Source organism: Janthinobacterium sp. GW456P, from assembly GCF_002127655.1.
Lineage (GTDB): Bacteria > Pseudomonadota > Gammaproteobacteria > Burkholderiales > Burkholderiaceae_D > Janthinobacterium.
On the sequence record NZ_NEHB01000007.1, the window covers coordinates 1 to 56,626 of the forward strand.

51 protein-coding genes and 1 rRNA gene (1 of these 52 cut by a window edge) are annotated in these 56,626 nt (G+C 62.3%); 22 read left to right on the plus strand and 30 right to left on the minus strand.

Annotation, left to right across the window (positions count from 1 at the left end):
• Positions 1-1,439 (minus strand): 16S ribosomal RNA (locus tag CBW66_RS08545); the annotation flags it as partial.
• Positions 1,440-2,443: 1,004 nt separating this feature from the next.
• Between CBW66_RS08545 and CBW66_RS08550 the strand changes: the two genes are divergently transcribed.
• The 3 genes from CBW66_RS08550 (at position 2,444) to CBW66_RS08560 (ending at position 5,919) form a co-directional block, all read left to right on the plus strand.
• Positions 2,444-3,736, plus strand: a complete 1,293-nt coding sequence (locus CBW66_RS08550) for a sensor histidine kinase (RefSeq protein WP_086138733.1) — start codon at positions 2,444-2,446, stop codon at positions 3,734-3,736.
• 68 nt (positions 3,737-3,804) lie between these two features.
• On the plus strand, positions 3,805-4,563 hold the full coding sequence (locus tag CBW66_RS08555; RefSeq protein WP_086138734.1) for a LytTR family DNA-binding domain-containing protein: 759 nt from the start codon (positions 3,805-3,807) through the stop codon (positions 4,561-4,563).
• Positions 4,564-4,728: 165 nt separating this feature from the next.
• The gene (locus CBW66_RS08560; protein ID WP_086138735.1) at positions 4,729-5,919 is read left to right on the plus strand and encodes a PAS domain-containing sensor histidine kinase; all 1,191 of its coding nucleotides are present in this window, start codon (positions 4,729-4,731) and stop codon (positions 5,917-5,919) included.
• A 45-nt stretch (positions 5,920-5,964) separates the two neighbouring features.
• Here CBW66_RS08560 and CBW66_RS08565 read toward each other — a convergent pair whose 3' ends face one another.
• The 3 genes from CBW66_RS08565 to CBW66_RS08575 all read right to left on the minus strand — a co-directional run bounded on the left by CBW66_RS08565 (position 5,965) and on the right by CBW66_RS08575 (position 8,825).
• Positions 5,965-6,912 carry a porin gene (locus CBW66_RS08565; RefSeq protein WP_086138736.1) on the minus strand — a complete coding sequence of 316 codons (948 nt, stop codon included), beginning with the start codon at positions 6,910-6,912 and terminating at the stop codon, positions 5,965-5,967.
• Between the two features lie 259 nt (positions 6,913-7,171).
• The gene (locus tag CBW66_RS08570; protein WP_086138737.1) at positions 7,172-7,822 is read right to left on the minus strand and encodes a class I SAM-dependent methyltransferase; all 651 of its coding nucleotides are present in this window, start codon (positions 7,820-7,822) and stop codon (positions 7,172-7,174) included.
• 61 nt (positions 7,823-7,883) lie between these two features.
• Entirely contained in the window at positions 7,884-8,825 is a 942-nt protein-coding gene (locus CBW66_RS08575; protein ID WP_086138738.1) for a CysB family HTH-type transcriptional regulator, read from the minus strand.
• A 160-nt stretch (positions 8,826-8,985) separates the two neighbouring features.
• Here CBW66_RS08575 and CBW66_RS08580 point away from each other — a divergent pair, with 160 nt between their 5' ends.
• The 8 genes from CBW66_RS08580 to CBW66_RS08615 all read left to right on the plus strand — a co-directional run bounded on the left by CBW66_RS08580 (position 8,986) and on the right by CBW66_RS08615 (position 16,729).
• Complete coding sequence (locus tag CBW66_RS08580) at positions 8,986-9,759, plus strand: sulfite exporter TauE/SafE family protein (RefSeq protein WP_086138739.1); 774 nt, start codon at positions 8,986-8,988, stop codon at positions 9,757-9,759.
• Positions 9,760-9,829: 70 nt separating this feature from the next.
• Positions 9,830-11,518 (plus strand): nitrite/sulfite reductase, encoded by a 1,689-nt coding sequence (locus CBW66_RS08585; RefSeq protein WP_086138740.1) that lies wholly within the window; start codon positions 9,830-9,832, stop codon positions 11,516-11,518.
• Entirely contained in the window at positions 11,511-12,071 is a 561-nt protein-coding gene (locus tag CBW66_RS08590; protein WP_086138741.1) for a DUF934 domain-containing protein, read from the plus strand. The genes CBW66_RS08585 and CBW66_RS08590 overlap by 8 nt, the downstream gene beginning before the upstream one ends.
• 9 nt (positions 12,072-12,080) lie before the next feature.
• Complete coding sequence (locus tag CBW66_RS08595) at positions 12,081-12,797, plus strand: phosphoadenylyl-sulfate reductase (protein ID WP_086138742.1); 717 nt, start codon at positions 12,081-12,083, stop codon at positions 12,795-12,797.
• A gap of 30 nt (positions 12,798-12,827) precedes the next feature.
• Positions 12,828-13,739: a sulfate adenylyltransferase subunit CysD gene (cysD, locus tag CBW66_RS08600; protein ID WP_034782216.1), complete on the plus strand. Its 912-nt coding sequence runs from the start codon at positions 12,828-12,830 to the stop codon at positions 13,737-13,739.
• On the plus strand, positions 13,739-15,055 hold the full coding sequence (locus CBW66_RS08605) for a sulfate adenylyltransferase subunit 1 (protein ID WP_086138743.1): 1,317 nt from the start codon (positions 13,739-13,741) through the stop codon (positions 15,053-15,055). Before cysD ends, CBW66_RS08605 begins: the two co-directional genes overlap by 1 nt.
• 27 nt (positions 15,056-15,082) lie before the next feature.
• A complete protein-coding gene (cobA, locus tag CBW66_RS08610; RefSeq protein ID WP_086138744.1) occupies positions 15,083-15,847 on the plus strand; it encodes a uroporphyrinogen-III C-methyltransferase in 765 nt (254 codons plus the stop codon).
• Positions 15,848-16,078: 231 nt separating this feature from the next.
• Positions 16,079-16,729 carry a hypothetical protein gene (locus CBW66_RS08615; RefSeq protein ID WP_086138745.1) on the plus strand — a complete coding sequence of 217 codons (651 nt, stop codon included), beginning with the start codon at positions 16,079-16,081 and terminating at the stop codon, positions 16,727-16,729.
• Here the strand turns inward: CBW66_RS08615 and CBW66_RS08620 are convergent.
• The 4 genes from CBW66_RS08620 to lptF are packed head-to-tail and all read right to left on the minus strand — an operon-like array spanning position 16,726 to position 20,409.
• The gene (locus CBW66_RS08620; RefSeq protein ID WP_230491996.1) at positions 16,726-17,694 is read right to left on the minus strand and encodes a Stealth CR1 domain-containing protein; all 969 of its coding nucleotides are present in this window, start codon (positions 17,692-17,694) and stop codon (positions 16,726-16,728) included. The two genes, CBW66_RS08615 and CBW66_RS08620, sit on opposite strands and share 4 nt — an antisense overlap.
• On the minus strand, positions 17,691-18,098 hold the full coding sequence (locus CBW66_RS08625) for a sirohydrochlorin chelatase (RefSeq protein ID WP_086138746.1): 408 nt from the start codon (positions 18,096-18,098) through the stop codon (positions 17,691-17,693). The genes CBW66_RS08620 and CBW66_RS08625 overlap by 4 nt, the downstream gene beginning before the upstream one ends.
• Positions 18,098-19,267: an LPS export ABC transporter permease LptG gene (lptG, locus tag CBW66_RS08630; protein ID WP_086138747.1), complete on the minus strand. Its 1,170-nt coding sequence runs from the start codon at positions 19,265-19,267 to the stop codon at positions 18,098-18,100. Before lptG ends, CBW66_RS08625 begins: the two co-directional genes overlap by 1 nt.
• Positions 19,264-20,409, minus strand: a complete 1,146-nt coding sequence (lptF, locus tag CBW66_RS08635) for an LPS export ABC transporter permease LptF (protein ID WP_086138748.1) — start codon at positions 20,407-20,409, stop codon at positions 19,264-19,266. Before lptF ends, lptG begins: the two co-directional genes overlap by 4 nt.
• 67 nt (positions 20,410-20,476) lie before the next feature.
• Between lptF and CBW66_RS08640 the strand changes: the two genes are divergently transcribed.
• Positions 20,477-21,970 carry a leucyl aminopeptidase gene (locus CBW66_RS08640; RefSeq protein ID WP_086138749.1) on the plus strand — a complete coding sequence of 498 codons (1,494 nt, stop codon included), beginning with the start codon at positions 20,477-20,479 and terminating at the stop codon, positions 21,968-21,970.
• Positions 21,971-22,156: 186 nt separating this feature from the next.
• On the opposite strand, the gene CBW66_RS08645 is transcribed toward CBW66_RS08640, so the two are convergent.
• Genes CBW66_RS08645 through CBW66_RS08660 form a run of 4 tightly spaced genes read right to left on the minus strand, consistent with a single transcriptional unit; the run spans position 22,157 to position 23,770 of the window.
• Positions 22,157-22,684 (minus strand): hypothetical protein, encoded by a 528-nt coding sequence (locus CBW66_RS08645; protein WP_205701203.1) that lies wholly within the window; start codon positions 22,682-22,684, stop codon positions 22,157-22,159.
• A gap of 11 nt (positions 22,685-22,695) precedes the next feature.
• Positions 22,696-23,166, minus strand: a complete 471-nt coding sequence (locus tag CBW66_RS08650; RefSeq protein WP_070219479.1) for a CreA family protein — start codon at positions 23,164-23,166, stop codon at positions 22,696-22,698.
• 33 nt (positions 23,167-23,199) lie between these two features.
• The gene (locus CBW66_RS08655) at positions 23,200-23,388 is read right to left on the minus strand and encodes a DUF1653 domain-containing protein (protein ID WP_034782199.1); all 189 of its coding nucleotides are present in this window, start codon (positions 23,386-23,388) and stop codon (positions 23,200-23,202) included.
• Positions 23,389-23,398: 10 nt separating this feature from the next.
• Positions 23,399-23,770: a hypothetical protein gene (locus tag CBW66_RS08660; RefSeq protein WP_034751548.1), complete on the minus strand. Its 372-nt coding sequence runs from the start codon at positions 23,768-23,770 to the stop codon at positions 23,399-23,401.
• Positions 23,771-24,351: 581 nt separating this feature from the next.
• On the opposite strand from CBW66_RS08660, the gene xth reads away from it, so the two are divergent.
• Positions 24,352-25,116 carry an exodeoxyribonuclease III gene (gene xth / locus CBW66_RS08665; protein ID WP_086138750.1) on the plus strand — a complete coding sequence of 255 codons (765 nt, stop codon included), beginning with the start codon at positions 24,352-24,354 and terminating at the stop codon, positions 25,114-25,116.
• Here xth and CBW66_RS08670 read toward each other — a convergent pair.
• The gene (locus CBW66_RS08670; RefSeq protein WP_086138832.1) at positions 25,113-28,775 is read right to left on the minus strand and encodes a bifunctional diguanylate cyclase/phosphodiesterase; all 3,663 of its coding nucleotides are present in this window, start codon (positions 28,773-28,775) and stop codon (positions 25,113-25,115) included. The two genes, xth and CBW66_RS08670, sit on opposite strands and share 4 nt — an antisense overlap.
• A gap of 209 nt (positions 28,776-28,984) precedes the next feature.
• Between CBW66_RS08670 and prpR the strand changes: the two genes are divergently transcribed.
• On the plus strand, positions 28,985-30,616 hold the full coding sequence (prpR, locus tag CBW66_RS08675) for a propionate catabolism operon regulatory protein PrpR (RefSeq protein WP_086138751.1): 1,632 nt from the start codon (positions 28,985-28,987) through the stop codon (positions 30,614-30,616).
• 29 nt (positions 30,617-30,645) lie between these two features.
• Entirely contained in the window at positions 30,646-30,825 is a 180-nt protein-coding gene (locus CBW66_RS08680) for a hypothetical protein (RefSeq protein ID WP_139841673.1), read from the plus strand.
• A gap of 5 nt (positions 30,826-30,830) precedes the next feature.
• On the opposite strand, the gene CBW66_RS08685 is transcribed toward CBW66_RS08680, so the two are convergent.
• The 3 genes from CBW66_RS08685 to clpS form a co-directional block, all read right to left on the minus strand.
• Positions 30,831-34,181: a S41 family peptidase gene (locus CBW66_RS08685; protein WP_170933071.1), complete on the minus strand. Its 3,351-nt coding sequence runs from the start codon at positions 34,179-34,181 to the stop codon at positions 30,831-30,833.
• Between the two features lie 170 nt (positions 34,182-34,351).
• On the minus strand, positions 34,352-36,652 hold the full coding sequence (clpA, locus tag CBW66_RS08690; protein WP_086138754.1) for an ATP-dependent Clp protease ATP-binding subunit ClpA: 2,301 nt from the start codon (positions 36,650-36,652) through the stop codon (positions 34,352-34,354).
• Positions 36,649-36,951 (minus strand): ATP-dependent Clp protease adapter ClpS, encoded by a 303-nt coding sequence (gene clpS, locus CBW66_RS08695; protein ID WP_034751577.1) that lies wholly within the window; start codon positions 36,949-36,951, stop codon positions 36,649-36,651. Before clpS ends, clpA begins: the two co-directional genes overlap by 4 nt.
• Positions 36,952-37,272: 321 nt before the next feature.
• On the opposite strand from clpS, the gene CBW66_RS08700 reads away from it, so the two are divergent.
• Positions 37,273-37,476: a cold-shock protein gene (locus CBW66_RS08700; protein WP_010395943.1), complete on the plus strand. Its 204-nt coding sequence runs from the start codon at positions 37,273-37,275 to the stop codon at positions 37,474-37,476.
• 88 nt (positions 37,477-37,564) lie between these two features.
• Here CBW66_RS08700 and icd read toward each other — a convergent pair whose 3' ends face one another.
• Positions 37,565-38,818: an NADP-dependent isocitrate dehydrogenase gene (gene icd, locus CBW66_RS08705; protein WP_070303844.1), complete on the minus strand. Its 1,254-nt coding sequence runs from the start codon at positions 38,816-38,818 to the stop codon at positions 37,565-37,567.
• A gap of 309 nt (positions 38,819-39,127) precedes the next feature.
• On the opposite strand from icd, the gene CBW66_RS08710 reads away from it, so the two are divergent.
• The 3 genes from CBW66_RS08710 (at position 39,128) to CBW66_RS08720 (ending at position 40,657) form a co-directional block, all read left to right on the plus strand.
• On the plus strand, positions 39,128-39,691 hold the full coding sequence (locus CBW66_RS08710; protein ID WP_086138755.1) for a pseudouridine synthase: 564 nt from the start codon (positions 39,128-39,130) through the stop codon (positions 39,689-39,691).
• 108 nt (positions 39,692-39,799) lie between these two features.
• Positions 39,800-40,081 carry a hypothetical protein gene (locus CBW66_RS08715; RefSeq protein ID WP_139841674.1) on the plus strand — a complete coding sequence of 94 codons (282 nt, stop codon included), beginning with the start codon at positions 39,800-39,802 and terminating at the stop codon, positions 40,079-40,081.
• A gap of 132 nt (positions 40,082-40,213) precedes the next feature.
• Complete coding sequence (locus CBW66_RS08720) at positions 40,214-40,657, plus strand: DUF192 domain-containing protein (RefSeq protein WP_086138757.1); 444 nt, start codon at positions 40,214-40,216, stop codon at positions 40,655-40,657.
• Between the two features lie 160 nt (positions 40,658-40,817).
• Here the strand turns inward: CBW66_RS08720 and rpsT are convergent, their stop codons facing one another.
• Positions 40,818-41,084, minus strand: coding sequence for a 30S ribosomal protein S20 (gene rpsT / locus CBW66_RS08725; RefSeq protein WP_010395935.1), 267 nt, complete (start codon positions 41,082-41,084; stop codon positions 40,818-40,820).
• Positions 41,085-41,392: 308 nt separating this feature from the next.
• On the opposite strand from rpsT, the gene murJ reads away from it, so the two are divergent.
• Positions 41,393-42,940 carry a murein biosynthesis integral membrane protein MurJ gene (gene murJ / locus CBW66_RS08730; protein ID WP_086138758.1) on the plus strand — a complete coding sequence of 516 codons (1,548 nt, stop codon included), beginning with the start codon at positions 41,393-41,395 and terminating at the stop codon, positions 42,938-42,940.
• 182 nt (positions 42,941-43,122) lie between these two features.
• Here the strand turns inward: murJ and CBW66_RS08735 are convergent, their stop codons facing one another.
• The 12 genes from CBW66_RS08735 to gspG all read right to left on the minus strand — a co-directional run bounded on the left by CBW66_RS08735 (position 43,123) and on the right by gspG (position 53,313).
• A complete protein-coding gene (locus CBW66_RS08735; protein ID WP_086138759.1) occupies positions 43,123-43,620 on the minus strand; it encodes an FxDxF family PEP-CTERM protein in 498 nt (165 codons plus the stop codon).
• A gap of 242 nt (positions 43,621-43,862) precedes the next feature.
• On the minus strand, positions 43,863-44,513 hold the full coding sequence (locus tag CBW66_RS08740) for a type II secretion system protein (protein ID WP_086138760.1): 651 nt from the start codon (positions 44,511-44,513) through the stop codon (positions 43,863-43,865).
• A 5-nt stretch (positions 44,514-44,518) separates the two neighbouring features.
• The gene (locus CBW66_RS08745; protein ID WP_086138761.1) at positions 44,519-44,911 is read right to left on the minus strand and encodes a type II secretion system protein; all 393 of its coding nucleotides are present in this window, start codon (positions 44,909-44,911) and stop codon (positions 44,519-44,521) included.
• A gap of 3 nt (positions 44,912-44,914) precedes the next feature.
• Complete coding sequence (locus CBW66_RS08750; RefSeq protein WP_086138762.1) at positions 44,915-45,406, minus strand: type II secretion system protein; 492 nt, start codon at positions 45,404-45,406, stop codon at positions 44,915-44,917.
• Complete coding sequence (locus CBW66_RS08755; protein ID WP_086138763.1) at positions 45,403-47,433, minus strand: secretin N-terminal domain-containing protein; 2,031 nt, start codon at positions 47,431-47,433, stop codon at positions 45,403-45,405. Before CBW66_RS08755 ends, CBW66_RS08750 begins: the two co-directional genes overlap by 4 nt.
• The gene (locus CBW66_RS08760) at positions 47,433-47,825 is read right to left on the minus strand and encodes a hypothetical protein (RefSeq protein WP_253251334.1); all 393 of its coding nucleotides are present in this window, start codon (positions 47,823-47,825) and stop codon (positions 47,433-47,435) included. The genes CBW66_RS08755 and CBW66_RS08760 overlap by 1 nt, the downstream gene beginning before the upstream one ends.
• 129 nt (positions 47,826-47,954) lie before the next feature.
• A complete protein-coding gene (locus CBW66_RS08765) occupies positions 47,955-48,539 on the minus strand; it encodes a hypothetical protein (protein ID WP_086138765.1) in 585 nt (194 codons plus the stop codon).
• A complete protein-coding gene (locus CBW66_RS08770) occupies positions 48,536-49,084 on the minus strand; it encodes a hypothetical protein (RefSeq protein WP_086138766.1) in 549 nt (182 codons plus the stop codon). Before CBW66_RS08770 ends, CBW66_RS08765 begins: the two co-directional genes overlap by 4 nt.
• Positions 49,081-49,932, minus strand: a complete 852-nt coding sequence (locus CBW66_RS08775; RefSeq protein WP_139842765.1) for a hypothetical protein — start codon at positions 49,930-49,932, stop codon at positions 49,081-49,083. Before CBW66_RS08775 ends, CBW66_RS08770 begins: the two co-directional genes overlap by 4 nt.
• A complete protein-coding gene (locus CBW66_RS08780) occupies positions 49,925-51,631 on the minus strand; it encodes a GspE/PulE family protein (RefSeq protein ID WP_086138768.1) in 1,707 nt (568 codons plus the stop codon). The genes CBW66_RS08775 and CBW66_RS08780 overlap by 8 nt, the downstream gene beginning before the upstream one ends.
• A complete protein-coding gene (locus tag CBW66_RS08785) occupies positions 51,628-52,833 on the minus strand; it encodes a type II secretion system F family protein (protein WP_086138769.1) in 1,206 nt (401 codons plus the stop codon). Before CBW66_RS08785 ends, CBW66_RS08780 begins: the two co-directional genes overlap by 4 nt.
• Before the next feature lie 36 nt (positions 52,834-52,869).
• Positions 52,870-53,313, minus strand: coding sequence for a type II secretion system major pseudopilin GspG (gene gspG, locus CBW66_RS08790; protein WP_086138770.1), 444 nt, complete (start codon positions 53,311-53,313; stop codon positions 52,870-52,872).
• Between the two features lie 465 nt (positions 53,314-53,778).
• Between gspG and CBW66_RS08795 the strand changes: the two genes are divergently transcribed.
• Positions 53,779-54,540 (plus strand): NF038120 family PEP-CTERM protein, encoded by a 762-nt coding sequence (locus CBW66_RS08795; RefSeq protein WP_086138771.1) that lies wholly within the window; start codon positions 53,779-53,781, stop codon positions 54,538-54,540.
• 47 nt (positions 54,541-54,587) lie between these two features.
• Positions 54,588-56,626 carry the 5' portion of a S8 family peptidase gene (locus tag CBW66_RS08800; protein WP_086138772.1) on the plus strand. It continues 1,114 nt past the right edge of the window, so 2,039 of the gene's 3,153 nt are visible here — the first part of the coding sequence; the start codon lies at positions 54,588-54,590; its stop codon lies off the right edge, out of view.

Genomic DNA, 56,626 nt, shown 5'->3' on the forward strand with positions numbered 1-56,626 from the left:
CGGTTAAGCTACCTACTTCTGGTAAAACCCGCTCCCATGGTGTGACGGGCGGTGTGTACAAGACCCGGGAACGTATTCACCGCGACATGCTGATCCGCGATTACTAGCGATTCCAACTTCATGCAGTCGAGTTGCAGACTACAATCCGGACTACGATACACTTTCTGCGATTAGCTCCCCCTCGCGGGTTGGCGGCGCTCTGTATGTACCATTGTATGACGTGTGAAGCCCTACCCATAAGGGCCATGAGGACTTGACGTCATCCCCACCTTCCTCCGGTTTGTCACCGGCAGTCTCATTAGAGTGCCCTTTCGTAGCAACTAATGACAAGGGTTGCGCTCGTTGCGGGACTTAACCCAACATCTCACGACACGAGCTGACGACAGCCATGCAGCACCTGTGTACTGGTTCTCTTTCGAGCACTCCCCAATCTCTCGGGGATTCCAGCCATGTCAAGGGTAGGTAAGGTTTTTCGCGTTGCATCGAATTAATCCACATCATCCACCGCTTGTGCGGGTCCCCGTCAATTCCTTTGAGTTTTAATCTTGCGACCGTACTCCCCAGGCGGTCTACTTCACGCGTTAGCTGCGTTACCAAGTCAATTAAGACCCGACAACTAGTAGACATCGTTTAGGGCGTGGACTACCAGGGTATCTAATCCTGTTTGCTCCCCACGCTTTCGTGCATGAGCGTCAATCTTGACCCAGGGGGCTGCCTTCGCCATCGGTGTTCCTCCACATATCTACGCATTTCACTGCTACACGTGGAATTCTACCCCCCTCTGCCAGATTCTAGCCTTGCAGTCTCCAATGCAATTCCCAGGTTGAGCCCGGGGATTTCACATCAGACTTACAAAACCGCCTGCGCACGCTTTACGCCCAGTAATTCCGATTAACGCTTGCACCCTACGTATTACCGCGGCTGCTGGCACGTAGTTAGCCGGTGCTTATTCTTCAGGTACCGTCATTAGCAAGAGATATTAGCTCTCACCGTTTCTTCCCTGACAAAAGAGCTTTACAACCCGAAGGCCTTCTTCACTCACGCGGCATTGCTGGATCAGGCTTTCGCCCATTGTCCAAAATTCCCCACTGCTGCCTCCCGTAGGAGTCTGGACCGTGTCTCAGTTCCAGTGTGGCTGGTCGTCCTCTCAGACCAGCTACTGATCGATGCCTTGGTAGGCTTTTACCCTACCAACTAGCTAATCAGATATCGGCCGCTCCACGAGCATGAGGTCTTGCGATCCCCCACTTTCATCCGTAGATCGTATGCGGTATTAGCGTAACTTTCGCTACGTTATCCCCCACTCCAGGGTACGTTCCGATATATTACTCACCCGTTCGCCACTCGCCACCAGAGCAAGCTCCGTGCTGCCGTTCGACTTGCATGTGTAAGGCATGCCGCCAGCGTTCAATCTGAGCCAGGATCAAACTCTTCAGTTTAATCTCTGTTACTTTGCCGTTTTACCGGCACCGTTCGCCACCAGAGCAAGCTCCGTGCTGCCGTTCGACTTGCATGTGTAAGGCATGCCGCCAGCGTTCAATCTGAGCCAGGATCAAACTCTTCAGTTTAATCTCTGTTACTTTGCCGTTTTACCGGCACCGTCATTGCTGACGGGTCGCTCACTCGAAAAACTGACAGGCTGTTTCTTGCGAAACATCCTATTCATTTACTTCTTGTGAACATTTGATATTTTAAGTTTKACGCTGCTTGCGCAACGCTGCACTTACATCAAATGCCCACACTTATCGACTGTTAATTGTTAAAGAACTGTATTCGGCGCTACTTTCGCGCTATTGACAAAGCGTTGTGTTTGTCAGCTGCGAAGAAGGAAGAGTATGAAGCGTTTCGGCTAATTCGTCAACCTTCTTTTTCTCGCTTCACGCTGCATTTGCATGCGCCGTTCAGCGAGGGGGCGAATTATAGCCCTGCNAACTGACAGGCTGTTTCTTGCGAAACATCCTATTCATTTACTTCTTGTGAACATTTGATATTTTAAGTTTGACGCTGCTTGCGCAACGCTGCACTTACATCAAATGCCCACACTTATCGACTGTTAATTGTTAAAGAACTGTATTCGGCGCTACTTTCGCGCTATCGACAAAGCGTTGTGTTTGTCAGCTGCGAAGAAGGAAGAGTATGCAGCGTTTCGGCTAATTCGTCAACCTTCTTTTTTCTCACTTCACGCTGCACTTGCATGCGCCGTTCAGCGAGGGGGCGAATTATAGCCCTGCTCCGCGCGGCCCGCAAGCGCTATTTTGCCGCGCTCACCGCCCAGCAAGCATTGTCTTCACTTCAAGCGCCTTTTTGTGCAGCCTGTCGCAATCGGCTGGCGTAGTTCGTGGTCTTTAGGCACAGTGGCAATATCAGACTCTGACGCTACGCAACAAGGGGTTAAACTTGCCCGCTGCGTCGATTAAACTTTAGTACTTGAAAGTGCCCCCTCATGCTTCCGATTTCCAGCCTGCCCCAATTGTTGAAAACCATTCTCGCTTGGTTGCAACGGGCATTCGACGCGACGACGACCTGGGTCACCCAGCTGTCTTGGTGGAAATTCTTCCTGTTCGCTGCGCTGGCTCTGATCGCCGGTTCCATTTTGCAAGATGAACTGTTCTCGTCCAGCCCGGACGAAGAAGTGGTCATCAAGTCGCATAAACGCAGCAGCAAGGGCTCGGGGGAAACCAATATCCTGATCGACGATACGGGCATCCATTTCAATCCCCGCAACGGCAAGAACCGGCGCAGCAGCGCGGCCGAGGCGGCCAGCGATCCAGCCGAGGCCGCCGAGGCGGACACAAAAGCCAGCGCCGTGCCGCCGGAACCGCCTCAGCCACCGGCCGCCCCTGCCAAGCCCAACTATCCGGTGACCACCAATGCCTCGGGCGAAGAAGTCCATATCGAATTGCCGCCGCAAATCGGCGAAGAGCTGTCGAATGCCATCGAAGAAGCGGTCGATGATGCGGCGGAACAAAAAGTGTCGCGCTACCACCAGCAAGCCTCGACCTGGTTCAAGAGCTTTGTCTCCTTGCTGGTGTTGGCCCTGTTCGCCATGAAAGCCTTGGTCGGCGGCAAGAAGCGGGCCGAAGCGGAAACCGTCACCGCGAATGAGGCGGCCGAGCGCGAATCCATGCAGCGCCAGCTCAGCGAAGCGAAGATGCAGATGATGCAGGCGCAAGTCGAGCCGCACTTCCTGTTCAACACGCTGGCTTCCGTCGAACACCTGATCCAGGTCGATCCGCCGCGCGCGGCCAAGATGCAGCGCAGCCTGATCCAGTATCTGCGCGCCGTGCTGCCGCAAATGCGCGACAACGCACTGATTACCAACCTGGGCCGTGAAGCGGACATGGTGCAAGCGTACTTGAACCTGCTGAAAATGCGGATGGAAGAGCGCCTGACCGTCGACTTCCAGATTCCCGACGGCCTGCGCAGCGCCGCCTTCCCGCCCATGATGCTGCAATCGATGGTGGAAAATGCCATCAAGCACGGCCTGGAAGTCAAGCCGGAAGGCGGCACCCTGCGCATCGTGGCCGAAGTGGCGCACAGCAAGCTGCGTGTGACGGTCACCGACGACGGCCTGGGCTTTGGCGTGGTGCCCAGCGATGGCACGGGACTGGGTTTGCCCACCATACGCGAACGCCTGAAGCTGCTGCATGGCGACGAGGGCAGCCTGACGATTACGCCAAATCAACCGTCCGGCGTGTGCGCCGTGATCGAAGTGCCATATCAATTGTCCAAGTAAGACAGAGTAGTTGATAAAAACGCTAAATCATTGAATAATCAATCTTCGCCTGTTCACACTTGAGACCTATGCCTACCGCTATTATTGCCGACGACGAAAGACTGATGCGCGACCAGCTACGCCTGCGCCTGGGCCAGGCCTGGCCTGAACTGGAAATCATCGGCGAAGCCAAGAATGGCGATGAGGCGATCGAACTGGTGGAACAACTCAAGCCCGATTTTGCCTTCCTCGATATCCGCATGCCGGGCAAGACGGGCATGGAGGCGGCGCAAGTAATAGGCAGCAAGACGCATATCGTCTTCGTCACGGCCTATGACAGTCACGCCGTCGAAGCCTTCGAGCGGGGCGCCGTCGATTACGTGCTCAAGCCGCCCGAGCATGAGCGTCTGCTGGTGACGGTGGAGCGCCTGAAAACACACTTGAACAAGCCGGTCCTGGACGTCAATAGCAGCGTCACTGCCATGCTGTCGCAACTGGCGGAAAAAATCACGGCCAAGCCCACCTACCTGCAATGGATACAGGCCAGCATCGGCCAGGACTTGCGCATGATCCCCGTGGAAGAGATCCTGTTCTTCCGTTCTGACGAGAAATACACGTGCGTGCAGACAGCCAAGTATGAGGCGCTGATCCGCAAGCCCGTGCGCGACTTGGCCGAAGAGCTCGACCCTTCGCTGTTCTGGCAAATCCACCGCGCCACCCTGGTCAACGTGAATGCCATCGAAGGTGTGACGCGCGACATCCGCGGCCGTCACTTGGTGCTCATCAAAGGCAAGTCCGACAAGCTCGAAGTGAGCCGCAGCTTCTTGCACCTGTTCAAGCAAATGTAAGATTCCGCCGCCGCCCGGCCCAGGCCGGCGCGGCACACCACTCTCTTCTGCCCCCTTCCTGCGCCACATCAAGCCGCGCCGCGCCAGCAGGCATAGGCTAAGATAAAGTCCTGTCCGCTATCCCTGTCTTGCCTGCCTTAGTCCACGTTCGCAAGGAGAAGCCCCATGCCCGACCGAGGCAGTCCCGCACTGCTGCGTATCTTGCCGCTGGGTATGGCGGCAGCGCTTTTGCTGTGCCTGTTTCCTCCACTGAAAGCCCGCCGGCAGCAGCAGGCGCGCGGACAAGCCATCATCGACAGCGCCAGCGACGCCATCATCAGCATCGACAGCCAGCAAATCATCCTGCATGCGAACGCGGCAGCGGCCAGACTGTTCGACGACACGCCGGCTGGCATGCGCGGCATGCGCCTGGGTCACTACATCCTGCGGGACTTGCGCACCCTCGGCGGCCTGGGCAAGCACGATGGCGAGCCGCCGTTTGGCGATATCAGCCAGGAACTGCGCCTGACGGGCCGGCGCGCCACCGATTACACCCTGACGGGACGGCGCAGCGATGGCGTCATGTTTCCCCTCGAAGGATCGCTCTCGGCCATGCAGGAAGACGGCCATAGCGTATTTACCATCATCGTGCGCGACATTACGGCGCGTCAGCAAATGCATGAACAGCTGGCCCGTTCCTTTTCGCAATTGCGTGAATTGTCGAGCGCGCTGCAAACCATCCGCGAAGAAGAGCGCAAGCATATCGCGCGCGAACTGCATGATGACCTGGGGCAATTATTGGCCACCTTGCGCGTCGACCTGACCCTGGTGCGCCAGCACACGGACACCACCGCGCCCCTGCAAGCCTTGCTGCACAGCATGGACGGCTTGCTGGTGACGGCCATTACCTCGCTGCGGCGCATCGCCAGCAACCTGCGCCCGCGCGCGCTCGATGAGGGGGGATTGTATTTTGCACTGCAAAAACTGCGCCACGACTTCCTGTTGCGCCGCGCCATCCATTTCGACTTGCTGGCCGACGAGGCCGACCTCGTGCTCGACGATGCGCGCAGCACGGCCATCTACCGCATCGTGCAAGAAGCACTGACGAATATCGCGCGCCATGCCGAGGCCAGCCACATCACCATCGCCCTGCACCGCATCGACTCCTCGCTGGCGATCACTATCCAGGATGACGGCCGCGGCATTGCCGAACGCGACCTGGAAAAAGCCACGGCACTAGGGCTGCTGGGCATGCGCGAGCGGGTCTGGGGCTTGAACGGCAGCATCCATATCGGCGCCGATAGCGAGCTGGGCGGCACACGCATCGACATCTCGCTGCCCATGCAGGCCAAGGCGGCAGCCGCGTCGATGCAATAAAAAAGGCGCCCGCAGGCGCCTTTGCTTCGTCACATCGAATGATGCTTAGAATTTGTGTGCCAGACCGATCTGGTACGAGGTCAGCGACTTGACGCGCTCGCGGCCAGCGTAAGCGTACACGTCGGTGCGCTTCGACAGGTGGTAGTCATAGCCGACGCCGAATTCCTTGATGGTGTCCTGATCCTTGACCTTGTTGTTGCTTTGCTCTTGCTTGCCATACGACACTTTGGCATCGCCGCCGCCCACCGTGTAGTTCAGGCCGATCAAGTAGGACTTGAATTCGCCCGTGGTGGCAACCTTGGTGTCGCCTTTCGAGTAGGCGGCCGTGATCTTGGCCGGGCCAAATTTATAACCGCCACCGATGGACCACAGGTCAGGCTTGGCTGCCGTTGCCGTGGCTTGCACGGCTTTTTCGTAGCCGGCGTGCAGGCTGATCGGGCCATTGTCGTAGGTTGCCAGGCCGATCACACCCGCGTCAGCGCTGTTGACTTCGCTCAGCACGTATTGCAGGCTGCCCACGAAACCGTCAAAGCTTGGGCTGTTGTAGGTCACGGCATTATTGACGCGCGACGAGCCGACGCCCGAACGCAGCAAGGTTTCATTGTTCTTGCCGACGACGCCGTAGGTGTTGAATGGGTCGACGCGGGCGATGGTGCCATCGACCAGATTCTTGGTGCGGCCCAGGATGGCGGTACCAAACGCGCCTTTCAAGCCCACGTACGCTTGACGGTCGAACAACACGCCTTTTTGCGCGCCGGTGTCGGCCAGGAATTCACTTTCCAGGTTGAAAATCGCGGACAGGCCGCCACCCAAATCTTCCGTACCCTTGAAACCGAGGCGCGACGCATTGTTCTCGCGTTGTACCGTCGGCTGGCCAGTGGTCTTGGCAATACCGAGGTCAACCAGGCCGTACACGGTGACGTTCGATTGTGCTTGTGCCGTAGCTGCTGCGAAGGTGCCGATGATCAATGCTGCCAGAGTAATTTTTTTCACTTGAGATTCTCTACATTAGGTTGGACAAGAATGGTGCTGCTTAGCTGCTGAACCGAATCATGCCCATCAAATACTTCAACAATATGACATAGACAAGATGTTGCTTTTTAGCACAACACCGTGTTACCTAAAAACAACAGGCGAAAAAAAACCGCCCGAAGGCGGTTCATGCTGCAGCAACAGTGCCGGTCAGGCGTAGCTCGGATTAGCGTAGCGTAATCCGACAACATTGTCGGCACACCACATCAAAAGGCCAGCCTTACTTCAGACGGCAGCTCAGCAGCCAGTAATATTCCAGGCGCTTCATGCGGATTTCGCGGGCCGAGTGGGCAAACTTCTTGCGCAGGTGGCTATCCGATGGGAAATTCTTCAGCACTTCATAGCGCTCGCCCGCCTCCGTCGTGCGGAACTGGTGGGTATTGCCTTCCAGGTCGGTGCGCGCGATCACGGTGCTGCTGCCATCGACATAGGAATTGTCGATCAGTACCAGCAGGATGTCCTTGCCCAGCTTCGTGCGCAATTGCTTCAGGTATTTGTCCTGGTCTTCGCGCTTGACGTGCGACCACCAGAAGCCGGCGAACACAGCCGTGAACTTGCCCAGCATGTCGTCGGGCAAGTTGAACGCGTCGAGCTTGGCGAAGGTGACGTTGTCGAGCAAACCGCGTGCCTGGGCCAGCGCCAGCATTTCATCGTTGATATCGGTGGCCAGCACGGACTCGGCCGACTCGGCGACCACTTCCGTCCAGTAGCCGGTGCCGCAAGCCAGTTCCAGCACGGTATGGCCTTCCAGCACGTCAGCGACCTTGTCGCGCAACACTTCCAGGTCTTCCTGGCGTTCGGGCTTGTCATAGACGCGCTCGTACTGCTGCGCGATGGTGGCGTAATATTTGGCAAGCTGATCGGTAATCATTGTTTCTTCTCTTCTTAAATAATCTTGGCCAGGCACCTCGCCCGGCCGGTTTCCTGCATGGTTATAGTTCGTAGTGCTCTTTATCACCGCTCATCGCCTGCTCGATGAGCTTGCGGTTCAGGGTCGGCGTCAGCAACTCGATAAAGGTATAGATATAGCTGCGCAAATACGCGCCCTGCTTGACGGCCACGCGCGACACATTCATGCCGAACAGGTGGCCGACAGGGATGGCGCGCAAGCCTTTGTCGCGCTCGGCATCGAAGGCCATACCCGCTATGATACCAATCCCCATGCCCAACTCGACATAAGTCTTGATGACGTCGGCATCGATGGCCTCGAGCAAGATGTCCGGCTTCAGGCCGCGCAGCACGAAAGCGTGGTCGATCTTGTTGCGTCCGGCGAACGCGCTGTCATAGGTAATCAGCGGGAAGGCGGCGATTTCTTCCAGGGTCACGGACTTCGATTTGAGCAGCGGATGGTCGAGCGGCACCACCACCACGTGCTCCCATTGATAGCATGGCAAGGTGATCAGGCCATCGATGGCGGCGATCGATTCCGTGGCGATGGCCAGGTCGGCCTGGTCGCGCTGCACCATTTCGGCGATCTGGCGCGGATTACCTTGCAACAAAGATAGTCTGACCTTGGGAAACTTCAGCATGAAGGCTTGCACTACCTTGGGCAAGGTGTAGCGCGCCTGCGTATGCGTGGTGGCAATGGTGAAGCTGCCACTGTCCTGCGCCGCGAATTCCTTGCCGATGCGCTTCATGCTGTCGATTTCCTGCATGATCAGCTCGACGGACTCCAGCACCAGGCGGCCCGGCTCCGTCAAGCCGCGGATGCGCTTGCCGTGGCGCGTGAAAATATCCACGCCCAACTCCTCTTCCAGTTCGATAATGGCTTTCGATACGCCTGGTTGCGACGTAAACAAGGCCTTGGCGGCGTCCGTCAGGTTGTAGTTCTGCCGGACCGCTTCGCGCACGAAGCGCAGTTGATGGAGATTCATTGCTGGTTTGCCCTAGATTGCCGTGATTTGCCGAGTTTCCGCCCCACCCATGATTTTGCATGCATGCATATACGCATATCGCATATAAGCAAATGCGTACTTAGTAGTTTGGAATAAACACTAAGTTTATTACTATTGCGGGTACTTTGGGGGTGCAAGCATGACTTTGTCTTATATAGTCTCAGGATTTGCCGTAGGATTACTCGTAGGAATGACCGGCGTGGGCGGCGGCTCGCTGATGACGCCGCTGTTAACCCTGCTGTTTGGCGTGCCGCCTTCCGTGGCCGTGGGTACCGACCTGGCCTTCGCCTCGATCACCAAGAGCGCCGGCACGCTGACGCACCGCCTGCGCGGCACCGTACGCTGGGATATCGTCAAGCGCCTGTGCATCGGCGCCCTGCCCGCCGCCGTCATCGCGACCCTGGCGCTCAAATCGTTCGGCACCCTGTCGCCGGAAATCGGCCAGATCATCCGCTACTCGATCGCCGCCTCCGTGCTGCTGACCGTCGTGGCGCTGATCTTCAAGGGCCGCATGCTGGCCTGGATCAATGCCCACCCTGAGAAACAATTGCAAGGCAACAAGCTTGCCGCCGCGACCATCATTGCCGGCGCCGTGCTGGGCGTGCTGGTGACGGTCTCGTCGATCGGCGCCGGCGCCATCGGCGCGACCTTGCTGGTGATGCTGTATCCACGCATGAGCTCAGCTGAAGTGGCGGGCACCGATATCGCCTACGCCGTGCCCCTGACGGCCATCGCCGCCCTGGGTCACTGGTGGCTCGGCTCCATCCACTGGGAATTGCTGGCGTCCTTGCTGGTCGGCTCCTTGCCCGGCATCACGCTCGGTTCCTGGGTCGCCCGTTCGGTGCCGGAAAAGTTTTTACGAGTGCTGCTGGCGATGACCTTGACCGGCGTGGCAGTAAAGCTAATCTATTAAGTGGCAAGAGCAGTATCAAGAACATAATCCCAGGCAATCTTCCAGCACCCCGGCTTTTTTAGGAATTGATATGTACCATTACGATCAGTACGACCACCTCATCATCAAAGAACGCATCGCCCAGTACCGAGACCAGGTTGCGCGCCGTATCGCCAATGAACTGACGGAAGAGGAATTCATTCCGCTGCGCCTGCAAAACGGCCTGTATATGCAACGCCACGCCTACATGCTGCGCATCGCCGTGCCCTACGGCTTGCTGTCGTCGAAGCAGATGCGCATGTTCGCGCACATCGCGCGCAAGTACGACCGCGGCTATGGTCACTTCACCACGCGCCAGAACATTCAGTTCAACTGGATCGAACTGGAACAGACGCCCGATATCCTGACGGACCTCGCTTCCGTGGAAATGCACGCGATCCAGACGTCGGGCAACTGTATCCGCAATACAACATCGGACCCGTTCGCCGGCGTCGCGGCCGATGAAATCATCGATCCGCGCCCGTACGCGGAAGTGCTGCGCCAGTGGAGCACCTTCCACCCCGAGTTCATCGCCTTGCCGCGCAAATTCAAGGTCGCCATCAATGGCGCCGAGGAAGACCGTGCCGCCATCGCCGTGCACGACATCGGCTTGACGGCTGTGCGCAACGCCGCTGGTGAAGTGGGCTTCAAAGTAATGGCCGGCGGCGGCATGGGCCGCACGCCGATCCTGGGCAGCGTCGTGCGCGACTTCCTGCCATGGCAGCATTTGCTGACGTACATCCAGGCGATCATGCGCGTGTACAACTTGCACGGCCGCCGCGACAACAAATACAAGGCGCGCATCAAGATCCTGTTGAAAGCCATCGGCGTGGAAGAATTCACGCGCCAGGTGGAAGCGGAGTGGGTCGACTTGAAGGACGGTCCGGAAACCCTGACGGCCGAGGAAATGCAGCGCGTGGCGGACTTCTTCAATCCGCCCGCCTACCTTGCCCTGCCGGAACTCGACTACCAGGCCGAGCACGCGGACAACAAGGCGTACGTGAACTGGCTGGCGCGCAACGTCAAGCCGCACCAGCGTCCCGGCTACGTGGCCGTGGTGCTGTCATTGAAGAAAACGGGCGTGCCGCCAGGCGACGCGACGGCCGAGCAGATCGACTTCGTGGCCGATCTGGCCGACCGCTACAGCTTTGGCGAACTGCGCGTGACGCACGAGCAAAATCTGGTGCTGGCCGACGTGGAACAGTCGAAACTGTTCGCACTGTGGCAGGAAGCCAAGGCGCACGGCCTGGCCACGCCGAACATCGGCTTGCTGACGGACATGATCTGCTGCCCCGGCGGCGACTTCTGCTCGCTGGCGAACGCCAAGTCGCTGCCGATCGCGGCCGCCATTGCCGAGCGCTTCGACAGCATCGACTTCCAGCACGACATCGGCGAGATCGAACTGAATATTTCCGGCTGCATTAATGCCTGCGGCCACCATCACGTGGGCAGCATCGGCATCCTCGGCGTCGACAAGGATGGCAGCGAATGGTATCAAGTGTCGATCGGCGGCGCGCAAGGCAACAACGCCGCCATCGGCAAGATCATCGGACCATCGTTCTCTTCCCTGCAGATGCCTGAAGTCATCGGCCGCCTGCTGCACGTCTATGTGCGCGACCGCCATGAAGGTGAGCGCTTCGTCGACACGGCCCAGCGCCTGGGCCTGGCACCGTTCAAGGAACACGTATATGCAACGCCGATCACGGTCGGCAACCTGGTGGGAGAAGACGAATATGTTTGAAGTACGCGAAGAGATCATCAAGAACGCCGCCGTGGTGCCGAATACCTGGGGCTTGCTGCGCCTCGATGAGACCGACACGCCGGAAACGGTCGTCGTGCCTGCGGGCAAGGTCATCGTGCCGCTGGCGGTATGGCAAGCCCAGCGCGAAACCCTGGCGGCGCGTCTGCCCGAGATCGGCGTGTGGCTGGCCAGCGATGAGCGCCCGGAAGAGCTGGCCGACGACGTGGCGCAACTGCCCGTCATCGGCGTGGACTTCCCGAAATTCACGGATGGCCGCGGCTATTCCATCGCGTTCAATTTGCGCGCCCGCCTGGGTTTCCGGGGTGAATTGCGCGCCATCGGCGACGTGCTGCGCGACCAGCTGTTTTCCATGCACCGCGTCGGCTTCGATGCCTATGCAACGCGTCCGGACCGCAGCATCCATGACGCTCTGAAAGGTTTGTCGGTCTTTTCGGAAACCTACCAGGCGTCGTGGGACCAGAAATCGCCGCTGTTCCGCCGCCACCACCGCGAAGGCCAGAATCCTGACCTCGACAACGCGGCCGGCATCTGAGGACCCATCATGAGCGATCTGACTTCTTTGATTCACGCCACCGAGCAAACGCTGACACGCATCGCCGCGGATTTTTCGCCGGCCGTGTTCGCGTCCAGCCTGGCAGCCGAAGACATGGTGCTGACCGACATGATTCTCAAGGCAAAGCTGCCCATCGGCATCTTCTCCCTGGAGACAGGCCGGCTGCACCAGGAAACCCTGGCCGTGCTCGACAAGGTCAAGGCCCGCTATGGCCACGCTATCACCCTGTACCGCCCGCAGCCGGAGCTTGTCGCCGCCTACGTGGAACAGAATGGCCTGAACGCCTTCTACGACAGCGTCGAGATGCGCCGCGAATGCTGCCGCATCCGCAAGGTCGAACCGCTGGGCCGCGCCCTGGCCGGCAACAAGGCCTGGATCACGGGACAGCGCCGCGCCCAGTCCACCACGCGCGCCGAATTGCACGTGCAGGAAGAGGACGCGGCGCACGCGATGACGAAGTTCAATCCGCTGGCCGACTGGTCCGAGCAGGATGTGTGGGACTATATCCGTGCCAACGACGTGCCCTACAACGCGCTGCACGACCAGGGCTACCCGTCGATCGGCTGCGAACCATGCACGCGGGCCGTCCAGCCGGGCGAAGATGTGCGCGCCGGACGCTGGTGGTGGGAAAACCCCGATTCCAAGGAATGCGGCCTGCACATGGTGGACGGCAAACTGATACGCATCAAATCCGTGGCAGCCTGAACAGACACACAGAACAAGAAAGCACCCTATATGAGCAATATTTTGAACCAGCGTCACCTCGACAGCCTTGAATCGGAAGCCATCCACATCATGCGCGAAGTGGCGGCCGAATCGGCCAACCCCGCCCTGCTGTTTTCCGGCGGCAAGGATTCCGTCGTCCTGCTGCGCCTGGCCGAGAAAGCCTTCCGCCCAGGCAAGTTCCCGTTTCCCCTCGTGCATATCGACACGGGCCACAACTTCCCGGAAGTCATCACTTTCCGTGATAAAAAGGTGGCGGAACTGGGCGAACGCCTGATCGTCGGCTCCGTGGAAGACTCGATCAAGCGCGGCACCGTGCGCCTGCGCAACCCGGCCACGGATTCGCGCAACGCGGCCCAAGCCGTGACCTTGCTGGAAACCATCGCCGAACATGGATTTGACGCCTGCATCGGCGGCGCCCGCCGCGATGAAGAAAAGGCCCGCGCCAAGGAACGCATCTTTTCCTTCCGCGACGAATTCGGCGCCTGGGACCCGAAGGCCCAGCGTCCGGAACTGTGGGACTTGTATAACACCCGCGTGCATCCGGGCGAGAACATGCGCGTCTTCCCCATCTCGAACTGGACGGAGCTGGACGTGTGGCAATACATCGCCCGCGAGCAGCTGGAATTGCCGCCGATCTATTTCGCGCACGAGCGCCAGGTGATCCCGCGCAACGGTTTGCTGGTGCCGCTGACGGATCTGACGCCGCCACGCGAAGGCGAAACGGTGGAAACGCAAGTCGTGCGCTTCCGCACGGTGGGCGACATCTCGTGCACCTGCCCCGTCTCGTCCGACGCGGCGACGGTCGACGCCATCATCGCCGAGACGGCAATCACGCAAATCACGGAGCGGGGCGCCACCCGCATGGATGACCAGACTTCCGAAGCCTCGATGGAAAAACGCAAGAAAGCAGGGTATTTCTAATGAACGCAGCAATCTCCAGCACCACTCTCACCGACAGCGTTGAACGCGGCATGTTGCGGTTTATTACGGCCGGTTCCGTCGATGACGGCAAGAGCACCCTGATCGGCCGCTTGCTGTTCGACAGCAAGGGCATCTTCGCCGACCAGCTCGACGCCATGTCGCGCTCCAAGCACAAGCGCACGGTGGGCGACACGGTCGACCTGTCGCTGCTGACGGATGGCCTGGAAGCGGAACGCGAGCAAGGCATCACCATCGACGTGGCCTACCGTTACTTTGCCACGCCGAAACGCAAGTTCATCATCGCCGACACGCCGGGCCACGAGCAGTACACGCGCAACATGGTCACGGGGGCGTCCACGGCCGACGCCGTCATCATTTTGATCGACGTGTCGAAAGTCAAACTCGGCGACGACGGCAGCGTGGAACTGCTGATCCAGACCAAGCGCCATTCGACGATTGCCCATTTGCTGCAGATCGAGCACGTGGTCGTGGCCGTCAACAAGATGGACCTCGTCGACTACGATGAAACGGTCTACAAGCGCATCGTCGCCGCCTACCGCGAATTCGCCCAGTCGCTGGGACTGAAGGACATCACGCCGATCCCCCTGTCCGCCTTGACGGGCGACAATGTCGTCGAGCGCGGCGACAAGCTGGGCTGGTACACGGGCCCCACCCTGATCGAGCTGCTGGAGTCCTTGTCCGTCTACGACGAATCGCACGACACGCCCTTCCGCTTCCCGGTGCAGCTGGTGGCGCGCCACAACGGCCACGAAGCGAACGACTTCCGCGGCTACATGGGCCGCATCGAGGCAGGCAAGGTCAGCATCGGCGACACCCTGGTGGTGCAGCCATCGGGCCAGACGGCAACGGTAAAAGATATCGTCACCCTCGACGGCTCGCTGCCAACGGCCGTGGTGGGCCAGTCCGTGACCCTGCTGCTCAATGAATACCTGGACATTTCGCGCGGCGACTTGCTGGCGAGCAGCGAGCGCCCCGCCACCCTGCTGAAACAGGTGGTGGCCGACGTGTGCTGGCTGTCGGAAGACGCGCTCGACCTGCGCCGCAAGTACTGGATCAAGCACGGCACCAAGCAGACGGCGGCCAAGGTGACGGCGGTCGAATCGATCCTCGACATCAATACGCAGCAGCGCCATCCTGCCGAAGGCTTGAAGCTCAACGACATCGCCCGCATCAGCCTGAACGTGCAGCAGGCGCTGGCGGCCGATGCCTATGCCGATATCCGCGCCACGGGGGCATTCATCCTCATCGATGAAGTCACCCACCAGACCGTCGCCGCGGGCATGGTTCGGCTGTAACCCGCGTCTCGACTGAGGAAGGCAAGCATGAACAACTCCACATCTCTCCCCGGCAAGGTCTACCTGATCGGCGCCGGCCCCGGTGCGCAAGACCTGATGACCTTGCGCGGCGCCCGTCTGCTGGCACAGGCCGACGTCGTGCTGCACGACGCGCTGGTCACCGAAGAGATGCTGGAGCTGTGTCCCCAGGCGCAAAAAATCCTGGTCGGCAAGCGCTGCGGCCAGTTGTCGACGGCGCAGGCGTTCATCAACAAGCAGCTGGTCGACAATGCGCGCAAGCACGCCGTCGTGGTGCGCCTGAAAGGGGGCGACCCCATGCTGTTCGGCCGTGCCGACGAGGAATTGCGGGCGCTGGAAGAAGCGGGCATCGCCGTCGAAGTGGTGCCCGGCATTACCACGGCGCTGGCGGCGGCAGCCGCAACACAGCAGCCGCTGACCAAGCGGGGGGTGTCGCGCAGCGTGGCCTTTTTCACATCCAGCACGGCGCCGGGCGAACCGGAGCAGACGCGCATTCCCGACTGCGACACCCTGGTGCAATACATGGGTGGCCGCGAAGCCATCGCCACGGCGCGGCGCCTGCTGGCCCAGGGCCGCCGTGCCGACACTGCGGTGGTGGTGATTGAAAACTGCAGCCGCCCGGAGCAGCGCATCGCGCGCCTGACCTTGGGTGCCCTGGCACACGGCCTGGGCGACACCCACGGCCCCGTGCTGGTGATGCTGGGCGACGCCATGGCCGCGCGCACGCATCAGTCCATCGAAGAAACGGCCGCCATTCTGGCGCGCCATGCTTGAATAAACACACCGTATTTTACCGACTTTAAAGTCAGTAACCGACGTCTTCCGGGGAAACATGATACGATGCTCACGCATCTTTTCTCGAGAAGTTGTTGCGTGATAGCAATAAATTCACGCTTCGCCCCGCCATAGCGCTTGCCGTGCGGTATCCCGGCTGACCCTCCCCGAAAAAAGCTGCGCCCGCAGGCTGCAATACCGCGCCGCGCAACTTGAGCCTTACGACCACACATGAATTTCACCTCCATGCGCGAAGCCCTGACTTCGCTCAGCCGCAGCAATGCCGGCGTCGCCAGCGCTGTGCTGCTCAGCATGCTCGCCTCCATCGCCCTGTGGACGGTCTTCCCGAACATCGACGACGAAAACCATTTGCTCGAATGGCTGCAGGCGCTGTTCCTGGCCCTGGCTTGCACCGTGCACGGCGTGCGCGCCTGGCAAGAGACTGACCGCCAGTCCCTGCGTTTCCTCATGCATGCGGGCATGTGCGCGCTGCTGTTCGGCTTCCTGCTGCGCGAACTCGATATCGACCAGTTCGGTACCGCGCCCGCCTGGGCGCAGCTGGAAAAAGCCCTGCGTCTGGTGGAGTTGCTGATCCTGATACGCTTGCTGATCTTCTTCGCGCCGCGCGCGCGCAAGGTGTTTGCCCATGCGCCGCAGATTTTCAGCATGCGCATCACCATCCTGACGGCCATCGGCGGCTTGCTGATGGTCGCTGGCTGGCCTTTCGACAAGAAGGTCTTTCATGGCATGCCGGACGCCTACGCACTGCTGGGCGAGGAAGTCTTCGAACTGGGTGCCTATCTGCTGCTGTTCCTCGCTTCGCTGTCCGACAGCACGGCCGCCGCGCGCATCAGCCTGGCGCCGAAGAAGAAAGCGGCTTAAGCAACTTCAAATGATGACGGCAGCGGCAGCAGCCGCTGCAAGGTAGCGGCCACGCGCAGCAGGCGCGGGTCGTCGTCCTCGGCCTCGTCGCAGGTATCGTTGATGCAGAAAAACGGCAAGCTGCCGAAACGCGCCTCCAGCTCCTCAAGCTGCCGCGGCGCATGCGCATCGCCGCTGGCGATATACAGCGGGTCGAGCATGCGCGAGCGCGCAATCCCCTGATGCACCATCCAGCGCGGCACCAGGTCGGGCAGCAATGCCGGCACCTGCCACGAGCGGAACACCGTCGCGCGCACAGCGGCAAACATGGCCGGCGCCAGCCCTTCCAGTGCATGCAGCGCGCTTTTCAGCATGGGCCGCGGCGCATGCGCATACAGGCGCGGTTCATGCCGGTAAGCGGGGTACCGCGCCGACAGCCATTGCCGCGACAATGTGGCGCAATTGACGGGCGCCGCCACATCGGCGCGCAAGCCCGGCACATCATCGTGCGGCGCGCTCTCCGTAAACACGCTCAAACGCCCGTCATCGTCCCCGCCAAACCAGAACGCGGACTCGAACGGCGCGCCGAAAAATACGTCGTCGTTCAGATACAGGAAGCGTTCGGACAAGCCCGGAATATGGTGCAGGTACGATTCGATATGGCCGGAATCGAACACCGGCAGGGAGGCACCGGGCATCAGGCTCGCATGGTCGATCACCGTCAGGCGCTTTGATGCGCGCAGCCAGTGGGGCACTTGCCGGTCCGTCAGCAGGTAGATGTGGCCATGGCCGGGGAAGAAGCGCTCGAGCGCGCGCAGGTTGTAGCGCAGTTCGCCGTTGTCGCGGTAGCGCCCCGCCACGTTGCCGTGCAGGGCCAGCTGGCCGGGATGCGCCTGCGCCCAGGCGGCATAGGCGTGCCGCCGGCGCGCGCGCCAGGCGGGATCGGCGCCGTCTACCCACAGGTAGACGATGTCGATGCCGCTCAAGGGACAGTGCTGGAGCCTGGCGCCGCCACGCAGTAATCGGCGATGGCGGCGAGCACGCTGGCGTTCTCGCCCACCGCCTCGACCACCTTCAGGCGCAGTGCCGGATGCCGCTGGCGCAGTTCGTCCAGCAACAGCGGCAAGTCGCGCAGCACATGCCCGCCCTGCCCCAGGAACACGGGCACCACGGTAACGTCGAGGATGGCGCCGGCCGGCAGCTCGGCCAGCAGGCTCGCCACCAGCTCGGGCAGGCGTGGCGTCATCAGTTCCAGGAAGGCCAGGTGCACGCTGGCACCGGGCATGCGCGCCTGGGTCAGGTCGCGCAGCCGCTCGAATGGCGCGGCCCACGATGCGGCGCGCGCGCCATGGGCAAACAGGATCAATGCCTGCTTCACGTTCGTCTCCATCAGTGCCGCTCCACCCACCACAGGGCGCCCAACGCCAGCAGCAGATACAAGGCGCTCGGCGCCACCGCCGTCAGGAAGGCCGGCCAGGTGCTGAGCAAGCCAAGATGCGAGAACAGGGTGTTGACCAGCATGAAGCTCACGCCGATCATGATGCCGATGAAGATCTTCAGGCTGATGCCGCCGCTGCGCGTATGCATGTAGGCGAACGGCAGCGCCAGCGCCATCAGCACGAAGATGGCCAGCGGATCGATCAGTTTTTTCCAGAAGGCGATGCGGAAACGCTCGGTTTCCTGCTTGTTCTCGGCCAGGTGGCGCGTGTACACGGCCAGTTCGCTGGCCGACATGCGCTCGGGGTCGGACGCCGACACCGTCAGGATCTTCGGCGTCACTTCCGAGGCCATGTCCTTGCTGGCGCTTTGCACCGTGCGCACCAGGCTCGTTTCCTGCCCATAGTAGTTCGCCAGCTTCGGCTCGAAGCCGGGCGACGTGGCCGCGCTGTTCGAGAACGAGGTTTCCGTCACATCGGTCAGACGCCAGATATTATTGCCCTGATACGTCGCGCCTTTGGCCACGGTCAGGGTGCGCAAACGCATATCGGTGTCGAATTCATACAGCTTGACGTTTTTCAGCTGGCCGTCCGCACGCGCTTCACCCACATTGAAAAAGCGCGAGCCGGTGACGGTACCCGTCAGACCGTCGCTCTTGACCATGTCCTTGGTCCACAGGCCCGAGCGAAACTCGCTCGACACTGCCGCGCCGCGCGAGGTCAGCTTGAGGCGTTCGGCCAGCGGCTCCGTGCGCGGCGTGATCACCTCGCCGAAGATGAAGGTGATGACGACGAAGACGATACCGATGCGGAACAGGAAACCGGCGGCCATCGCCGTCGACATGCTCGATGCGCGCATGATGGTAAATTCGGAACTGGCGGCAAACTGCGCCATCGTGTAGATGGTGCCGATCAGCGCCGCGATCGGCATCACCTCGTACACGTGTCCCGGCACCAGCACCAGCACGTACAGGAAGGCATACTGGATGGTGTAGCCGTTGCGCCCCACCTTGGGCAGCTCGCCCGTCAGGTCGATGAAGGCTTGCAGTGCCAGGAAGGCCAGCAGCACGAACAGCACCGCCTGGAATATCGAGACCGCAAAATAGCGCTGTAAAATCTTCATTTCGATACCGCTTTACTTGTATTGCCGGCGCGGCGCGCGCGCTTGAAAGCCGCCAGCAGGACCAGCGGGTGATAGCGGTGATTCACGTTCAGGCGCCACGCAAACAGCGCCACCACGGCCAGCGCCGCCAGCAGGTGCAGCGGCCACCAGGCCAGACCGAAGGTCAGGCGCCCCTGTTTCACGCTCGCTTCGACGACCTTGATCAGATTGCTGTAGGTGAAGAAAATCAGCAAGGCGATGATCAGGTTGGCCGAACTGCCGGCACGCGGATTGACAAAGCCCAGCGGAATGGCCAGCAGGATCAGCATCAGGCCGATCAGCGGCGCGCTAACGCGCCACAGCAATTCGGCCATGGTATAGGGATTCGGATCGGCGACCAGGGCCATGGTGCTCATGGCGCGCACGCCCAGTTCCGCGCCCAGTTCCTGCTGCTTGCTCTCGATGCGCATGATGTACTGCTCGAATTCCATGGTCTGGAAGTCCGCCTGTGTCGGCACGCCCTGATAGCGGCGGCCGCTCTTGAGCACCAGGAAGCGTTCGCCCTTGGCGTCGGTATTGATCACGCCTTCCTTCGCGACGACGACGACGGCGCTGCCTTTTTCATCGACGGTATTGACGAAGACGTTCTGCACCACGTTCTTTTCGCCGCTGGCGCCCTCGACGAAAAAGATGCGGTTGCTGCCGGCCGATTCGCGGAACTGGCCCGGCGTGACTTTCTGCAGGTCTTCGCGCTTTTCAAAGCGCGCCACATATTCATCGCTTTTCTTTTGCGCCCACGGCGTGGCGTACAAACTCAGGACGCCGGTGGCCAGCACCAGCGGCAGACCGAAGCTGAGCACGGGCCAGATCCAGCGCGACAGGCTCAGGCCCGAGGCGAACCACACCACCATCTCCGACTCCTTGTAGCTGCGCGTGACGACCATCAGCACCGAAATGAATCCGGTGAGGATGATGATGGTGGGCAGCTGCATCAGGGCGGAAAAGACCATCAGGGACATGACGTCGGCCGATGCGATCTTGCCGCCCGCCGCCTTGCCGAGAATACCGATCAGCATCCAGGTGAGCAGGATGCTGAACAAAACAGTGAAGGTGGCCCCGGCGGCACTAGCCAATTCACGTCGAAGGGCGCGTTGAAAGATCATTCGGAGTTTATAATTCGGGTCAGTTAGTTGAGTAACACGTTACTAGTAAATGAAAACGGAGAACCAAATGGACTTTAGCATAAAAGCATTCGATACCAAGAGCACCCTCGGCACGGCCAAAAGCGGATGCATCGCGGTTGCGGTATTCGAAAACAAAAAACTGTCGCCAGCGGCAAAATCGCTGGACAGCAAGGGTGCGATTTCGGCTGCGCTGAAGTCCGGCGACATCAGCGGCAAGCCTGGCAGCACCTTGCTGCTGCGCGCAGTCGATGGCGTCGCCGCCGAACGTGTTCTGCTGGTAGGCATGGGCAGCGATGACACTGTCAGCGAAAAAAGCTTCACGACCGGCGTACAAGCCGCGCTGAAGGCCTTCGGCTCGCTGGGCGCTGCGGACGCCATTATCGCATTACCGCTGGCTGAAGTGAAAGAGCGCGACGTAAATTGGGCAATCCGTTGCGTGGTGCAAGCAGCACATGACAGCGAATACCGCTGCGACTCGCAAAAAAGCAAAAAAGATCCGGCGCCGGCAGGCGTGCGCAAGATCGTCCTGGCAGCGCCAGCAACGGCAGCCACGCGCGGCGCGCTGGCGCAAGCCATCGCCATCGCCAACGGTTCCGACCTGACCCGCAAGCTGGGCGACCTGCCGGCGAACATCGCCAATCCAACCTACCTGGCCAGCACGGCCAAGCAGCTGGCCAAGGATTACAAGTTCGAAGTCGAAGTGCTGGACCGCAAACAGCTCGAAGCGCTGAAGATGGGCAGCTTCCTGTCCGTCACCAACGGCAGCGAGCAGCCGCCGAAATTCATCGTCCTGAAACACATGGGCGGCAAGGCCAAGGATGCGCCGGTGGTCCTGGTCGGCAAGGGCATCACCTTCGACACGGGCGGCATTTCGATCAAGGCCGGTCCTGGCATGGACGAGATGAAGTACGACATGTGCGGCGCCGCCTCGGTGCTGGGCACCTTCCGCGCCATCGGCGAAATGAACCTGAAGCTGAACGTCATCGGCATTATCGCCGCCTGCGAAAACATGCCGTCGGGCCGCGCCACCAAGCCGGGCGACATCGTCACCTCCATGAACGGCCTGACCATCGAAGTGCTGAACACGGACGCCGAAGGCCGTCTGGTGCTGTGCGACGCGCTGACCTACGCCGAACGCTTCAAGCCGGCAGCCGTGGTCGATGTCGCCACCCTGACGGGCGCTTGCGTCGTCGCCCTGGGCCACCACAACAGCGGCCTGTTTACGCGCAGCGATGCGGCGCATGACCAGCTGGCCAATGAACTGCTGGCAGCGGGCAAGCAATCGAGCGACACGGCATGGCGCATGCCGATCGAAGAGGCGTACAACGAACAGCTGAAGTCGAACTTCGCCGACCTGGCCAACATCGGCACGCCGGGCGGCGGCTCGGTGACGGCAGCGGCCTTCCTGGAAAACTTCACCAAGAAGTACACCTGGGCGCACCTGGACATCGCCGGCACGGCATGGAAATCGGGCGGCGCAAAAGGCGCGACCGGCCGTCCAGTGCCCCTGCTGACGACGTTCCTGATCAACCGCGTGTAAGAGAACGCCAGACCAAACCTACTGCGCGGGGCTATTGGCGGCCGGCGATGCTCGCTGTACATAAAGTACAGCTGCGCTTCTCGGCCACCACTAGCTCCCGCTCGCTACGGTTTTGTCAGGCGTCGTTACGCAAGAAGACAGCCGCCATGGTCACTGACCCTGGCGGCTTTTTTATGTGCAGTTGAATCAGTAGACGACGGGATTGGGCAACGGCGATGGCGCCACTTTGGGTTGCACCACCGCTTCCGGCACGGCGGGCGCGGGCGGCTTCACGGCGACGGGCGCGGGCGGCGGCGCCAAACGCGCGGGGTCCTGCATGACGATGGTCAAAATGGACGGATAGTCGAAGCCGGCGCCCGTGTTGCGGTCGACGAAATAGCCGACGCCCAGGGTCAGGATGACATTACCCCAGACGCTGCCATTGAGCTTGGGATCGATGTGGTCGTCCGTCGCGATGGCGGGCGAACCATGCTTGCGGCAATCGACTTTCAACGGTTCCTGGCTCTTGCGGATGGTGATGCGACCGGGCGTGGTGACGAACCACTTGCCCACGTCGTTGCTGAGGATGCAACCGGCACCCGTCAGCTCGCGGTTGTCCTGGATGGTTTGCACCAGCACCATCTGGTCCGTGTTGCCCGTCAGGGTGGCGCAGCCGCCCAGACCAAACAGCAGCAGCGTCCTGGCGGCAAGGACTGCGGACGATGGGACGCGCATGGGAAGCTCGCTTAACGGACGGGAATCGGCTGGTCGCCAGGCACGGCGACGGCGGTGACGCTGTTTTTCGGGCTGCCCTCGATCAGGCGGTCGGAATACACGAGGTAGACGAGCGCGTTGCGCTTGCTGTCGACCATGCGCACGACGCGCACGTGCTTGAAGAAGATCGAGGCACGCTCGGTAAACACTTCTTCCTGGCGCGGCAGCTTGCCCTTGAATTGCAGCGGCCCCACCTGGCGGCACGCCACGGCCGCATCGGCTTTGTCTTCGGCCAGGCCGACGGCGCCCTTGATGCCGCCCGTCTTGGCGCGCGACAGATAGCAGCTGACGCCGGCGACGCGCGGGTCGTCATACGCTTCAACGACGATCTTGTGGTCAGGGCCGATCAGCTTGAACACCGTATCGACCGAACCGATGGTTTCGGCATGCGCCGCGGCGCAGGCAAAGCCCAGCACCAAAGCGGCAGGCAGCAATTTACGCATGAAGATAATCCCGGGCACGCACGCAGGCGGCCATCAGTTGATGGGAGCGAAACGCTGGACCATGACGCCTTCGACTTCGATCAGTTGAAAAAACACGTCTTTCGGACGGGTCCAGATGGAGCCGTCGGCGGCGCGATAGACGATCATGGGCGTCAGATCCGCTTCCAGCGTGGCTTCGCACACGAGTTCGTAAATGCCGCCCTTATAGTGCCGATAACGCATCGCCGTCCCCTCAAGCCGTTGAATCTTCGCTCTTGTCGTCGGCCAGCGCCTTCTGCTTCTGCTTCAGGCCCTGGATCACTTTCAGTATGCCTTCCATGCCGGCCGCGCCATCGGCGCCGCTGAAGGCGTCGAGCACCTCATTGAGCACCTTGTTGCGTACAGTCGCTTCATCGGAGGACATTTCCAGCGCGCGCTGGGCTTTTGCCGCCTTTTCGGCCGCGCTCACGCGCGGCTTGGCAGCCGTCTTGCCATGCGTCAGAGCTGCCTGCCAGATAACCCAGCGGCGCTGGGTCTCGAAAATCAGGTACTCATCCGGTTTGTCTTCTCTTCGCCGCACAATGTGGCCGTCACGCTGCGCCCACGCTTCAAATGCAGTTCGCATTTTCTTCCTTTGCAAATGCTACGCGCAAGTCTCACTATTAAAACTGCAACATTTCAAAATAGTACCATCTATTGATGTCGCAAAACAGTCTCATAGATATAGTACTGCAATTTATATAACAAGTCTGGCGGCGCCAGGGACGGAATTGATGCTCAGTCCCCGGCACAGTGGTCATGTAATCGGAATAGCAATTACAACTAATTACAACTGCTTCCTGTTCGGTTCTTAACTTGGCTGTAACAAAGCCGTGTGACACAGTTGTTACATTGTGCCATTTTAGTAGTTTTTATCGCGTTTTAGCGAGAAACTTTACACCTTTGTCGCGCCAAACGGCAAGACGCAGCCTGCCATGCCAGCCACTTATGCCAAATCAAACATAGGGGTTGATCAATGATACACAAAAACATAATATTCATGCGCCACGATTGGTTAAATGCAAATACTTTGTTAGCACCGCTTTTTCCCCGCCCATCAATCAAGCCCATGCCCGACAAGCGGGGCACGACGCCATCGACACGCATGCGGTAAGATTCGCGCCTATCGACACCCAATCGTCACCTACTCAAGCAAGGATTTTTCCCATGAAACTCGCCACCTGGAACGTCAACTCGCTCAAAGTGCGCCTGCCGCAAGTGCTGCAGTGGCTGACCGACAACCCGGTCGACATACTGTGCCTGCAAGAAACCAAGCTCACGGATGACAAATTCCCCGTCGCCGAGATCGAGGCGGCCGGCTACCAGGTGGTCTTCAGCGGCCAGAAGACCTACAACGGCGTGGCCATCCTGTCGAAGCTGCCGATCACCGACGTGGTCAAGAACAACCCGCGCTATGACGATGCGCAGCAGCGCATCCTGGCCGCCACCATCGCCGGCGTGCGCGTCGTCTGCGCCTACGTGCCGAACGGCCAGAGCGTCGACTCGGACAAATACGAATACAAACTGGGCTGGCTGTCCGCCCTGCACGACTGGCTGGCCGACGAAGCGCGGCAGCATCCGCAGCTGGCCGTCGTGGGCGACTACAATATCGCGCCCGACGACCGCGACGTGCACGACCCTGTCGCCTGGGCCGGCCAGGTGCTGGTATCGGACAAGGAACGCGCCGCCCTGCAGCGCCTGTTCGACATCGGCCTGGCGGATGCTTTCCGCCTGTTCGAGCAGGCCGACAAATCGTTCAGCTGGTGGGATTACCGCCAGCTGGGCTTCCGCCTGAACAAGGGCCTGCGCATCGACCATATCCTGCTCTCGCCCGCTCTCGCTGGCCGCTGCACGGCTTGCGTGATCGACCGCGTGCCGCGCAAGTGGGAACAGCCTTCCGACCATGCGCCGGTGGTGGCGACGATTGACTAACTGACGGCGATCCGCGCCAGCAAGGCCTGCGCGTTCACGGCCGGCACGGGCGCGGAAAACAGATAGCCTTGCGCATAGCGGCAGCCATGCGCCTGCAGCAGGGCGAACTGCTCTTCCGTTTCCACGCCCTCGGCCACGGCCGACAATTGCAGGCTGTCGGCCAGCGCGATGATGGCCGAGACGATGGCGCGGTCTTCCGCGCTGTGCTCGAGGTCCTTGATGAAGGCGCGGTCGATCTTGACCTTCTTCACGGGAAAGCGCTTCAGGTAGGCCAGGCTGGAATAGCCGGTGCCGAAATCATCGATCGACAGGCGCAGGCCCATGCCGTTGATCTGCCGCAGAATCTCCAGCGTATGCTCGCCGTGCTGCATCAGCGCCGTCTCGGTGATCTCGAATTCCAGCAGCGCCGGATCGATCCCCGTTTCCCGCACCGCGGCGCCGATGGCCGCCACCAGGCCCTTGTGCATGAACTGGCGTGGCGACAGATTCACCGCCAGAGGCACCGGCTGCAAGCCCTGGCGCTGCCATGCCATGCTTTGCTCGCACGCCTGGCGCATCACCCATTCGCCCACCGGTACGATCAAGCCGTTTTCTTCCATGATGGGGATGAAGCGGTCCGGCAGCACCAGACCGTGGCCGGGGCGGCGCCAGCGCAGCAGCACTTCCATGCCGTGCAGGCGGCGCGTGGCGATATCGATGACGGGCTGGTAAAACAGTTCGAACTGCTGCAGCGCCAGCGCCGTGCGCAAGCTGCTTTCCAAATCAAAATGCAGGGCCGCCGCCTGGTTCATCGTCTGCGTAAAGAACTGGTAGTTGTTGCGGCCATTGCCCTTGGCGTGATACATGGCCGCATCCGCATGGCGCATCAGGGCATCGACATCGCCGCCGTCGTCCGGATACACGCAGATGCCGATCGATGGCGTCACGTGCAGCACATGGCCGTCGAGCGGAAAGGCGGGCGTGAGCGACTCGATGATCTTCTCGGCCACGCGCGCCGCTTCCTCGCCGCCGCGGATGCCCGGCACCAGCACGACGAATTCATCGCCGCCCAGGCGTGCCACCGTGTCGCTGGCGCGCACGGCGCCGCACAGCCGCGCGGCCACTTCCTTGAGCAGCAGGTCGCCCGTCATGTGGCCCAGCGAATCGTTGATCGTTTTGAAACGATCAAGGTCGATGAACATCACGGCCAGCTTGCGCCCGGAGCGCTGCGAGGCCAGCATGGCCCGTTCCAGCCGGTCCGACAGCAGCGCGCGGTTCGGCAAGCCCGTCAGGTTGTCGTGGTAAGCCATGTGGTGCACCCGCGCCTCGGCCTGGCGCCGCTCGACGATTTCGCCCTGCAGCAGCAGGTTGGCGCCGGCCAGTTCGGCCGTGCGTTCCTGCACGCGCAGTTCCAGTTCATCGCGCGCGCGGCGCACCGCCTCGGCCGCCTCGCGGCGCGCCGTCACGTCGTCGACCAGCCACACGGAACGGCCATGCGCATGCGCCAGGTCGAACGGCCGGCCGGACAGGCGCGCCCAGAAGCGGCTGCCATCCTTGCGCACCAGCTGGTATTCCGACATGTGCACCCTGCCTGCATCGAAATCGCGCGCCGTCTCGCCGCGCGCCACCTTCCACGCGGCCACGTCCGGATACAGGGCCCGCACCGACAGGCCGTTGATCTCGCCCGGTCCATAGCCGAACAGCTCTTCCATCTTGCTGTTGGCACGCAAATTGTAGCCGCCCTCGATCACCGAGATGCCCAGCACGGCGCTGTCGAGGATGGCCTGGTTTTCCAGCAGCGCGTTGCGCAGCGATTCTTCGGCGCGCTTGGCTTCGGTGCGGTCCTCGATGATCCAGATGGTGCCGGCGGCGGGATCGTCGGGATTGACAACATAGGCGATCAGCTGCGCCCACAAGGTCGTGCCGTCGCGGCGCATCATTTCCACTTCCGTCTGGAAGGGCTTGCCCACCGACAGAAAGGGAAAGGCCGCCGCGCCCAGCAGGTCGTAGGACTGCTGCGACACGTACAGGGCGCGCCCGGGCAAGCCCAGCGCCTCGTCGCCGCTGTAGCCGAACATCGCGGCAAAGCCCAGGTTGTAGCGCGTGATCTGGCGGTTCTTGGTGTACAGGATGCTGACCGAGGCATTCGTCATGATGGCCGCCACCTCCATCTGCGCCTGGCGGCTGGCCGTGATGTCTTCGAGGATCCAGATGGCGCCCTGCTCGCTGTGCGCCTGGTCGACGGCCTTGGCGCGGATGCGGCACCAGAACAGGCTGCCGTCGCGGCGGCGGAACAGCGATTCATCCTGCTCGTACGGCAAGCCCTGTCCCAGCAGCGGCGTCGCTTGCACGCCGAATTGCTCGTAGGCGGCCGGCGAGGGAAACAGCTCGGCGGCGGGCATGCCCGTCATCTCTTCCTGCGCATAACCGAACATTTCGGCGAAGCGGGGATTGCAGCGCAGGATCAGGCGCGAACGCGAAAACAGGATGCCGACGGAGGCATTATCGAGGATGGCCTGCTGCTCGAGCATCAGCTGGCGCGTCGCCTCCTCGGCCGCCTTCTGCGCGCTGCGGTCGTCGAACAGCCAGATCGTGTCGCGCAGCGCGCGGTCGGACTGGCTTTCGGGGTTCAGCACATAGCCATACGCCAGCGCCCAGAACGTGGAGCCGTCGCGGCGGCGCATCTCCATCTCGCCCTGGAACGGCAAGCCGCGCCGCAACAGGGGCGCGGCCTGCCGCACGACGTTCTCGTAGGCCGCGCGCGACGGATACAGGTCGGCGACGGCCAGGCCCACGCCGCTGTCGCCGTCAAAGCCGAAGCACTCGGCAAAGCGCCGGTTGTAGCGCAGCACGCTCTTGTCGCGCTGAAAACCGATGGCCAGCGGCGCGTTATCCATCACGGCCTGCATTTCCAGCATGGCGCGGCGCAGCTGGTCTTCATCGCGCCGGTGGTCGCTGATATCCTCGATGATCCACACCGTGCCGTCATGCGTATTCAAGGGATCGACGGCGCGCCCGTGCAGGCGGCTCCAGAACAAGGTGCCATCCTGGCGCCGCAATTCCAGCTCCGTGCGGTATGGCTTGCCCTTCGACAGCAGCGGCGCCGCTTCCAATCCCAGCGCGCGGCAATGCTCGGCGGAGCGGTACAGCACCGCGCCCGGCATGCCCGTCAGCTGGTGGCGCGCATAGCCGAGCATTTCGGCGGCGCGGATATTGCATTCCTCAATGAAGCCGCCCTTGGAAAACACGATGCCGACGGCCGCGCTTTCCAGGATGGCCTGCTGTTCCAGCAAGGTCTTGCGCAAGGCTTGCTGGTCGCGCTGCTGCACGCGGATGTCGGCAAACACGAGGGTCGCGCCCGGCAAGCCATCGTCCACCAGCAGCGGCCTGGACCAGACCTGCACGGCGATGGCGCCCGCCTCCCCTTGCAGGCTGCTGTCCCAGTGCCGCTCGCGCCCGGCCGCACCGAGCGCGCCGCGCAGCATGCTGGTGCTCGACGCGCGGTAGGCGTCCGTAAAACAGTCGGCCAGCAGCCGGCCCGCTATATCCCTGCCCAGCAAGGACTGCAAGGCGCCATTCGCGGCCACCACCATGCCGCAGGCATCGCAGGCGCAAGCAGGCAAAGCGATCAGCTGCAAGGCATCGGCGATGAAATCGGGACTGGTCGGTACGCGGTTCATGGACACCATGGCTCGGTTGTTGGCGTTCGAAATGCACCTGGGCAATATATTCATCAGGCATCATAGTGCTGTTAGATCATAAACCAGTTTCCCGGGGTTTTTTCATATTCCTTACTGGCAATATCTGAAACGCCACAGACCACTTGCAACACGCCTGTTGCAACGCCGTTGCACAGCAAAAATATGAAACAAATCGTTTAGAATAAAGCATGCGCCGCCCTCCCCAACCTCCGCTCGACCACCGCGACAAACCCGTCATCTGGACCGTCTCCGTCTCGCGGCTGTTCGACCTGTTCCGCGACATCACGCTCGAATACGACGACCTGGCGATGATCGAACCGATCAACCTGGGCTTCGACGACGCCGTGCGCCACATCCGCGAACGCATGGCCACGGAGCGCTGCGACGCCGTCATCGCGGCAGGTTCCAACGGCGCCTACCTGAAAGGCCGGCTGTCGGTGCCCGTCATCATCGCCAAGGCCAGCGGCTACGACGTGATGCAGGCGCTGGCGCGCGCGCGGCGCATCTCGCCGCACATCGGCGTCGTCACCTACCAGGACCCGATGCCGGAACTGGGCGAATTTGCCGCCACCTTCGGCTTCCAGATCGCCCAGCGTACCTACGCCACCGAGGAAGACGCGCGCGCGCAGATCAATGAACTGAAGGCCGAGGGCGTCAAGGCCGTCGTCGGCGCGGGCCTCGTCACCGACCTGGCCGAAGAAGCGGGACTGTCCGCCGTCTTCGTGTATTCGGCCACGGCCATCCGGCGCGCCTTCGACGACGCGCTGGAACTGGCGCGCCTGACCCAGATCGAATCGAACCGGGGACGGCGCGCGGTGGTGGCCGACACCCTGCGCGCGCGCCACGGCCTGCACGATCTGCGCGGCGAATCGGAAGCAATGGAAGCGCTGCGCCAGTCGGTGGTGCTGTATGCGCGCTCGCCGGCGACGGTGCTGATCCAGGGCGAGACGGGCAGCGGCAAGGAACTGGTGGCACAGGCCATCCACCGCGAAAGCCCGCGCAGCCTGGGCGTCAACCGGCCCTTCATCGCCATCAATTGCGGCGCCATCGCCGAATCCTTGCTCGAATCGGAACTGTTCGGCCACGAGGACGGGGCCTTCACGGGCGCGCGCCGGGGCGGCCATGCGGGCCTGTTCGAAGCGGCCAACCACGGCACCCTGTTCCTCGACGAAATCGGCGAAATGCCGCTGGCCCTGCAAACGCGGCTGCTGCGCGTGCTGGAAGAGCGCGAAGTGGTGCGCGTGGGCGGCACGCGGCCCATCGCCATCAATGTACGCATCATCAGCGCCACGCACTGCGACCTGGAGCAGCGCATCCGCGAGGGACGCTTCCGCGCCGACCTGTTCTACCGCCTGGCCGTGCTGCGCCTGCATTTGCCGGCCTTGCGCGAACGCGCCAGCGATATTCCCGGCCTGGCCGAATGGTCGCTGAAAAACGCGCTGGCCTCACTGGGCGCCCGCCCGCATCCGAACCTGCACGCGGAAGTGCAGGCTTGCGCGCCGCTCTTGCGCCGCTACGGCTGGCCCGGCAACGTGCGCGAACTGCGCAACCTGGCCGAGCGGCTGGCGCTGTTCCTGGCCGCTGAACCGCTGCAGGCGCTGACGCCCGCCTTCGTGCTGGGCGTGGCGCCCGAGCTGGCCAACGGCGCTGGCGCACTCGTTCCCGCGCCAACGCCGGTGCCGGTGGCTGCCAGCGTGCCACGCCTGGAAGACGAAAGCGCCAGCGCGGTGCTGGCGCGCTTCGGCGGGCGCCGCGACGCTGCCGCCCAATACCTCGGCATCAGCCGCACCACGCTGTGGCGCCGCCTGCGCGCAGGCTGATTTTTTTTCAACCAGACAAAAAAGACGCCATGGACGACTGGCCTCACCTGCACGATTTATGGCAGCGCGGCACGAGACAGGGCGGCGCGGGCGGCACCAGCGGACTGGCTCGCACCAGGACGTGCCGTCCGCCGCCGACCTGCGCCATCTCGAGCCGCACGGCTATCTGGTGCCGCGCGCAGCAGTTCAAGGCCGCCTGCGGCCTGTAGCGGGACTACTTCAGCGCGGGGATCGGCTGCGCCTGGAAGGCGGGGCGCGGCTGCTCCTTGAGCTTTTTCGCCAGCATGTCGAGCGCCACGTCCAGCTGGCGGTCGGCGCCATTGAAGGTGGCGTGCGGCGGATTTTCCACCTCGACGTCCGGCACCACGCCCACGCCTTCGATCAGCCACTGGCCGTCGATGCCGAACTGGCCGTTTTCCGCCACCCGCGCCATGCCGTTGTCCAGCAGGCGCGTATTGTCGCTGAGCCAGACACCGGCGCCGGCCGTGCGCTTGCCCACCAGCGGCGCCAGTTTCAATGCCCTGATGCCGGCGGCGAAAGTCTCGCCATCGGAATACGTGAGTTCATCGACCAGCACCACCAGGTGGCCGCGGAAGGTGTTCTGCATGTTCGACGACGGCTGCACGCCCGGCGGCGCCCAGTAGGCCCATGCCTTGCGCAGCAGTTTTTCGATGATCCAGCTGTCGATGTTGCCGCCGTTATTGCGCCGCACGTCGATGATCAAGCCTTCGCGGTTGATGTTGGCGTAAAAATCGCGCGCGAACGAGGCGATGTCATTCGCGCCCATGGCGCGCAGATGCAGGTAGCCGATGCGCCCCTGCGAGGCGGCCGCCACCTGCTCGGCGCGGCTCAATTCCCAGTCGCCGTAGCGCAGCGCCGTCTGTTTTGCCATGTTGACGGGGGTGACGATGACGGCGCGCGGCGCAGCTTTACCTCGTTGGACCTGCAGCAGCACCTGCTTGTCGGCCTGGTTCAGCAACAGGTCGCTGATGTCGCGCACGCCCAAGACGTCCTTGCCGTTGACGGCCGTGATCACGTCGCCTTCCTTCACATCCACTTCGGGCCGCGACAGCGGTGCGCGCGCCGAAGGCAGTTCCGCTTCGCTGCGGTAGACATGCTCGACCCGGTAACCCTCGTTTGTCCGCGTCAGCACGGCGCCCAGGCCCGCCGGCGCGCCTTCCTGCTCCGTGCGGCGCAATTCGCCGGGACGGATCTGCGAATGCAGGGCGCCCACTTCGGCCACCATCATGCCCAGCACGTCATTGAGCTCGGCCCGGTCCGTGACCCGCTCGACCAGCGGCGCATACTTGTCGCGCGCCGCCTTCCAGTCCACGCCGCGCATCTTCGCGTCGTACAGGAAATCGCGGTGCAGGCGCCATGCGTCGTTGAACATCTGCTTCCATTCCAGGCGCGGGTTCGACACAAACGTCCAGTCGTCGACTTTCACTTTTGCTTTCGACAGGTCGGACGGCAGCTTGGCGCCCGCCTCGATCACCAGCATCTCGCCCGGGCCGGTGGCCGCAGCCGTGCGGTAGTACAAATGCTTTTTATCCTGCGCCAGGTCGAATTCGCGCACATTGGCCACCAGCAGTTCCGGCTTGGAGCCGGCATTGCCGATGGCCAGGGTCTTCAGGCTGGACTTGTTTTCGCCGCCATCGCGCTCGAGGAAATACAGGCGCTTGTCATCAACGGCCAGCGCACTGTAATTGCCGGCCGCCAGCGGTACCTCGTACAGGCGCTCGGCCAGCCCCTTGAAGACGACGTCCGGCAGGGCGGCCGGCGCTTTTTTCACGGCCGCCTTGCCTCCCGCCTTTTCCAGGGCTTTTTCCGCCGCCTGTTCGGCCGCCTTTTCATCGTCCGTCTCGACCGGTTTCACTCCAGGACGGCTCAGCTCATCGTCGGGCTGGAACGGGAAACGGTTGCCTGGCTGCAGCGCCAGCGCATACACGCCGGTGCGCTTGTCGAACACGGGCCCCATGTTGCGGTCTCCCCACGGTGAGCCGTTGGCCAGCTGGAAATTGCGCGCCGACAGGAAGTACAGCCATCGCCCGTCGGGCGAAAACACGGGCGAAGCGGAGGTATAGCGGTCGCTGGTGACGAACTGCAACTGTTTCGAGGCGAGGTTGTACAGGCCGATCTGCTCGCGCTGCTCGTTGCTGGCCACGCGCACGATGGCCAGGTTGCGGCTGTCGGGCGACCATTGCACTTCGTCATGCTTGTCCACGCCCGCCTTGCCCGCGTCGTCGATCAGCTGATTGCCTTTGGTGGCCAGGTCCAGCAGCCAGAAACGGCCCTTCTTGTCCGTGTGCGCCAGCCAGCGCCGGTCCGGCGACGGGTACAGCTTCCAGCGGTGGTTATCTCCCTGCGTCGTCAGCTGCTCGCCCTTGCCCGAGCCATCGGCCGCGTACTTCCAGATTTCGTTTTCTCCGCTCGTGTCGACGATGGCGAACACGGATTTCTCGTCGCTGGAAAAGACGGCGTCGCGCGCCCGCGCGCCCTCCGGTATGGCGATATCGACGCGGCGTTGGCTGCCGGTGCCGGCGATGCTGACACGGCCCCGCGCCGTGAGGATGATGCGCTCATCCTTGCCCGACAGCTGCACATTGCTCAGGGTATCGAGCGGCGAGCGGATCTGGCGCGCGCGCTGCTGATCGAAATCGGATACGAGGCTGATCGGCAATGGCGATGAGTCCGTCCCTGCGGCCAGGTCCAGTACCCGCAGGTCTGCGCCCAATTGATACACAATCTTGCCGTCGCCCAGCTGCGCATTGCGCACGTCCCACTGCGTGTGGCTGGTCAAGGCGCGGCGGTCGGAGCCGTCGGGCAGCATGCTCCACAGATTGTCGCTGCCGCCCTCGTCGCTGATGTAATAGACGCGGCCCTGCCACCACATGGGGCGTTTGTTGTTGCCCGCCAAGACGGCAGGCTCCGCATGCATGCGCACGGCCTCGCCCTTGCCATCAAGCGCATAGCGCCACAGGGTGGCATGCGCGCCGCCCCGGTAATTGCGCACATTGTCGTTGGTCATGGCCAGGCCGAAACGCGTGAAGAACAGCGTCTTGCCAGAGTCGTCGAGCACGGCGTCGTTGGCGTCGGCCACGGGAAACACGCGCCGCGTCTGTTTCACGGGATCAATGGCGGCGACGATGCGGCGCGAGGCGGGGCCGTCCGTATTTTGTGTGCTGACCAGCACTTCGCCCTGCGCCGTCCAGCCCAGCACCAGCACGCCGCCATTGTCAAAGGAAATACGGCGCGGCAAGCCGCCGGCCAGCGGCATCACATACGCTTCCTGCACCCCTTCATAGGCGGCGGAAAACGCCAGCCACTGGCCGTCGCGCGACATCGCCGCGTTCGTTTCATAGCCGGGATGCGTGGTCAGCCGCTGCGCCGCGCCACCGCGCACGCTGCTTTTCCACAAATCGCCTTCGGCCGTGAAGACGACGGTGTCGCCGCGCACGGCGGGAAAACGGAAGTAGCTGCCGGCAGGCGCGGCAGCGGCGGCCGCAGCGTTAGCCAGCAGGCCGGCGGACAACAACAGCAAGGCAAGATTGCGGGAAATTTTCATGTGGGCATCCAGATAACGGTCGGGTGGTATGGACACGATGTCGATACCGGACAACGATTCTGGCATACCTGTGGCCAAAGAAAACCTTCTTTATTGCCCATAAAAACGTAAAAAAACCCGCGCCACTTGCGTGGGGCGGGTTTCTGGATCGCGCGTGGCGATGGCGGTGCTTACTCCACTTCCACCGTTTCCGGTGCTGCCGTCGGCGCCGCATCCGGCGGTTCCGGGAATTCCAGCAAGACCTGGTCCTTGTCGTCGAGGTCGACGGTAACCCGTCCGCCCGTCACCAGGCGGCCGAACAGCAGCTCGTCGGCCAGCGCCTTGCGGATCATGTCCTGGATCAGGCGCGACATCGGCCGCGCGCCCATCAGCGGATCGAAGCCCTTCTTGCCGAGGAAAGCACGCAGCTTCTCGGTAAACACGGCTTCGACTTTTTTCTCGTGCAACTGTTCTTCCAGCTGCATCAGGAACTTGTCGACCACGCGCAGGATGATGTCCTGGTCCAGCGCGCGGAAGCTGATGGTCGCGTCGATGCGGTTGCGGAACTCCGGCGTGAACATGCGCTTGATGTCGGCCATCTCGTCGCCGGCCTGCTTCGAATTCGTGAAGCCGATCGACGTCTTTTGCAGGCTTTCCGCGCCCGCATTCGTCGTCATGATGATGATCACGTTGCGGAAATCGGCTTTGCGGCCATTGTTGTCCGTCAAGGTGCCATGGTCCATGACTTGCAGCAGGATATTGAAAATGTCCGGATGGGCTTTTTCAATTTCATCGAGCAGCAAGACCGCATGCGGCTTCTTGGTGATCGCTTCCGTCAGCAAGCCGCCCTGGTCGAAACCGACATAGCCCGGCGGCGCGCCGATCAGGCGGCTGACGGCATGGCGTTCCATGTATTCCGACATGTCGAAACGGATCAGCTCGATACCGAGGATGAAGGCCAATTGCTTCGCCACCTCGGTCTTGCCGACGCCGGTCGGACCGGAGAACAGGAAGGAGCCGATCGGCTTGTCCGTCTTGCCCAGGCCGGCACGCGCCATCTTGATGGCCGAGGCCAGCGCATCAATGGCGGGATCTTGCCCGAACACGACATTGCGCAAGTCGCGGTCGATCGTCTGCAGCTTGCTGCGGTCGTCCTGGTTGACCGTTTGCGGCGGAATACGCGCGATCTTGGCAATGATGTCCTCGATCTCGGCCTTGCCGATGGTTTTCTTTTGCTTCGACTTCGGCAGGATGCGCTGCGCCGCGCCCGCTTCATCGATGACGTCGATCGCCTTGTCGGGCAGATGGCGGTCGTTGATGAAACGCGCCGCCAGTTCGGCCGCCGTCGACAGGGCCGAGGCCGAGTATTTCACGCCATGGTGCTCTTCGAAGCGCGATTTCAAGCCGCGCAGGATCTGCACGGTTTGCTCGACGGTCGGTTCATTGACATCCACTTTCTGGAAGCGGCGGCTCAATGCATGGTCTTTCTCGAACACGCCGCGGAATTCCGTGTACGTGGTCGCGCCGATGCACTTCAACTGGCCATTCGCCAGTGCCGGTTTCAGCAGGTTGGACGCGTCCAGGGTGCCGCCCGACGCCGAGCCCGCACCGATGATGGTGTGGATCTCGTCGATGAACAGGATGCCGTTCGGATTATCCTTCAACTGTTTCAGCACGGCTTTCAGGCGCTGTTCGAAGTCGCCGCGGTATTTGGTACCGGCCAGCAGAGCGCCCATGTCCAGCGAATACACGACGGCATTCTGCAGGATTTCCGGCACATCGCTTTGCGTGATGCGGTAGGCCAGGCCTTCGGCGATGGCCGTCTTGCCCACGCCCGCCTCGCCGACGAGCAGCGGATTGTTCTTGCGGCGGCGGCACAGGATCTGGATCACGCGGTCGACTTCTTCCTCGCGGCCGATCAGCGGGTCGATCTTGCCTTCGGCAGCGGCCTTGTTCAGGTTTTGCGTGAACTGGTCGAGCGGGCTTTCCTTCGGCTGGCCATCGACGGGCGCTTCTTCCACGCCTTCGGAGGCTTTCGCGCTTTCCGTCGACTGGTCCTTGCGCACGCCGTGCGAGATGAAATTGACCACGTCCAGGCGCGTCACGCCCTGCTGGTGCAGGTAGTAGACCGCATGCGAATCCTTTTCGCCGAAGATGGCCACCAGCACATTGGCGCCCGTGACTTCCTTCTTGCCGTTCGAAGCGGACTGGACGTGCATGATGGCGCGCTGGATCACGCGCTGGAAACCAAGCGTCGGCTGGGTGTCGACTTCGCCCGTGCCAGGCACGGTCGGCGTGTTATCGCCGATGAAATTGGTGAGGGTCTTGCGCAGGTCTTCTATATTGACCGCGCAGGCACGCAATACCTCGGCAGCGGAGGGATTGTCCAGCAGTGCCAGCAGTAAATGCTCAACCGTGATGAATTCGTGCCGTGCCTGCCGAGCTTCGACAAACGCCATGTGCAAACTTACTTCTAATTCCTGCGCAATCATACTTCCTCCATCACGCACTGCAGGGGGTGCCCCGCCTTGCGCGCATGCGTTAAAACGAACTCCACTTTGGTACACGCTATATCTTTAGAGAACACGCCGCACACTCCTTTGCCGTAGCGATGAACACTGAGCATGATTTGCGTCGCCGTTTCACGGTCCTTGTTGAAATACTCCTGAATGATGGCCACCACAAATTCCATTGGGGTGTAGTCGTCATTGAGCAAGGCCACCTGGTAGAGCGGCGGCGGCTTCAGCACTTGCCGCTCCAGCAGGGTTTCTGTGTCGTGCTTGGTTGCCATACGCTTATTCTAATGCTTTCACAGTGGTTGTCATGCGCAATATCTACGCCTTTCCAATTGTTTTCAATCTTACGCGTTTTCTTAATAGTGCGCAGATGGCGACCTTGCTGTCAAAATCAAGAGTTGCTTTTTTGGTTGTCGTGAAGAATTTGTCAATATCGATGGAAAAGCGCTTGACTTCATTATTTATTCCGCCAACAATGCTGTATCGACTGTTGCAGTAATGTACAGCTTGATAAGAAGTGAGACGTCGAGGAGGGGGCAAGAAGCTTCTTGCTTTTATGGCTCGTGTGATTTGTTTTAATTTTGAAAGTTCTTTTTATGGCAACAGGTACAGTTAAGTGGTTCAATGATTCCAAAGGTTTTGGCTTCATCACTCCAGATGATGGCGGCGAAGATTTGTTTGCTCATTTCTCCGCAATCAACATGAACGGTTTCAAGACCCTCAAAGAAGGTCAAAAAGTTCAATTCGAAGTCACGCAAGGCCCTAAAGGCAAGCAAGCTTCCAACATCCAGGCAGCCTAAGCATCGCCGGCCCTCAGATGTGAAAAGCCCCGTTGTCAAACGGGGTTTTTTTTCGTCCGCAGGGTGCGCAGCACCCTGCCCCCGCTTATTACATGTGCTCGATCATCACGTCGCCGAAACCGGAACACGACACTTGCGTCGCGCCTTCCATCAGGCGGGCGAAATCGTAGGTGACGCGCTTCGAGGCGATCGACTTTTGCATCGAAGAAATGATCAGGTCGGCCGCTTCCAGCCAGCCCATATGGCGCAGCATCATTTCCGCCGACAAAATCAAGGAACCGGGATTCACGTAATCCTTGCCCGCGTACTTCGGCGCCGTGCCGTGCGTCGCTTCGAACATGGCGACGGAGTCGGACAGGTTGGCGCCCGGCGCGATGCCGATGCCGCCCACCTGCGCCGCCAGCGCGTCGGAAATGTAGTCGCCGTTCAGATTCAGGGTGGCGATGACGCTGTATTCGGCCGGACGCAGCAAGATCTGTTGCAGGAACGCGTCAGCAATGGAATCCTTGACGATGATGTCGCGGCCCGTCTTCGGATTCTTGAACTTGCACCATGGACCGCCATCGATCAACTCGGCGCCGAACTCCTTTTGCGCCAGCGCATACGCCCAGTCGCGGAAGCCGCCTTCCGTGTACTTCATGATGTTGCCTTTGTGCACGATCGTCACGGAGGGCTTGTCATTGTCGATCGCGTACTGGATGGCCTTGCGCACCAGGCGCTCCGTGCCTTCGATGGACACAGGCTTGATGCCCAGGCCCGAGGTGGCCGGGAAGCGGATTTTCGTCACGCCCATTTCATTGACGAGGAAATCCATCAGTTTTTTGGCTTCAGGCGAGCCCTGCTGGTATTCGATGCCGGCGTAGATATCTTCCGAGTTTTCGCGGAAAATCACCATGTCCGTCTTTTCCGGCTCTTTCACGGGCGACGGCACGCCCGTGAAGTAGCGCACGGGGCGCAGGCAGACGTACAGGTCGAGCTGCTGGCGCAGGGCCACGTTCAGCGAGCGGATGCCGCCGCCCACGGGCGTCGTCAGCGGCCCCTTGATGGAAACCACGTAATCTTTCAGCACTTCCAGTGTTTCTTCCGGCAGCCACACATCGGGGCCGTACACATTCGTCGATTTTTCGCCCGCGTAGATTTCCATCCAGCTGATCTTGCGCGCACCGCCGTAGGCCTTGGCCACGGCAGCGTCGATTACCTTGATCATGACCGGGCTGATATCGATGCCCGTGCCATCGCCTTCAATGAAGGGGACGATGGGATTATCTGGTACATTCAGCGAAAAATCGGCGTTGACGGTGATTTTTTGGCCGTCAGCAGGTACAGTGATATGTTGATACATCGTGATCTCCGAAGTGGGACACACCGCTGGCGGGCAAGACAGGCAGGCCGGCGACGCGCTCTGCGGTTGCAGAGTTTACAAAAACAAGTCCGAACAGGGCGGCAACAACGCACTTTAGCAGGGAAAGAACAGCCGGGACATCCGCATCGCCATGCGGAATGCCGCGCCAAAGAACTTATTGCCACACCGCCTCAAGTCTTCTATAAGACATAAGACTAACATTTCACATTATGCACCAGTATCTTACAGGGCGCCACGCTTTTGCGGCGCCGACCAGCAGCCACCCTCGTTTGCATCAACTTATCCAGCATGCCACTCATTCTTTTCAATAAACCATTCCAGGTCCTGTGCCAGTTTTCGCCGCAGGAAGGCCGCGCCACCCTGGCCGACCACCTCACCATTCCAGGCATCTATCCGGCCGGCCGGCTCGACGCCGACAGCGAAGGCTTGCTGCTGCTGACGGACGACGGCCGCCTGCAGCACGAGATCAGCCACCCGGACCGCAAGGAAGCGAAAACCTATCTGGTGCAGGTCGATGGCGTGCCCGACGCGGCCAGCCTGGCGCACCTGCAGGCGCCGCTGGACCTGGGCGACTTCATCACCAAGCCATGCAAGGCCGTGCGCATCGCCGAGCCGGACTGGCTGTGGCCGCGCAGTCCGCCCATCCGCGCGCGTGCCGACAAGCCCACCTCTTGGCTGGCGATCACTTTGAAAGAAGGAAAAAACCGGCAAGTGCGGCGCATGACGGCGGCCGTCGGCCTGCCCACCCTGCGCCTGGTGCGCAGCGCCATCGGCCCGTTCTCGCTGGCCAGCCATCCGCTGATGCCCGGCGAATGGTGTGAAGTGCCGGCCAAAAACATTGGCAAGGCATGAACAGGACAAGAAAAAACGGTTTCGCTACGGCAATTTTACCAATAAGCATTATTTATTTTTAGATAATGCATTAAAATCATCTGACCTTAACATGACGGAAAAGGAAAGATGATGATAAAAGTAATAGTCACGCTGGCCGCCTCCCTGCTTGCCAGCACCGCACTGGCCCAGTCAGGCGCCCAGGTGCACGCTTCCGCCGCGACCGATGCCGTCAAGCCGCCACCCGCATCGGCAGCCAGCCAGGCCTCGGCCGCCACCGACGCCAGCAAGCCCGTACCGCCGGCGTCGGCTTCCGTCAACGCGTCCGCCGCGACGGACGCGCCGCGCCTGATTCCCCAGGCGCGCAAGACGAAGCGGCCGGCCGCTGAAACAGGCAAGCCGGTGAAATAAACGTCGTTCCCGGGGTGACGGCAGCGACTATGTTGCTGTAACCCCACGCTTTTGGCGCGGTCAGGCCGCATGCTTGACCATGCGGCCGCCAGCATGGCTTAATCGCCGCTTCGCAGCTCCCCATCCCTTCCCATGAAAAATCCCCTTCGCCATCTCTGCCTGTCCATCGCCCTGTTGTCTTGCGCCAGCATGGTCCAGGCGCAAACAAAAAGCGTGCAGCTGTCGGCCGGCATGCATTTGATCCAGGCGGAAGTGGCGGCGACAGAGGAGCAACGCGAACAGGGCTTGATGTACCGTGAAAAAATGCCGGCGAATGCGGGCATGCTGTTTGTCTTTGGCAATCCCTCGACGCAATGCATGTGGATGAAAAACACGCCGCTGCCCCTGTCGGTGGCCTTTATCGATGCCAGCGGCAAGATCGTCAACATCGAAGACATGCAGCCGCATACGCTCGACAGCCATTGCTCCACGAAGACCGTGCCCGTGCGCTATGCGCTGGAAATGCACCTGGGCTGGTTCAAGCAAAAGAACATCAAGCCGGGCATGAGCATCGGCAACTTGCCGGCGGTGCGCTAGGGCGTGGGGGCCCGGCCGCTGGCGGACGCGGCCTTAAAAAAGCCGAATAAAACGCGAAAAAACCCGCCAGAACGAATCTGCGGGTTTTTGCTTTTCAACCAGTGCCAGCGTACCGGCACAGGCAAGGCCACCGTGGTGGTGGCTTGCCTGCTGGCGAATATTAAGCGGACAGTGCTTTCAAAGCAGCTGCCAGACGGCTCTTATGGCGAGCTGCCTTGTTTTTGTGGATGATCTTCTTGTCAGCGATACGGTCGATGGTCGACACGGATGCCTGGAAGATTGCAGCAGCTGCTGCCTTGTCGCCGCCCTGGATCGCTTTGCGAGCAGCTTTGATAGCCGTGCGCAAGGTCGAACGTTGGGACGAATTGTGTGCGTTTTGCTTAACTGCTTGACGAGCGCGTTTGCGCGCTTGTGCGGTATTTGCCATGGAATTTCCTAAAACAGGGTCAAAGTGCGTTTGCAAACATTAGTGTTTGCCAACCGGTGCGTTCTGTGCGTCTGCCGAACCATGTGTGCCAAACCAGTGCCTGTCAAACATTAGTGTCTGCGTAACAGAATTCTGTACAGCCTTCGATTATAGCGATATTTTCAAGCGGGGGCAAATCAAAAAACCGGGTATCGCGTCAAAAACACCTGAAAATGGGGCCGGCAAGGGCGAATCGGCGGCGCTTGTTACCCGCTTGTTACCATATTTTAACCGTTTCCCAGTACCTCTCCCGGCTATAATCTGCCCCCATGAACTTGCTTAAAACCCTCGCCGCCATTTCCAGCATGACCATGCTGTCCCGAGTAACCGGATTATTGCGCGAAAGCCTGTTCGCGCGCGCCTTTGGCGCCGGCGCCTACACGGACGCTTTCATTGTTGCCTTCCGCATCCCCAACCTGTTGCGCCGATTGTTTGCCGAGGGTGCATTCTCGCAAGCCTTCGTGCCGATCTTGTCTGAATACAAGAACCAGCACGGCCAGGAAGCGAGCAAGCAGCTGGCCGACCATGTGGCCACCACCCTCGTCTGGGCCACCCTGCTCGTGTCCGCCATCGGCATCGTCGGCGCGCCGTGGTTCGTGTACGCGATCGCCACGGGCCTGTCCAAGGACCCGGGCGCGTTTGACGCGGCCGTGTGGATGACGCGGCTGATGTTCCCTTATATTACCTGCATGTCGTTCGTGGCCCTGGCCGGCGGCATCTTGAATACCTGGCGCGAATTCAAGATTCCCGCGTTCACGCCGGTGCTGCTGAATTTGTCCTTCATCGCCGCCTCGCTGTTCCTCGCGCCCTACTTGAAACAGCCGATCTACGCCATGGCCATCGCCGTGTTCGCCGGCGGCCTGCTGCAAGTGGCCATCCAGATTCCCGCGCTGATCAAAATCGGCATGCTGCCGCACCTGTCGATCAATCCCGCCATCGGCCTGTCCGACGGCGGCGTGCGCCGCGTGCTGAAGAAAATGGGCCCGGCCGTGTTCGCCGTGTCGGCGGCGCAGATCAGCCTGATGATCAACACGAGCATCGCGTCGCGCCTGGCCGAAGGCAGCATTTCCTGGCTGTCGTATGCTGACCGCCTGATGGAGTTCCCCACCGCCATGCTGGGCGTGGCCCTGGGCACCATCTTGCTGCCCAGCCTGTCGAAGGCGAACGTGGATGGCGACAAGACCGAATACTCGGCCTTGCTCGATTGGGGCTTGCGTTTGACTTTCCTGCTGGCCCTGCCCGCCGCCGTCGGCATGGCGATGCTGGCCACGCCGCTGATCGCCACGCTTTTCCACTATGGCAAGTTCACGGCAGAATCCGTCACCATGTCGACGCAGCCGCTGGTGGCGTACAGCCTGGGCTTGATCGGCATCATTCTCGTGAAAACCCTGGCGCCCGCTTTCTATGCGCGCCAGGACATCCGCACGCCCGTCAAAATCGCCATCGGCGTGCTGATCGCCACGCAACTGATGAATTTGCTGTTCGTGCCCTATATCGCCGTGGCCGGCCTGGCCCTGTCGATCGGCCTGGGCGCCTGCCTGAACGCCAGCTTCCTGTACTGGGGCTTGCGCAAGCGCGGCATCTACCAGCCCAAACCGGGCTGGGCCAAGTTCTTCCTGCGCCTGCTGCCGGCACTCATCGTGATGGGCGGCGTAGCGTACCTGGGCGCCATGCGCATCGACTGGATCGCCATGCAAGCCCATCCGCTGCTGCGGGCCGGCGCGCTGGCCCTGGTGGTGGCCGTGTGCGGCATGGCGTACTTTGCCACCTTGTTCCTTGTTGGCTTCCGCTTCCGCGACTTCAAGCGCCACGCTTAACAAGCTGCGCAGGACGTTGTTGCCGGCGTCTTGCCGTACTAGCGTACTGTCTTCGACTTGGCGCCTAGTCCTGCGCAGCTTGTCCCGATTGCGCAGAACATGGTTGCCGGCGTACTGCCTTGCACAAATGATCCAGACGAAAAAAAACCCGCCGCAGCGGGTTTTTTCATTGCAGCGAAAGCTTAAGCAGCTTTCTTGGCGCGGCGGCGTGCCACGGCGCCAACCAATGCCAGGCCGCCCAGCAGCATGCCATAGGTTTCTGGTTCTGGTACTGGCAGGGCCGAAACCGTGCCTACGTACTGAACATTTTTCACCAGGGTCAGACCCGTGACTTGCACCGTGTAGGTACCTGCAGCCAATTGGCCTGCCCAGCTCAGATTCTGGATACCGCTAGCCGTGCTCTTGGTCAGGTCGCCATAGCCGACCAGGGTAGCGGCGAAATCCTTGATCGCGCCGTTAGCGACGGAGAACGTTTGCAGTGCACCGAACGAGGTCGACGATGGAGCCAGCAGCTGGAAGGTCCACGAATCATTGATCTGCGAATCGATCGCGAACTTGGTCGTGAAAGCCGACAGGGTATCGGAACCGGTTGGGTCCAGAATGCCCAGGTCGTAGGTTGCTGCCGACGCGCTGAACGATGCTGCTGCCATGATGCCTGCAGCGATAAATTTCAATTTCATAGCTTATCCCTTAAAAAGTAATTTATGGCTGCAATGGGCAGGCCACCAATAGTTTATTAGTACCGGAAGTACTGAACAGAATGGTAACATAATTACATTGAATTACTTATAAATTTTTTATTTAAGTTTCACCAAAGATAACTATTTTCAAAATGAACTATTTGCCGCTTTCTATGAATTTCCAAGGAAAAATAGTTACCGAGGCATACATTTATTTTTGCCATGTTTTAAGGTAAAAACGTCTATTCGGCAGTGTTTTCGGCGGAATTTTGCGGTTCAAGCTGTTCATTTGGCTCTGGTGGCGTTTGTTCTTGCGGTGGGGTAACAGGGCGAAAAAACAACGGTGACGCGGGCAAGGCGGGCGCGATGCCGTCCTCATCACTCGCTGGCACAGCTGCCGGTCCCGCGGACGGTACGGATGACACCCGGGCATCGACCATGAAGCGCCATTCCGAGAAATGCGCCTTGCCTTCGAAGCCGGCAAACCGGGCCTCGAAGTTGCCAACCTTTAATGGCGCGGCCTGCGACAGGCTGTACACGCCGATGATGCCGTTGCTGCCCGGCTGATACAGCAAGCCCCACTCGGCGCGGCCCGTGACGGGATCGACAAACAACTTGCGCAGGTGCCGGCGCAGCTGGGGCGTACGGGGATCGCGCAGCAAGGCGGCCAAGGTCGGCGGCTGTTGCGGCTGGCCCGGCGGCGTGGCGGCCGCATAGCTGTACAGGGCGTCTGAAAACTGCGCGCCGATATCGAGCAATTCCTGCTCGGCCGCCTGGCGCTGCAGCAAAGAACCCATCTTCATGCCAGCCGCCCCTACCAGCCCCAGGATGGCCACCAGAATGATCAGGCCCAGGTAAGTAAAACCGCGCTGGCGGCGCGCAGAACGGTACATGGCCGCTACCAGTCGGCGAACGGCGTGCCGCTGCGGTCCTTGCCGGGCGCGCCGCTTTTCACGTCATACACCTGGCCCGGCGTGTCGTCGGGCGGCGGCACGATAAGCCAGCTGCTGTCGCTCTCCGTGATGGGATCGATGGGCATGGCGCGCAGGTATTTCTTTTCCACCAGTTGCTCCAGCGAATCGGGGTAGCGCCCCGTATCGCCGTGGAACTGGTCGATGGTGGTGCGCAGGTTGCGCAAGTTATCCGCCAGCACGGTTTCCTTCGCCTTGTCGAGGCTGGGAAAGTAGCGCGGCACGGCCAGGGTCAGCAGCAGTGCCACGATGCCGAGCACCACCAGCAATTCGATCAGGGTAAAGCCGCGCCTGCGGCGTGGGGTGTTTTCAGCGGGCATGGTTCACCATAGACGGTAAGGCACGTTGTTCAAGCCCGTCTTGCCGGACGTGCAATACACATCGTAGACATCGTCGCCCTCGCGCGGCTCGGCCGCTTCGCTGGCGTAGCTGCGCTTGCCCCAGGTTTGCGCGTCGCTCAGGCCCGCGTCCGCATTGAACGGGTCGCGCGGCACGCGGCGCAGGAAAAACAGTTTGCTGCGCTTCGGGTTGCGCTGGTCCGGCACCCCTTCGACCAGCAGTTCCAGGCTTTTCGGATAACCGCTGGCGTCGGGCGCGCGCAGGATGCGGCCCTCGTCGCCAGCCCGTTTATAGGCGTCGAGCCCCTGGCGGATGTCGCGCAGCGCGCGCCGCAATTCCTGCTCCTGGCGCCGCTGCACCGTCACCTGCGTGACGGGGATCACCAGGGTCGCCAGCACGCCCAGGATGGCCAGGGTCACCAGCAGCTCGATCAGCGTGAAGCCGCCCTGACCGCCCTGCGCGCGCACCCGTCTCATTTGGCGGGCGGCGCCACCACCGGCACCGGCTGGCTCGATGACAGCGGAAGGGGCGCCGCCTGCAGCGGCACCGGCTGGCCCGACGATATCGGCAAAGGCGACGCGGCCGGCTCGGGCGATGGCGCCACTTCCGGCGCGGGCACGCTCTGCGGCAGCGGCGCCGGCAAGGCGCCCGGCGTCATCAAAGGCTGCGCCGGCGCCGGCTGCATGCCGACGGCCGACGGGCCGGAACGCACGATCACCGTGCCCGGCATCTGCGTGGGCGCCTTGGCCGCCATGTCGGGACGGCGGCGGAAGCTGCCTTCCGTGCCGGCCGAGAATTCCGATTCCTTCGCTTCCGGACGCTGCACGGTGCGCACCAGGTGCGGCGTGATCGACAGCACGATTTCCGTCTTCTGGCTGTCGTCCTTGCTGCTGCCGAACAAGCGTCCCAGCACGGGGATGTCGCCCAGGCCCGGCACCTTGTTGCCCGAGCTGCGCTCCTCGTTGTTGATCAGGCCCGCCAGCACCTGGTTTTCGCCGTCCTTCAGCTGCAGCATGGTCGAGGCCTGGCGCGTGCCGATCTGGTACAGGGTCGAGCCGCTTCGGGTGGTGGTGGCCGCCCCCAGGTTGCTTACCTCGAGCGAGATGCGGATACCCACCTCATTGTTCAAATAGATGGTCGGTTCGGCGTTCACCGTCAGGCCCACGTCCAGGTAGCTGATCGACTCGGAAGCGAAACCGCCCGTGCCAGGCGAAATCGTGGTGGTGACCACCGGCACCCTGTCGCCGATGACGAACTTCGCCTTTTCCCGGTTGCGCACGCGGATGCGCGGATTGGCCAGGATATTCGCGTCGCCATCGGTCTTCTTGGCATTCGCCGTCACGGACAGGTCGCTCACGCCGATGGTGCGCTGGTTCAGGTTATTCAGGTCGTTGATGGTCAGCCCCACGCCGCCCGAAGTGCTCAAAGGCGTCAGGGTCAGGCTCGATGGCCAGGCCACGCCCAGTTCCATCAGGCGGCTGCGCTTGACTTCGAGGATTTCCAGCTCCAGCACCACTTCCGCTTCGGGCACGTCCTGCAGCGCGATCAGGCGCTCGGCCAGGCGGATCGCCTCGGGCGTGTCGCGCACGATGACGAGGTTGAGCTTTTCATCGGCCACCACGTCGCGCGTCTTCAAAATCGTCTTGAGCGTGTTGGCCACCTGCTTGGCGTCCGCGTTCGCCAGGAAGAAGGTTTTCACCAGCACTTCCTGGTACTCCTTCAATTTTGCCGCCACGTTCGGGTAGATCAAGATCGTGTTCGCATCCATCACCTGCTGCTCCAGCTGGTTCGTCACCAGCAGAAAGTAGACGGCCGATTCCACCGTGCTGTTTTTCAGGAAGATCGAGGTTTTCGCGTCCGCCTTGACGTCCTTGTCGAAGACGAAATTGAGACCCGAGCGGCGCGCGATCAGCTCGAACACCTGTTTTAACGGCGCGTCGCGAAACTCGATGGTGATCGGCTGCTTGTACGATTTGGCCAGGCCCGATTCGACCACGGGCGGCGCCGTTTTTTCATCGACCTCGCGCAGCAGCGCACGCGCGCCGGCGTGATGCGGCTGCTCCGTGAGAATGGCGTTCAGGCGCTGGCGCGCGGGGTCGTAGCGCTTGGCGTCGATATCCTTCTGCGCTTCGGCCAGCAGCTTGCCCTGGCGCTGCTCGCGTTCGAGCGCGCGCAAGCCGCTGTTGGCCCGCTCGTTCTGCGCATCAATCTCGAGCACGCTCATGAAGGAGGTGCGCGCCAGATCGCCCTGTCCCGCCTGCGCCTGGCGCTCGGCCTGCTGCAAGCGGCTGCCAGTCGCCCGTTCGCGCGCCTGCAGCCAGGCGCTGCGGTACTGCGCGTTGCCGGGGTCCTGCTGCAGCGCCTCCTGCAGTTTTTGCAGGCCGGCCGGGATCTGATCTTGCGCAATCAGCTCGCGCCCGTCGCGGTAAGCTTGCTGCCCCGCGCAACCGGACAGCAGCACCAGCAACGCCAGCAAAGGCGCCGGTGAAAAGGAACGAGACATCACTCGATTACTCCAATGTTGAGCTGCTGAACCTGGTTCAACGGCAGATAGGTGAGCGTCATGACGGGCGGCGCGATCGTCACGACCTTGTAGGCGCCATCGATGACGGTATTGGCGCGCACGATATACGTCTTGTCGGCGCGCGACAAAAACACTTCCCAGGCGCCGTCGGCGGCCGCCTTGCCCAGGTAGACGAAGGGCAGCGGCGGCGCCATCGGCGGTGGCGGCGGCGGCGGGGCGACGGCCACCACCTTCGGCGGCGGCGGATTCCAGTTCTGGCTCTGGAAGACAGCGCGGGCGCCGCAAAAGGTGTCGCCACCCTCGCCCGCCACTTCGCTGCGCGAGCAGGGCCAGGATGGCCGGTTGCGCGGCTGGCGCCTTGGCGGCCGCATGGCCAGCGGGCGCAGGCGCGACGGCCCGCTCCACGGCTTCCGCCACGCTGGACACGGGCTGGCGCTCGCCGAACAGCAGCAAGGCGCCCGCGCCCAGCACGCCGGCCAGCATGAGCCAATGGCGCGCGGTCATGGTGTTTCTCCCGCAACGCCAGGCGTATCGGTTGGCGCATCGGTCAAATAAAAGGTCAGGCGCAGGCGCGCTTCGAGCTGCGTATCGGCGATCTGCTCGCGGCGAAAACTCAGTTCGTCGAGCGAGGCGAAGGGGACGGCGCGCAGCGCCTGCAGCGCGAACTGCCACACGGCCGCATAACTGCCCTTGAGCGGCAAGGTCACCTGCCAGGTGGCGACACGGCTAGCCTTGTCGTAGCCGCTCTTGTACTCGCCCTGCGTCAGCAGCAAGCCGTTTTTCGCGGCCAGGTCGAACAGCTGCTTGACCTGCTGCTCCGCGTGGCGCTGCTGTCCCAGGGCGGCATAAAAGCGCGCCAGGTTCTCGCTGGCCGTCGCCGGCGGCGCCAGGGCCGCCACGGCCAGCGCTGGCTGCGGCAAGGGCCGCGCCTCCAGCTGCGCCGCCACGGCGCGCTGCTTCCAGGCCCACGCCCAGGCAACGATCCCCATTGCGAGCAGAAGCACGGCCAGGCAGGCGGGAACGCCCAGGCGACGCAGCAGCAGTTGCGTGCGCAGGCGCAAGATGTTGATATCGATGGCCATCATGGCGTACCCCAGCGCGCTTCGAGCTGGAAGCGCAGCGGTTTGTTCGGATCGAGCGCGTTGATTTCATGGCGCAGCAGCTGCACGCGGGAGCCGAAGAGCTCCTGCTGCTTCAATTGCGCGATATAGGCCACCATGGCGTCGCTGCCGGTCGTTTCGGCCGTGATCTTCAGCACACGCTTGCGCGCGTCCGGCTCCAGCGCCAGCAGCGCGATGGCGGGCGGCGTGGCGCTGGCCAGCGCATCCTGCAGGTCGCGCCACGGCAGGTTCAATTGCAGGATGGCCGCATTCACGGCTGCCGCCTGCGCCGGTGCGATGGCCATTTGCGGCGCTGGCGCGGGGCCCAGCGTGGCGGCCAGCACGCGCTGCTGCGCGCGCTGCAACTGTCCCTCGCGCAGCTGCTGGCGCTGCAGTGCGGCGCTGCCGCTGTAGGCCGCCGTGACAGTCAGCGCCAGGCCCAGCGCGCCAGCAAGCCACGCCCACGCAGGCACGCGGTGCAGGCTGCGACGCCAGCCGGGAGGCGCGAAATCGATATCGAGGCGCGTCATGCCACGCCTCCGCTGTGGGCCAGCCGGCCGGCCGGCGACAAAGCGCCTTGCCCGTCCGGCGTGGCAAAAACCTGGCAGTGGAACTCTTTTGTCGGCGTCAGCCATGCGGGCGGCGGCGCGCCGCACAGCTGCAGCAGCGCTGGTGCGGGCACGCCTTGCAGCAGCGCCTCGCGCGCCAGCGTCTGCACCAGCCAGTCCCTGCCGGCACCAGGCGGCACGGGCAGCGCGCGCACGGCGCACAAGCGGCCATCGCGCCGCACGCCCAGGGTCAAGGCGTTTTCCTGCAACTGGCCGAACCAGGCGCCCGGTTTCAAGGCGCCGTGCCAGCGGTTCCAGTGGCGCGCGAATTGCGGCGTAATAAAAATCAGGGCCAGCTTGCGTTCGGCCGCCACGCGCGTCAGCTGCGCCAGCAGCGCACGGGGCACGGCGCAGAAAAACGGCGCGCGCGCATCCCAGGCACTGCTGCTGTGCCACAGGCCGGGCGCATCGCCATACAGCGACTGGAAGCGCAGCGCGGCGGCAGCCTCGATGTCGGCCAGGCGCGCGGCGCCCTGCGGCAAATCCACCTGCCACAGGCGCGCCAGCCCATCGTCGAGCACCACGGACAGGGGCCAGCCCGCGTAGTGGTCCGCCGGCAGCAGCCGCTCCAGCAACTGCGCCAGCGCCTGGCCCAGGGCGGAAAAATCGCCATGCAGGCCCTGACCGGCGTCCGGCACATACGCGGCGTCGCCCAGCGGCGTCCAGGCGGGCGCGCGCCAGCGGCTGCCGCGCCACAAGCTCAAGCCATCCGCCGCCACGCCCAGACGCAATGCCTGTCCCAATCTCAACTTCGCAAAACCGCTACGCATGCAGGGTGACCCTCTTGATTTCCGTGATGGTGGTGGCACCCCGCTTGACCAGTTCCAGCGCCGCCAGGCGCAAGCTGCGCGTGCCGTTCGCATGCGCGGCCGCCTTGATCTGGCGGATCGGTTTTTTATCGACGATGAGTTCGCGGATTTCATCGGTCAGCACGAGAATCTCGGCGATCGAGCGGCGTCCCTTGTAGCCCGTGCCGCGGCAGTCGCCGCAGCCCTTGCCCTGCTTGAATTCATAGCCTGCCACGTCGGCGCGCGCCAGGCCCACGCTGGCCAGTTCTCCATCGTCGGGCGTGTACTCGGTGGCGCAATGGGGGCAGTTGGTGCGGATCAGGCGCTGTGCCCAGATGCCGTTCAGGGCCGAGACGAAGGCATACGGATCGATGCCCATGTGCGTAAAGCGGCCGAACACGTCGAACACATTATTCGCATGCACAGTGGTGAGCACCAAATGGCCCGTGAGGGCCGATTGCACGGCGATTTCCGCCGTCTCGCGGTCGCGGATCTCGCCCACCATGATCTTGTCGGGGTCGTGCCGCAAAATCGAGCGCAAGCCCTTGGCGAAGGTCAGCCCCTTCTTTTCGTTGACGGGGATCTGCAAGATGCCGGGCAGCTGGTATTCGACGGGATCTTCGATGGTGATGATCTTTTCGCGCCCGTTGTGGATTTCCGTCAGCGCCGCATACAGGGTCGTCGTCTTGCCCGACCCCGTGGGGCCGGTGACGAGCAGCATGCCGTAGGCTTCCTGGGCCAGCGCGCGCAGGGCTTCGAGCGACGGCGTGTCAAAGCCCAGCGCTTCGAGGGTCAGGGCGCCGTAGGCCTCGATCATGGCGCGCTTGTCGAGGATGCGGATGACGGCGTCCTCGCCATGGATGCTGGGCATGATGGAGACGCGCAGGTCGATTTCGCGCCCGCCCGACTCGACGCGGAAGCTGCCGTCCTGCGGCACGCGGCGTTCGGCGATATCGAGTTCGGCCAGCACTTTCAGGCGCGAGATGATGTGCTCGGCCACCTCGATGCCGTTGACGGCCGTGGCGTGATCGAGCACGCCGTCGACGCGGTACTTGACGGCCAGGCCGCCGGCCGTACTTTCCAGGTGGATGTCCGAAGCACCCGCCTTCAGGGCGTCATATAAAGTCGAGTTGACCAGCTTGACGGCGGGGCTGGCCGCTTCCGACACGCTGGCGAAGGACAGCACGGCGGCCGTCTTGCCGTCGCGCCGCGCATCCGAGGCGGCGCCGGGCAGCAGGCTGTCGACGGCGCGCGCCGATTCTTCCTGCTTCGACAGATAGGCGCCGATATCGGCCTGCAGCGCCAGGCGCACGTTCAACACGCCCTGCCCTGCACGCGCGCCGAGCCAGGTTTGCAGGTCGAGGTCGAAGGGGTCGGCGATCACGCCCATCAGTTGTCCGTCTGCGCCGCGCAGCAGCACGCTGTGGCGCGCCAGCGCCTGCGACAGGGGCAGCACATCGAAGGCGGGAGACAAGGCCAGCATGTCGGCCGTTTCCAGCACGTCCAGGCCGAACGGGCGCGCCAGTGCGCGCACCACGGCGCGCGCCTCGATGCCGCTCAGTTCCTGCAATTCCTCGACCAGGCTGCGCTTCGATTGCCGGCTCAGGATGCGCGCATGCTGCAGCAGCGCAGGGTCGATGGCCGCGATGGCCGCGGTGGAGTCGGCTGCGGATGGCATCATGAAATATCGCCGGCAAGGTCAAAGATGGGCATGTACAGCAGGATCACGATGGCGCCCACGACCAGGCCGATGGCGGCCATCAGCAAGGGTTCGAAGGTGCGCGTAAACCGGTCGATCCAGCGGCTGATTTCGCCGTCGTAAAAGGCGGCCGACTGCGTCAGCATGGGGCCCATGTCGCCCGTGCGCTCGCCCACGCGCAGCATGCGCAGGGAAATCGGCGTCGTCAGCTGGTGCTGTTCAAACGCCGACGACAGGGGCTGGCCCGCCTCGATGGCGCCGCGCGCGCCCTGCAAGGATGCCTGCATGCGCGGCGAGACCATCGCCTGCACGGTGGCAATCGCCTGCACGATAGTAATGCCGCCCTCGGCCAGCATGCCCAGGGTCAGGTACAGGCGCGACAGCTCATAGATGCGCACGCGCTCGCCGATGCCGGGCAATTTGGCCAGCAGACGCGCCACGCCGCCGTTGCGCAGCACGCGCCGCACGGCAGTGAACACGCCGCCGCCGGTGATAAGCAGCCCGAGCAACAGCAGCACGCCATGCTGCGTGACGAACTGGCCCCAGCTGAGCATCACTTGCGACATCCACGGCAGATTGCGCCCGGCGCCCTGGTAGACCTCGGCAAAACGCGGCACCACGTAGCTGATCAGGAAAGCGCTGACGCCGCCGCCCACGGCCAGCAAAATAGTGGGATAGATGGCGGCGCTGACGATCTTGCCACGCACCGTATCGATGCGCTGCTGGTAGTCGATGTAGCGCGACAGGGCGCGCGGCAAGTCGCTCGTGCCCTCGGCCGCCTTGACGATACCGATATACAAGGGGGGAAACAGTTCGGCCTGCTCTGCCAGCACGGCGGAAAAGCGCTTGCCTTCGCGCAAGCCTTCCAGCAGGCGCGTGAGCACGCTGCGCGTGGCCGGCGACGCTTCCTTTTCCAGCAAGGCTTCCAGCGCTTCGACGATGCCCAGCCCCGCTTGCAGCAGCGCCAGCAATTCCTGACTGAACAGCAGCAGGGGCAAGGCCCGCGCGCGCTGGCGCCCGGCCGCGCTGAACGGCGTGGCGCGCACGGGACGGATGGCGCTGACGAACAGGCCGCGCGCCTCGGCCTGGCGGCGCGCATCCGCCTCGTCGCGTCCGTCGATCACGCACGTATGCAAGGTGGCTACGGCCTGGTCCGTGGAAAGCGCGCGTACTTCAAACTGCATGATGGCTTGTCCGTAGGAAAAAGAATGGCGCTGGCGCTATTGCGAGCTGATGTCGGCGTTTTCGCCGCTGCCGCCCGGCTGGCCATCCTTGCCCATCGAGACGATGTCGTACTCGCCCTTGCTGCCGGGCGCACGGTATTGATACGCATGGCCCCATGGGTCGAGCGGCACGGCTTTTTTCAGGTAAGGGCCATTCCAGCGCGTGCCGGCGGTGGGCGGCGCGGCCAGCAGCGCGGCCAGGCCTTCTTCCGTGGTCGGATAGCGGCCCACGTCGAGGCGGTAAGTGTCGAGCGATTTTTCAAACGCCTCGATCTGCGCCTTGGCCACCGTCACTTCGGATTTGCCCAGCTGGGCGAAATACTTGGGGCCGACATACGCGGCCAGCAAGCCGATGATCACGATGACCACCAACAGTTCGAGCAAGGTAAAGCCGCGCGCATGGCGCGTTGCCGCAAGATTCTGCCTGTGTGCTGCATGCATCCGCTAACTCCTTATTGCCTACCTTCAATACATTGCGTCGTGGTGCGCGGCGGATGGCCACGCACGGGCGACACGCGCTTGCCTGATGCTTATCAGCCTACCATGCCGGTTATGGTTAATACAATCTTTTCTTTGTACTGTGAACAACAAATTCCTGCGGAAACCATCCAGTGTGCGCGAAAGGGCCACGCCGGCGCGCGCGTTTGACCGGCTGGTCAATCCTTCAACTATTTTCAATGCGGAAACTATCTACTCCTGGTTACGAACTCATAGTAAATGATGAATTTTATTCATTCATTATTTGTAACTTTCAAATTAAATTTGCAAGAATATCAAACAATCAAATTGCCTCTTTTGCTATAGTAAAAGTCAATTTTCTGCGCATTGATCTTATCCGGCTACGTAGAAAAGAGCATCCCAGACGCAAAACATATTGCATCCTACATAATCACCAAGGGAAAATTCATGACTCGTATTGTGCATTCGAAGGCAGTTGCCGCAGCAAGTCCTTTCTCGGCCAAGCAGTGGACCGGCGCCGCCATCCTGGCCCTGTCCGCTGCCTGGGCTCCCGCCGCCATCGCGGACGTGATCAACTTTAACAACATCGACAGCCAGTTCGTCGGCCACGGCGACTCGCTGGAATTCGGCCATTTCCTGCTGACGGGTGCCTCGAGTGCTACCGGCGCCAGTTATGGCGACCTGGTCGGCGCCGTGTTCGACGGCACGGACCCGGCCGCCTGCGGCATGGCGTGCCCGACCAACAATACGAGCAATTACTACGCCTCCCTCAACGACGGCATCGTCTACCTCGACCCGCTGAAGACGGGCGGCAGCGTCAGCCTGCAGGGCTTCGACGCCAGCTTCATCGGCTATGCCCAGGGCGTCACCTATCCGGCCATCGCCGGCCTGCTGCGCGTGCAAGGCTTCTATGCGGACGGCTCTTCCCTGTATGAAACCTACCAGCTGGGCGGCCCCATCGGCGGCAACTTCCAGTTCCAGCGCTACAACACCAGCGCCAACTTCGCCAGCCAGCAATTCGCCTCGCTGGCCTTCTTCGGTTTCACTTGCAACACGGCAGGCAGCTGCAATGCCTTCAACAGCAACAAGGGCCAGTTTGCACTCGACAATATCGTCGCCTCGGTACCGGAGCCATCGACCTACGCGATGATGCTGCTGGGCCTGGCCGGTATCGGCTACGCCGCGCGCCGCCGCGGCAAGCAAGCGTGATTGCCGCCTCTTCTTTTTGATACCGATACCGATACAGGAAACCCCACATGACCTTCCGTCTCGCCTTGCGTCCCATTTCGCTCGCCGTGCTGAGCCTGTTTGCCAGCCTCAGTTTCCAGGCCCACGCCGACGACCTGCGCCGTCCCTACATCGTGCAGCTGACCGATAAACCGATCGCTTCCTACACCGGCTCGGTGGAAGGCCTGGGCGCCACCCAGCCTGCCGCCGGCGGCCGCCTCGACCTGGCCAGCGCGCAAGTGCAGCTGTACGGCGACTACCTTGAGCAAAAACAGGCCCGGGTACAAGCCCTGGTCGCCGCCGCGCCCGTGCAATACCAGTACAAGATCGTCCTCAACGGTTTCTCCGCCCTGCTGACGGACGCCGAAGTGCGCGCGCTGCAAGCGAGCGGCGAGGTGGCCAGCATCGCTCCCGACGAGCCGCGCGCTCTGCAGACGAACTACACGCCCACTTTCCTGGGCCTGGATCAGCCGGGCGGCCTGTGGAGCCAGCTGGGCGGCAAGCAGCATGCGGGCGAAGACATCATCATCGGCATCGTCGATGGCGGCGTGTGGCCGGAAAACCTGTCGTATGCGGACAAGGTCGACGCCAACGGCGCCCCGACCTTCGATCCGAACGCCACCCTGGCGTATGGCGCCGCGCCGGCCGCCTGGAAAGGCAGCTGCCAGGCAGGCGAAGGCTTTACGCAAGACCACTGCAACAACAAGCTGCTGGGCGCGCAGTATTTCAACGCCGTGCGCCTGACCGAGACGGACAAGATCCAGCACTGGAGCGAATACACCTCGCCGCGCGATTCCGTGGGCGACCCGAGCGGCGAAGGCGGCCACGGCACGCATACCTCGTCCACCGCGGGCGGCAATGCGGGCGTGCCGGTCGTCGCCAACGGCACGCCGCTGGGCGCCATTTCCGGCGTGGCGCCGCGCGCCCGCCTGTCCGTCTACAAGGTGTGCTGGTCCTATAACCTGGCCACCCAGCCGACCGGCGCGAAAAACGGCTGCTACGGCGGCGACAGCGTGGCGGCGATCGAAAAAGCCGTGCAGGACGGCGTACACGTGATCAATTACTCGATCAGCGGCGGCGGCAGCGTCAACGATCCCGTCGAGCAAGCGTTCCTGCACGCGTCGAACGCAGGCGTCTTCGTTGCCGCATCCGCCGGCAATGCGGGACCGGCCAACACCGTGGCCCACGTCAGCCCGTGGATCACCACCGTGGCCGCCTCGACGCACAACCGCGCCAATCAGGCCACCGTGACTTTGGGCAATGGCGCCAAGTACACGGGCGCCTCGCTCAACTACAATCCCTTGCCCGCCACCACCCTGATCCGCGCCCAGGATGCGGGCTTGCCCGGCGCCGATGCGCAAAAACTGGCGCTGTGCTACCGCGCCGGCGACAACGGCGGCGTGGCCCTGCTGGACCCGGCCAAGGTGGCCGGCAAGGTCGTCAGCTGCCTGCGCGGCACGACGGCGCGTACCGACAAGGGCATCGCCGTGCTCGAAGCGGGCGGCGCCGGCATGGTGCTGGTCGACACGGGCCTGGGTCTGGTGTCCGACCCGCACGTGCTGCCGGCCGTGCACGTGAGCGCCGCCGATGGCGCGCTGATCAATGCCCAGGCGCAAACGGGCGCGGCCACGGCCGCCATCTCGCGTTTCGTCACCAACGGCAACGGCCCCGCCGCGCCCGTGGTGGCCGACTTCTCGTCGCGCGGCCCGAACCTGTACGACGCCAACCTGCTCAAGCCGGACGTCACCGCGCCTGGCGTGGACATTCTGGCCGGCGGCACGCCTGCCCTGTCACGCGTCCAGCGCGACGCCGTGCAGGACGGCAGCCTGGTGCCGCCGCAAGCCTACATCTTCCTGCAAGGCACCTCGATGGCCAGCCCGCACGTGGCCGGCCTGGCCGCCCTGCTGCGCCAGCAGCATCCGGACTGGAGCCCGGCCGCCATCAAATCGGCCCTGATGACGACCGGCAGCACCACCCTGCCGGACGTCCAGGCGGGCGATGCGCGCGGCATCCTGCCATGGGGCCAGGGCGCCGGCCACGTGACACCGAACAAGGCGACCGATCCCGG

Excerpts from the sequence above, each read along its gene's own strand:
- CBW66_RS08550 (WP_086138733.1), top strand. The coding sequence starts at position 2,444 with ATGCTTCCGATTTCCAGCCTGCCCCAATTGTTGAAAACCATTCTCGCT.
- CBW66_RS08555 (WP_086138734.1), top strand. The coding sequence starts at position 3,805 with ATGCCTACCGCTATTATTGCCGACGACGAAAGACTGATGCGCGACCAG.
- CBW66_RS08560 (WP_086138735.1), top strand. The coding sequence starts at position 4,729 with ATGCCCGACCGAGGCAGTCCCGCACTGCTGCGTATCTTGCCGCTGGGT.
- CBW66_RS08570 (WP_086138737.1), bottom strand. The coding sequence starts at position 7,822 with ATGATTACCGATCAGCTTGCCAAATATTACGCCACCATCGCGCAGCAG.
- CBW66_RS08575 (WP_086138738.1), bottom strand. The coding sequence starts at position 8,825 with ATGAATCTCCATCAACTGCGCTTCGTGCGCGAAGCGGTCCGGCAGAAC.
- CBW66_RS08580 (WP_086138739.1), top strand. The coding sequence starts at position 8,986 with ATGACTTTGTCTTATATAGTCTCAGGATTTGCCGTAGGATTACTCGTA.
- CBW66_RS08585 (WP_086138740.1), top strand. The coding sequence starts at position 9,830 with ATGTACCATTACGATCAGTACGACCACCTCATCATCAAAGAACGCATC.
- CBW66_RS08590 (WP_086138741.1), top strand. The coding sequence starts at position 11,511 with ATGTTTGAAGTACGCGAAGAGATCATCAAGAACGCCGCCGTGGTGCCG.
- CBW66_RS08595 (WP_086138742.1), top strand. The coding sequence starts at position 12,081 with ATGAGCGATCTGACTTCTTTGATTCACGCCACCGAGCAAACGCTGACA.
- cysD (WP_034782216.1), top strand. The coding sequence starts at position 12,828 with ATGAGCAATATTTTGAACCAGCGTCACCTCGACAGCCTTGAATCGGAA.
- CBW66_RS08605 (WP_086138743.1), top strand. The coding sequence starts at position 13,739 with ATGAACGCAGCAATCTCCAGCACCACTCTCACCGACAGCGTTGAACGC.
- cobA (WP_086138744.1), top strand. The coding sequence starts at position 15,083 with ATGAACAACTCCACATCTCTCCCCGGCAAGGTCTACCTGATCGGCGCC.
- CBW66_RS08615 (WP_086138745.1), top strand. The coding sequence starts at position 16,079 with ATGAATTTCACCTCCATGCGCGAAGCCCTGACTTCGCTCAGCCGCAGC.
- CBW66_RS08625 (WP_086138746.1), bottom strand. The coding sequence starts at position 18,098 with ATGGAGACGAACGTGAAGCAGGCATTGATCCTGTTTGCCCATGGCGCG.
- lptG (WP_086138747.1), bottom strand. The coding sequence starts at position 19,267 with ATGAAGATTTTACAGCGCTATTTTGCGGTCTCGATATTCCAGGCGGTG.
- lptF (WP_086138748.1), bottom strand. The coding sequence starts at position 20,409 with ATGATCTTTCAACGCGCCCTTCGACGTGAATTGGCTAGTGCCGCCGGG.
- CBW66_RS08640 (WP_086138749.1), top strand. The coding sequence starts at position 20,477 with ATGGACTTTAGCATAAAAGCATTCGATACCAAGAGCACCCTCGGCACG.
- CBW66_RS08645 (WP_205701203.1), bottom strand. The coding sequence starts at position 22,684 with ATGCGCGTCCCATCGTCCGCAGTCCTTGCCGCCAGGACGCTGCTGCTG.
- CBW66_RS08650 (WP_070219479.1), bottom strand. The coding sequence starts at position 23,166 with ATGCGTAAATTGCTGCCTGCCGCTTTGGTGCTGGGCTTTGCCTGCGCC.
- CBW66_RS08655 (WP_034782199.1), bottom strand. The coding sequence starts at position 23,388 with ATGCGTTATCGGCACTATAAGGGCGGCATTTACGAACTCGTGTGCGAA.
- CBW66_RS08660 (WP_034751548.1), bottom strand. The coding sequence starts at position 23,770 with ATGCGAACTGCATTTGAAGCGTGGGCGCAGCGTGACGGCCACATTGTG.
- xth (WP_086138750.1), top strand. The coding sequence starts at position 24,352 with ATGAAACTCGCCACCTGGAACGTCAACTCGCTCAAAGTGCGCCTGCCG.
- CBW66_RS08670 (WP_086138832.1), bottom strand. The coding sequence starts at position 28,775 with ATGAACCGCGTACCGACCAGTCCCGATTTCATCGCCGATGCCTTGCAG.
- prpR (WP_086138751.1), top strand. The coding sequence starts at position 28,985 with ATGCGCCGCCCTCCCCAACCTCCGCTCGACCACCGCGACAAACCCGTC.
- CBW66_RS08680 (WP_139841673.1), top strand. The coding sequence starts at position 30,646 with ATGGACGACTGGCCTCACCTGCACGATTTATGGCAGCGCGGCACGAGA.
- CBW66_RS08685 (WP_170933071.1), bottom strand. The coding sequence starts at position 34,181 with ATGAAAATTTCCCGCAATCTTGCCTTGCTGTTGTTGTCCGCCGGCCTG.
- clpA (WP_086138754.1), bottom strand. The coding sequence starts at position 36,652 with ATGATTGCGCAGGAATTAGAAGTAAGTTTGCACATGGCGTTTGTCGAA.
- clpS (WP_034751577.1), bottom strand. The coding sequence starts at position 36,951 with ATGGCAACCAAGCACGACACAGAAACCCTGCTGGAGCGGCAAGTGCTG.
- CBW66_RS08700 (WP_010395943.1), top strand. The coding sequence starts at position 37,273 with ATGGCAACAGGTACAGTTAAGTGGTTCAATGATTCCAAAGGTTTTGGC.
- icd (WP_070303844.1), bottom strand. The coding sequence starts at position 38,818 with ATGTATCAACATATCACTGTACCTGCTGACGGCCAAAAAATCACCGTC.
- CBW66_RS08710 (WP_086138755.1), top strand. The coding sequence starts at position 39,128 with ATGCCACTCATTCTTTTCAATAAACCATTCCAGGTCCTGTGCCAGTTT.
- CBW66_RS08715 (WP_139841674.1), top strand. The coding sequence starts at position 39,800 with ATGATGATAAAAGTAATAGTCACGCTGGCCGCCTCCCTGCTTGCCAGC.
- CBW66_RS08720 (WP_086138757.1), top strand. The coding sequence starts at position 40,214 with ATGAAAAATCCCCTTCGCCATCTCTGCCTGTCCATCGCCCTGTTGTCT.
- rpsT (WP_010395935.1), bottom strand. The coding sequence starts at position 41,084 with ATGGCAAATACCGCACAAGCGCGCAAACGCGCTCGTCAAGCAGTTAAG.
- murJ (WP_086138758.1), top strand. The coding sequence starts at position 41,393 with ATGAACTTGCTTAAAACCCTCGCCGCCATTTCCAGCATGACCATGCTG.
- CBW66_RS08735 (WP_086138759.1), bottom strand. The coding sequence starts at position 43,620 with ATGAAATTGAAATTTATCGCTGCAGGCATCATGGCAGCAGCATCGTTC.
- CBW66_RS08740 (WP_086138760.1), bottom strand. The coding sequence starts at position 44,513 with ATGTACCGTTCTGCGCGCCGCCAGCGCGGTTTTACTTACCTGGGCCTG.
- CBW66_RS08745 (WP_086138761.1), bottom strand. The coding sequence starts at position 44,911 with ATGCCCGCTGAAAACACCCCACGCCGCAGGCGCGGCTTTACCCTGATC.
- CBW66_RS08750 (WP_086138762.1), bottom strand. The coding sequence starts at position 45,406 with ATGAGACGGGTGCGCGCGCAGGGCGGTCAGGGCGGCTTCACGCTGATC.
- CBW66_RS08755 (WP_086138763.1), bottom strand. The coding sequence starts at position 47,433 with ATGTCTCGTTCCTTTTCACCGGCGCCTTTGCTGGCGTTGCTGGTGCTG.
- CBW66_RS08760 (WP_253251334.1), bottom strand. The coding sequence starts at position 47,825 with ATGCGGCCGCCAAGGCGCCAGCCGCGCAACCGGCCATCCTGGCCCTGC.
- CBW66_RS08765 (WP_086138765.1), bottom strand. The coding sequence starts at position 48,539 with ATGATGGCCATCGATATCAACATCTTGCGCCTGCGCACGCAACTGCTG.
- CBW66_RS08770 (WP_086138766.1), bottom strand. The coding sequence starts at position 49,084 with ATGACGCGCCTCGATATCGATTTCGCGCCTCCCGGCTGGCGTCGCAGC.
- CBW66_RS08775 (WP_139842765.1), bottom strand. The coding sequence starts at position 49,932 with ATGCGTAGCGGTTTTGCGAAGTTGAGATTGGGACAGGCATTGCGTCTG.
- CBW66_RS08780 (WP_086138768.1), bottom strand. The coding sequence starts at position 51,631 with ATGATGCCATCCGCAGCCGACTCCACCGCGGCCATCGCGGCCATCGAC.
- CBW66_RS08785 (WP_086138769.1), bottom strand. The coding sequence starts at position 52,833 with ATGCAGTTTGAAGTACGCGCGCTTTCCACGGACCAGGCCGTAGCCACC.
- gspG (WP_086138770.1), bottom strand. The coding sequence starts at position 53,313 with ATGCATGCAGCACACAGGCAGAATCTTGCGGCAACGCGCCATGCGCGC.
- CBW66_RS08795 (WP_086138771.1), top strand. The coding sequence starts at position 53,779 with ATGACTCGTATTGTGCATTCGAAGGCAGTTGCCGCAGCAAGTCCTTTC.